Origin of the sequence: Nocardiopsis sp. CNS-639, from assembly GCF_000381685.1 — a bacterium.
GTDB lineage: Bacteria > Actinomycetota > Actinomycetes > Streptosporangiales > Streptosporangiaceae > Nocardiopsis > Nocardiopsis dassonvillei.
Genome location: NZ_KB906871.1, coordinates 1 through 57,671, shown reverse-complemented (window position 1 = coordinate 57,671; position 57,671 = coordinate 1). Strand labels below are relative to the sequence as shown.

Here is a 57,671-nt window from a genome sequence, read left to right as displayed (position 1 = left end):
TCGCCCGCTCCGGGGTCGGCCTCGGCGGTCTGGAGGCGGTGCTCCTTGGCGCGGCGGCACATCGCCTCGCACAGGTCGTAACCCAGCGACAACGGGGCGCCCACCGGCTGCACGGCCACGCCCACCCCCACCGTGGGCACGAACGTGGTGTGCGCCGCGCCGTCCGGCGCGACGACGGCGCGCCCGCCGCCGGGGCGGTCGCCGTGGGCCTCGGCGAGCGCGCGGTGCAGCCCCACCCGGGGGTCGCGGTCGTCGCCGACGCGCTCGGGGTCGGCGTCCAGCCAGTCGAGGGCGTAGCGCACCAGGCTGAGGGCGATCCGGGCGTCGCACAGCACGGTCAGGTCGTCTCCGGCGACCACGACGGGGCGGACCGGCAGGGACACGGGCCCGGGCGGCTCGTGGTGCAGGGTGATCGGCGCGGCGGCGCCGGTTCCCGGAATGAGGGGTCGCTGGCCGGGTCCGGCGTGGACGGTGGCCGCCACCGCGCGCACGAGGACGCGGGCCAGCCCTTCGGTGAGTCCGGCGATGCGGGTGGACAGGCGGCGCTGGGCGAAGGCGCCCGAACCCGGCACGGCCGGGTCCCCCGCGCGTTCGCGGTACTCGCCCAGGAGGGCGCCCAGGCCGTTGACGTCGATGTGGACGACCGCGACGCGGCTGAGACCGCCGTGGTCGCGGCCCAGGCGGTCCACCTCCATCGGCAGCGTCAGGGCGGGGGCTCCGGCGGCGGTGACGGCACCGGCCAGCCAGTCGGAGCTGTGGGCGCGGTGCCAGCGTCGGCCGATCCCCCGGGCCCGGGCGACGTCGGCGGTCACCCTCTCGTGCACGTCGGGGTGGTCGTCCTGGGCGCGGCTGCTGTCCACCGACTCGGCGGGGCCTCCGCTGACCGAGCACACGGCGGTGATCCCGTACCCGTGGGCGGGGGTGTGCAGGGCCGACATGTGCCGACGCGCCTCGCGCAGCCGCGCCGGGAGCAGGGCCAACGCCTCGTCCACCCCGGCGGCCGCCGTCGTGTCGGCGCCCGGCGCGCGGTCGGGCCCCGGGGCTCCGGTCGTGTCCGTGTGCTCCGGGGCGGCGCCGCCCGGCCCCCCGGCCTCGGGACCGTAGGCCACGTGCGCCACCACGGGGGTCAGGTCCGCGGCGCGGTCGCGCAGCCTGCGCGTGTAGCGGGCGGTGAACCCGCGCGCCGAGGCCGCGTCGGGGAAGACCGCGGTGAGCGCCCCTCCGGCGTCGCGCAGCACCACGCAGTCCGGCGGTACGAGGTCGGCGATCCCGTGCTCGGCGTCGGAGGTGTCGGTCAGCTCCGCGACGAGGGCGGCGCGCCCCACCGCGTCCAGGATGCGCCGACCGCTGTACACGTAGGCCTGGATGCCGCGCAGGTCGACACCGACCACCACACCGCTGGACGGTGTTCCCCCCGGTCGCGTCGGGGCACCGGGGGGCCGGTGCTGCTCGGGGGCGAAGGTCACCGTGTCGGGCTCCTCCATCGGCGGGACGTGCGGGAACGCGGCGCCGCCGTGCGGCGCCTGCTGACCTCTCTCGGACGGTGCCGCACGACGCACCGGTACCAAGCGATACCAGCCCGGGGCCGGGGGACCGCGCCCCGCCCCGGCACGACGCGCCCGCTCCCGGGGCGCGGCGGCCTCCTCCCGTGGGCCCGCCGCCCGGGCGCGCGGCGCTGTCCGAGAGAGCTGGGTGCACGCACACCGCCCCGGTACGGAAGGTTCCCCGATGGCCCCGCACACGTCCGAGACGATCGCGCCGCCAGGGCGCGACGCGTCCGTCCCCGCCGCCGCGAACGGCGCTCCGCTCACCCCCCACGACCTCGTGCCGCACCTGCGCGGCCTGGCCCGCGCCCTGCGCGACCGGGGCGCGGACCGGGCCGGGCGGGAGCGCGCCCCCTCACCGTGAGCGCACGCCGTCGGCTCCCACCCCCGTCCACGGGGTGGGAGCCGACGGCCGGGCCGGGCACCGGTGCGGCCACCGGTCCCGGTCGGCGGGGTCAGTCGAACAGGGCGCCCCCGAACTCCTCCTCGGCGACGGCGTGCGCCCGGGTCTCACCCACGCGCTGCGGGGCGCGGCGGGACACCCGGTGCGGGGTCCGCCGGGGGCGCTGGGCGGGTACCCGGGCGGACGGCTGGCCGCTGGTCACCGTGTCCACCTGCACCGAGCCGAAGCCCTGGGCGGTGTACTTGCCCGTTCCGGTCAGCTCCAGCAGTTCCAGGAGGGTGGCGAAGGCGTCGGCGTGGCGGCGCTCGCCCCCGACCAGGTCCAGCCGCAGCCCGCCGTGCCAGCCGAGCACGGTGCGGTTGTCGGCGTGCTGGTGCTCGGCCAGCCGCACCTCCTCGCCGGGCAGGGGCTCGCGGCGCACCCGGGCCAGCCCGCCGAACACCAGCTCCAACCAGGGCTCGGCCAGGGCGGACGGCGCGAACCGGGCCACCGCGCCCACGGCTCCGCTGCCGCCGACGATCCCGCCGCCCGAACGGTGCACGGCGCCGAAGAGGCGCCGCGGGGTGGGCCAGATGTGCGGAATGCGCTCACCGGCGGCGTCGCGGGTGGTCATGACGATGGGGGTCCGGCTGCGCACCGCGGCCGAGCGCACCGCGGACGGGCCGCGCGGCTCGGTGAGCATCTGGGTGTAGGTGCGGTCGAAGGTGCGGGTGACCGAGAGGGGCACCAGCAGGTGGTCGCCGATCCGCTGGGGGGCGCCGACCAGCTCCTCCGGTGCGAGCGGGGGCGGGGTGTCGTCGTCCAGCCAGGTGAGCGTCCAGTGGTGCAGGCGGTCGCCCAGGGGCGAGGGCCACCCGTTCATGGCCCACCGCTTGGCGGCCGCGTGCTCCTCCGGCGACTGGGGCCACCAGCGGTTGAGCAGTCCGTGGCAGTCCTCGGGCCGGATCGGCCGCGCCGTGTCCGCCAGATCTCGCAGGATCACGGTCCACCGCATCGGCACGGGCACCACCCCTTCACTCGGTCGCGGAGGCGGGCGCACACCGCCGAGGACTCCTCTCGGACAGTGCCGGGCCCGGTCCACGGCCTCGCGTTCCCACGGGCACCGCCCTCCGTACCGGGACCGGGGCCGCCCGTGGGCACCCGCTTCCGACCACCGGCCGCGTACACGGTCCCCGCGGACGGGGTCACGGCCCTGCGAGCGGGCGCCGAGTGCGCCGGGCCTTCGGACGCGCACGGCCGCGGACCCCCGGTTCAGCCCTCGGCCATCTCCAGCAGGCGCAGCACGGTGCGCCAGTTGCGGCCCGTCACCGTCCCGTCGACGTGCCGGGCCACGAGGTCGGGGAGTCTGGCGTGTCTGAGCCCCAGCTCGTGGTGGGTGTAGACCTGGTCGCCCACCACAGCCATGCGCTCGCGCGGGTGGGCGGACGGGTCGAGCGCGGCCAGACCGGCGGTGTCCACGGCGCCGGAGCAGAACAGGACGAGGAACTTGGCGGGGTCGGGGACGGGGAGGGGATTGGCCTCCACCGCGGCGCGCAGCTGCCCGGCGGTGCGCACCACGGTCGGCACGTCGAGCCCGAGTTCGGCGTTCACGGCCTCCCGCACCCGCCGGGCCACGGCGTCGGGCCGCGTCCCCTCGGCGCTGAACACCGCGTTGCCGCTCTGGAGGTGGGTGGCCACGTCGCCGTAGCCGAGTCCGGTGAGCAGGGAGCGCAGGTCGGCCATGGCGACGCGGCGGTGCGCACCGAGATTGATTCCGCGCAGCAGCGCGACGTACCTGGTCATGCCCACCATTGTGCCGAGACGGCGACGGTGTGTACAAGTGTTCGATCGCGGCTGTGGACAACCCTCCGCGACGCGGCCGACGACGGGGCCGTCCGTACCCGGCCACGGCGGGCGCGGCGGTGCCGCGGCTGCCGCACCCGGCCTCGCGAACGCGGCGGCCCTGCGGATTCCGACCCCTCCCGTGGGCCCCGGCGGGCGCCGCGGGTGCGTACGCTGGCACGCGTAGGCGCGGCTCCCTGGCCGCCGCGCAGACGTGAACCGCACCACGACCCCGGAGACGCCGTGCCGCGCCTGAGCCACACCTTCGACATCACCGCAGTGGACAGGGAGGTGGTCGAGCGTATCGTCGCCGCCCTGCACGAGGTCGCGCGCAGCTGCCGTTTCGACGGCCGGGGCTGGCTGCTGACCCCCGACGCGCCGACCCGGGCCCGTCTGGACCGGCGGGCCGACGAACTCGGCCTGCTCGACGGCGAGGAGGCCGAGCGGTTGCGGGAGGAGCGGCACCGCGCCGCCGAGGAACTGCGCGGGGGCGGCGCCGACACACCGGCCGAGGCCGACGAACTGACCGTGGCGGCCAGCGAGATCTCCCTCCAGTTGCAGCGGGGGCGCCACCTCGAACCCCGCAGCCACTACCTCATCGCCGAGCTGTCCCCCGAGGGCGTTCCCGTCGATCCCGCCGACGACGAGGAGAAGGGCTGGAGCGGCACGGGCGTGACCCTCACCTCCTGGGACGAGGCGGGCACCACCTCGGCCGAGTTCGCCATGCCCGACACCGTCGGTACGCAGGAGGACCCCGTGACGTGGGGAACCGTCACCCACGACGCCCCCGCCGGACTGCTCACCTGGAACGCGCGGGTGCGGCTGCCCGGGCGCGGCGCCTGGCTGCGGTCGGCCGAGGGCACCCTGGAGGTGGACACGGGCGCCTGGTACGAGGCCGTCGCGCGGGGCCGGGACACCCCTCCCGTGCAAGTGCGGGCCACGCACTCCCTGGCCCGGATCAGCGCCTGGCTGTCCCCTTCGGTCTCCGCCGACGGCCGCTGGGCGGTGGAGGCCGTGCTCGACGTGCGCGGCCGGGGCGTGTTCCGCCCGGTGGTGGCGGCGGCCTTCTGGGCTGTCACCGCCTCCTTCCGCAGGGAGGACAGGCGCACGGCCCGCCAGGAAGGCGGAGAGCCGACCACGCGCGAGCGCCTGGACCAGACCGCCCGCGCCTGGGACCGCGTCGCCCGCAACGCGCCCCGGATCCCGGAGCTGCTGCACGAGGTGGCCCGGGCCATGGCCGAGGCGACCCCCGGGGACTGACTCCCCGCCCTCCCCCGGGCGCTCCCGATCCGACCCCGCCGCTCCCGGCCCCGCTACCCGCCTCCGGAAACCCCTCCGCCCCGGAGCCCGCGCGCGGGTCAGTCCCGCTCGGCGCCCCACCCGGTCAGGGAGCGCACCCGCAGCTCGGTGAAGCGCGCGGTGTCGCGCTCCGACGAGAGCAGGCTGCCCACGACCGCGCACGCGAAGCCGAACGGCACCGCCAGCAGCGCCGGGTTCTCCATCGGGAAGAGCTGGACGTCGATCCAGGCGGGCAGCACCGACAGGTTCTCCCCGGTGACGGGGTCGGTCCTGCCCGACATCACCGGCGACAGCAGCATGAGCAGCAGGGTGGCGGACAGGCCGCCGTAGACGCCCCACTCCACACCCCTGGTGTTGAAGCGGCGCCAGAACATGGTGAGCACGATGACCGGCAGGTTGGCCGCGGCCGCGACGGCGAAGGCCAGCCCCACGAGGAAGGCCACGTTCATGTCCTGGGCCCGCACGGCCAGCACGACGGCCACGGCGCCGATCACGCAGGCGGAGAGCCGTGCCACACCCACCTCCTGCGACTCCCGGGGCCTGCCCCACATGAGGATGTGGCCGAACAGGTCGTGCGCGATCGAGGAGGACGAGGCCAGGGTGAGGCTGGCGATGACGGCGAGGATGGTGGCCAGCGCGACCGCCGAGACCAGCGCGAGCAGCACGGCCGCGCCCGCGGGACCGGCGGTCAGCCGCCCCACCTCCTCGGCGAGCATCGGCACCGCGGTGTTGCCCGAGGGGTCCGCGGCCGCGATGCGCTCGGAGCCGACCAGCGCCGCGGCGCCGAAGCCCAGGGCCAGCGTCATGAGGTAGAAGGCCCCGACCATGACGATCGTGCGGTTGACCGACGAGCGCGCCGCCCGGCCGTCGGGCACGGTGTAGAAGCGGATGAGGATGTGCGGCAGCGCGACGGTGCCCAGCACCAGGGCCAGCCCGAGGCTGATGAGGTCGAGCTTGTTGAACAGGGTCCGGGCGGGGTCGCCGGAGATCTCCACCCCGAAGCGCAGCCCCGGTTCCAGGAAGGCCCGACCGTGCCCGCTGGCCTCGGCGGCCCCGCCGAGCAGGGCGCGCGGGTCGAAGGCGAACAGGGTCAGCACCAGGGCGGTGAGCAGTCCGGTGGCGGCCAGCAGCGCGACCGCCTTGATGATCTGGAGCCAGGTGGCCGCCTTCATGCCGCCGTACATGACGTAGACGATCATGAGCACGCCCACGAGCACGATCACGCCCGTGCGGGCCTGCTCGGCGCCCATCCCCAGGAAGGTCCCGCCGTCGTGCAGGCCCAGCAGGACCGCGACCAGGGCCCCGGCGCCGACCATCTGCGCGACCAGGTAGAACACGCACACGGTGACGGTGGAGACGGTGCAGGCCAGGCGCACCCGCATCCGGTTCATCCGGAAGGCGGGCAGGTCGGCCATCGTGAAGCGGCCGGTGTTGCGCACCAGCTGGGCCATCGGCAGCACCAGCAGCCAGGCCACCAGGAAGCCGATGGAGTACAGGAAGCCGTCGTAGCCCTGGAGGGAGATCATCCCGGCGATGCCCAGGAAGGAGGCCGCGGACAGGTAGTCGCCGGTCAGGGCGAGCCCGTTCTGGGTGCTGGAGAAGCCGCGTCCGCCCGCGTAGAAGTCGACCGCGCCCCGGGTGGTGCGCCTGGCGCGGACGGTGACGGCGAGGGTGACCAGGACGAACAGGGCGCACAGGCCCACCGTCCAGGCGTGCGCGACGCCGAACTCGCTCCCCAGCGCGCCGCCCAGGGCGTCCAGGGGGTCGGCGGCCGCGGACGGAACGGTGGACGCGGACGGTGCTTCGGCAGCGGGCGGTTCGGTGGGCGCGGACGGTGCGGCAGCGGCGGGCGTTTCGGTGACCGCTGCCACTCCGGCGGCCACCGCGGCGGTGCCGTCCCCCGTGACGGCACCGCCCGCGGCCGCTGCGGCGGCGCTCATCGGCCCGCCGCCGTCCCGTCGGCGGCCTCCCCGCCGCGGGCCTCCTCGCGGATCTCCCGTGCGAGGGGGTCCAGGGAGCGTTCGGAGAAACGCCCGAACGTCCAGGCGAGCGCGAACACCCACAGGAACTGTCCGATTCCCATGACCAGTGCCACGTTCACCGAATCCGTGAGCGTCCTGCCCATGAAATCGCGCGCGTAGGCGGAGAGCAGAAGATAGGACAGGTAACCGAGCAGGAATGCCGATACCAGCAGTCCCGTCTGGAGCGCGAACCGCCTTCGGAGTTTCACGAAACGCGGATCGGCCGACACGCGCTCGCAGGCGCGCGTGCGTTCGGCCCGCGCGCGCCGCCGCTCCGCCGCGGACACGGTTCCCCCCGGTCGCGGCGCCTGCCCCCGGACGCCGACACGCCCTCTGTGGACACCCTCCATGTACTCGACCACGGCCCTCCCCCTGCTCCCTCTCTCCGGACGCCGCTCCCCCACGGCGTCCGCCGTTCCCCGTGTGCGCGGCGCGGGCGCCGCCACGGGTCCGCCCGGAGGGAACGGCCGAACACGGCTCTTTCCCCCGGATGGGGCAATACCCTAGCGATGCGCCCGGCGCCGTGTTCGCCAAACGCACAAATCGGTGTTCGGCAATGGCGCGAAAGCGTTTCGAGAAACGGACAAAAAACCGGAAGACAAACACGCGGTGCCATAACGGCCGCCCCGCCGCGGACGTGCGTCCCGCCGCCCGCACGGCGGGACGCACGTCCGCGGGCGCCCCGCCCGCGGACGCAGCGCCCGCGCGGACCCCCTGGTCACCCCGGGCACGCCCGCCGGACACGGGCGCACGCGCCCCCGAATCTTCGCTAGGCTTCGGGGCGACCCCGAACCCGTGACGGCACATCCGGCGTGCAGCCGGTTTGCGCTTTCGTACAGGTGTATGATTAATGGGTCCGCTCTGTTCACGCGATACCGAAGGGAAATCCCCGCCGTGGTCACCGAGGTCTTCACGCTCAAGTACTGCGATCCCCACGCCGTCAGCGAGGAGAAGGTCGAGGCGACTGAGGTCATCCAGTTCGCCTGGGAGGGTGTCGTCCGCGAGGTCGACGCGTGCGCCGACTGCTTCAAGGAGCACGAGGCCCGTCTGGAGCCCCTCGTCGACTACTCGCGTCCGGTGAAGAAGCGCCGCGTCACCAAGAAGGCCGCGTCCTCCTCCTCCGCGCCCGCCGAGGGCTCCGACGACTCCGCGGACGACGAGTCGAACTAGCCAGCGTCCCCGGGCGCGGACCCGCGCCCTCGGGAACGGCCTCATCGCGTCAACCGCGAGCGGGGGCCGACGACACCCCCCAGTGATCGTCGGCCCCCGCGTTCTGTGTGCGGCCCCGGGCGGGAGCCGCGTGCCCGGTCCCGGCCCGCGGGCCGCCGTCCCGGCACGCCCCGGGTTCACCGCGGACCTCCTCGGAGGGAGCGTGGGTCGGTGCCCCACCGCCGCGGAACGACGCTGTACCGCGGCGGCGGACACGCACCGACGTGCATCCAGGTTGGGTGCCGCGGGTTTCGGGGAGATTAGCCGTTCGTTGAGTTCATGAGGACATTGGATGACCCGCTCGTCACACCGCGCCCTCCGTTCTCAGGGGCGCCCCGAGACCAGCTCCCCGTCCTTCCAGACCGCCGCGACCTGGGGGACCCCCGGCCGGTAGGCGAGGTAGAGGTGGTTGGGCGCGTCCAGCAGGACCAGGTCGGCGCGCGCGCCGGGGGCCAGGTGGCCGACGTCGGTGCGGCGCAGCGCCCGTGCCCCTCCCGCGGTGGCCGCCCACACCGCCTCGTCGGGGGTCATGCCCATGTCGCGGACGGCGACCGCGACGCAGAAGGCCAGGCTGGAGGTGAAGCACGAACCCGGATTGCAGTCGCTGGCCAGGGCGACCAGGGCCCCGGCGTCGATGAGCGCGCGGGCGTCCGGGTAGGGCTGGCGGGTGGAGAAGTCCACCCCGGGCAGCAGGGTGGCGACCGTGGGCTCGGGGCGCGCGGCAGCCTGGGCCAGGGCGTCCACGTCCGCGGGTTCCAGGTGGGTGCAGTGGTCGACCGAGGCGGCGCCCAGTTCGACCGCCAGGCGCACGCCCGGCCCCGGGCCCAACTGGTTGCCGTGCACGCGGGGCAGCAGTCCGCGCTCCGTCCCGGCGGTCAGGACCCGGCGGGAGGCGTCCTCGTCGAAGGCGCCGCGCTCGCAGAAGACGTCGATCCACCGGGCGTGCGGCGCGCAGGCCTCCAGCATGGGCCCCGTGACCAGATCGACGTAGCCCTGGGGGTCGTCGGCGTACTCGGGCGCGACCACGTGCGCGCCCAGGAAGGTGACCTCGTCGGTGACGCGGGCGGCCACGGCCAGGCAGCGCTCCTCGTCGGCGGCGGTGAGCCCGTAGCCGGACTTGACCTCCAGGGTGGTGGTGCCCTGGGCGCGGGCCTCGCGGAGCAGGCGCCGGGCCCCCGCGAGCAGGTCGGAGTCGGAGGCCTCGCGGGTGGCGGCCACGGTGGTGCGGATGCCGCCCGCCGAGTAGGGCTGGCCGCTCATCCGGGCGGCGAACTCACGGCTGCGGTCGCCCGCGAAGACGATGTGTGAGTGGCTGTCGACGAACCCGGGGACGACGCAGCGCCCGGCGGCGTCGATCCGCGCGTCGGCGGCGGGCGCCTGGGCGCGCGGGCCCGACCAGGCCACCCGGCCGTCCTCGACGACCAGCGCCGCGTCCCGGACCTCGCCCACCGCGCCCCGTCCCCGGGAGGGGTCGTTGGTGACCAGGGTGGCGATGTCGTCGATGAGGATGCTCTCGGGTACGTCGCTCATGTGAGGACCTCCTTGATCAGATTCGTCAGTGGCGCAGGCCCTGTGCTTCAGGATTGGGATAGTCACCTTGAAGGCGAGAAAGACGCGCTACTCTGTGCGTTGATCCGATAACCAAGGATCACGCGGATGGGCTAGCCCTTCGGGGTCAACCGTGCCAGCCTGCGGAGACCTCTGGGAAGCCATGTCGATGAAGCAGGAACCAGCTCGTGCCGCGAGGCGCGCAGTACCGACCGTCTTGTTGAAGGCGGCCGGAATCCCTCTCTTTCAGGAGAGGGAGGAAGCCAAGACCGTGTCGAGTTCGCGTGCGGTATCGGGGACCAGGGTGTGGGCCCCGTCTCGGACGATCCAGCGACCGTCGGCCATCACGTGCCGCACGTCAGCGGAGGTGGCGGCGAAGACCACAGCGTCGGCGCACCGGGCCGGATCGGCACCGGCCAAGCGGATCCCGCTCAGAGGGACATTGACCAGGTCGGCCCGGGCGCCGGAGGCAAGGACTCCGGCGTCCGGAATCCCGATTTCACGTACCCAGCCCAGGCTGGCGTGCCCGTGCGCGGTGGCCGCGCGCAGCAGCTCCCCGGCACCCAGGGTGCCGCGCCGGTGAGTGCGCAGGCGCTCGTGGAGTTCGACCGCCCTGGCCTCCTCGAACATGTCGGTCAGGGCGTGCTGGTCGGTGCCCAGGCTGAGCGGGGCGGGCAGCAGGTCGCCGGTGCGCGGCAGGCCGTCGGCCAGGTCGCGCTCGGTCGTGGGGCACAGGCACACGGTCGCCCCGGACGAGCGCACGGCGGCGACGTCGGCGTCGCTCAGATGGGTGGCGTGCACCAGGCTGGTGCGCGGGGTGAGCGCGCCCGCGTCGGCGAGCACGGCCGTGGGGGTGCGGCCGTAGGCGGCCAGGCAGGCGGCGTTCTCGGCGGGCTGCTCGGAGACGTGGACGTGCAGCACGGCGTCGCGCCCGGCGGCGAACGCGGCCACATCGGGCAGCTGCGCGGCCGGGACGGCGCGCACCGAGTGGGCGGCCGCTCCCGTGCGCACGTGCCCGCCCCCGGGACGGAACGCGGCGGCGCGTTCGGCCCACCCGTCCGCGTCCCCGTCGCCGAAGCGCAGCTGGGGACCGGCCAGCGGCTGGTGGACGCCGTTCCCGTCCAGCCCGCCGGACAGGTAGCACACGTCCAGCAGGGTGATCCGGATCCCCGCGTCGGCCGCCGCGGCCGCCAGGGCGTGGCCCATGGCGTTGGGGTCGGCGTAGCGGCTCCCGCCGGGTGCGTGGTGCAGGTAGTGGAACTCGCCCACGCAGGTGATCCCGGCCAGGGCCATCTCGGCGTAGACCGCCCGGGCGAGGCGGTGGTAGGTGTCGGGGTCCAGTCGCTCCGCCACGCGGTACATGGTCTCGCGCCAGGTCCAGAAGGACCCGCCGCCGGCGTGGGTGCGTCCACGCAGCGCCCGGTGGAAGGCGTGCGAGTGGGCGTTGGCGAGTCCGGGCAGGGTGAGGCCGGTGAGGGTCTCGGCGTCCCCGGGGCGCGGCGTCGCGACCGTCACCGAGGTGATGCGGCCGTCGGCCACCTCCACGAGCACGCCGTGCTCGGGGGCACCGTCCTCGGCGCCGGTCCACGCCCACTCGCACCACAGGCGGTGGTCGCGCGGCCCCCGGGAACGCCCGGAGGCGGTTCCGCGGGCCCCGGGTCCGGCGCTCCCGCCGGGAGCGGAGGCGGCGGGGCCGGAGTCCGCGTCGGCCGTCATCGGTCCCCCTCCCGGACGGGGCGGGCGAGCAGGTCCTGGAGCACGTCGGCCAGGGCGAGCACCCCGGCGTGGCAGTCCTCGGGGCGGGCCCACTCCTCGGGGGAGTGCGACACCCCGGTCGGGTTGCGCACGTACAGCATCGCGGTGGGCACGTGCGCGGCGAGCACCCCGGCGTCGTGTCCGGCCCCGGTCGGCAGCACCGGCACCCGGGGGTCGGGGGCGCGGTCGGCGACCACGGCGGCCAGGCGGTCGCGCAGGCCGTGCGCGAACGACACGAGCGGGGTCAGGGACTCGTTGGCCGTCGCGCAGTCCACCCCGTGCTCGCGCGAGGCCCGCTCGGCGGCCTCGCGCACCCCGGCCACGACCGCGCCGAGCGCGGCCTCGTCGGCGGCGCGGGCGTCCAGCCAGGCGCTGACCAGGGACGGGATCGCGTTCGTGCCGTTGGGGCTGACCAGGGCCCTGGCCACGGTGGCACGGGCGCCGTGCTCCTCGGCCAGCGCGCGGGCCGCCAGGATCGTGTGCGCGAACGGCAGCATGGGGTCGCTGCGGTCGTCCAGGCGGGTGGTGCCCGCGTGGTCGGCACGGCCGGTGAAGTCCATCCGCCAGCGCCCGTGCGGCCAGATCGCACTGGCCACGCCCACCGGGTGGGCGGTCTCCTCCAGGGCGCGGCCCTGCTCCACGTGCAGTTCCACGAACACGTCCAGGTCCGCCAGCGCCCCGGGGTCGGCGCCGATGGCGTCGGGGTCGTGCCCGGCGGCCTCCATGGCCCGGGCCCAGGTGGTCCCGGAGGCGTCGGTGAGGCCGCGCGCCCGCTCGGGGGAGATCTCCCCGGCCGTCAGGCGGCTGCCCAGGCAGGGGACGCCGAACCGGCCGCCCTCCTCCTCGGCGAACACCGTGACGGCCAGCGGCCGGGCCGGGGTCAGTCCGCGCCGCCGCAGCTCGTCCACGGCTGCCAGGGCGCTGGCCACGCCGAGGGGTCCGTCGAAGGCCCCGCCGTCGGGGACCGAGTCCAGGTGGGAGCCGGTGGCCACCGCGCCCGGGCCGGGCTCTCCCCACCAGGCCCACAGGTTGCCGTTGCGGTCGGTGCGCACGTCCAGGTCCCGGGCGGCGGCGGCCTCGGTGAACCAGGCGCGGGCGTCGGCGTCGGCGCCGTTCCAGGCGTGGCGGCGGTAGCCGCCGCCGCGCGGGTCGCGGCCCACGGACACCAGGTCGGCCCACAGGCGGTCGAAGGCCCCGGGGTCGGGGGTGGTGGAATGGTCGCTCACAGGGTGTTTCCCCACGTCGAAGCGGATGGTCGTGCGCGCGGCCGGAGCCCGCCGGGGACGCCCCCGCAAGGGCGCCCCCGGCGCGGTTCAGTCCCCCTCGCGCATCGGGACGCGGATGCCGTGCTCGCGCGCGACGCGCCCGGCCTCGTCGTACCCGGCGTCCACGTGGCGGATGACGCCCATGGCGGGGTCGTTGGTGAGCACCCGCTCCAGCTTGGCGGCGGCCAGGTCGGTGCCGTCCGCGACGCTGACCTGCCCGGCGTGCAGCGAGCGGCCCATGCCCACTCCCCCGCCGTGGTGGATGGACACCCACGAGGCGCCGGAGGAGGTGTTGACCAGGGCGTTGAGCAGCGGCCAGTCCGCGATCGCGTCGGAGCCGTCCAGCATCCCCTCGGTCTCGCGGTAGGGGGAGGCCACCGAGCCGGTGTCCAGGTGGTCGCGGCCGATGGCCAGCGGCGCGCGGACCTCGCCGGAGGCCACCAGTTCGTTGAAGCGCGCACCGGCGGCGGCCCGCTCTCCCTGGCCGAGCCAGCAGATGCGGGCGGGCAGCCCCTGGAAGGCGACCCGCTCCCCCGCCATGCGGATCCACCGGGCCAGGTGCTCGTTGTCGGGGAACAGGTCCAGGACGGCCCGGTCGGTGCGGGCGATGTCGGCGGGGTCGCCCGACAGCGCCGCCCACCGGAACGGCCCCTTCCCCTCGCAGAACAGGGGCCGGATGTAGGCGGGGACGAACCCGGGGAAGTCGAAGGCGCGGGCGAAGCCGCCGCTGCGGGCCTCGTCGCGGATGGAGTTGCCGTAGTCGAAGACCTCGGCGCCCGCGTCCTGGAAGCCCACCATGGCCTCCACGTGCGCGGCCATGGACTCGCGGGCCCGGTCGGTGAACTCCTCGGGCCTGGCCGCGGCCAGGTCCCGCCAGTCCTCGAAGGCCACCCCGGCGGGCAGGTAGGCGAGGGGGTCGTGGGCGGAGGTCTGGTCGGTGACCACGTCGATCGGTGCGCCGCGCGAGAGCAGTTCGGGCAGGACCTCGGCGGCGTTGCCGAGCACTCCGACCGACAGCGGGCGGCGCTCGTCGCGCGCCCGCACGGCCAGTTCCAGGGCGTGGTCGAGGCTGTCGGCGCGCATGTCCAGGTAGCGGTGCTCGATGCGGCGTTCGATGCGGCTGGGGTCGCACTCGACCACGATCGCGACGCCGTCGTTCATGGTCACGGCCAGCGGCTGGGCTCCGCCCATGCCGCCGAGTCCGGCGGTGAGGGTGATGGTTCCGGCCAGGGTCCCGCCGCTGTGCCGGCCCGAACCGCTCAGCTTGGCGGCCACGGCGGCGAAGGTCTCGTAGGTGCCCTGGAGGATGCCCTGGGTGCCGATGTAGATCCACGAACCGGCGGTCATCTGCCCGTACATGGTCAGGCCCTGGGCCTCCAGGCGGCGGAACTCGGGCCAGTTCGCCCAGTCCCCCACCAGGTTGCTGTTGGCGATGAGCACGCGGGGAGCCCACTCGTGGGTGCGCATGATCCCGACCGGGCGGCCGGACTGCACGAGGAGGGTCTCGTCGCCCTCCAGGTCGCGCAGGGAGGCGGTGATGCGGTCGAAGCTGCGCCAGTCGCGCGCCGCCCTGCCCGTGCCGCCGTAGACCACCAGCTCCTCGGGGCGTTCGGCGACCTCGGGGTCGAGGTTGTTGTGGAACATGCGCAGGGCGGCCTCCTGCTGCCACCCCTTCGCGGACAGGGTGGTGCCGCGCGCGGCGCGGACGGTACGTGGACTGCTCACGCGGTCTCCTCGCGGTGTTCGGGTCGGTTCAGGCCAGGGGGACGACGGACTCGGCGGCTGCGAGCACGGAGCCGTCGGTGATCAGGTCGGCGACGGCGGCGATCTCGGGGGCCAGGTGGCGGTCGGGGCCGGGGCCGGAGACCTTCTCCCGTACGGTGCGCAGCACGGCTCCGGTGGCGGGGCCGGGCTCCAGCGGCGAGCGCAGATCCAGGGCGCGGGCGGCGGTGAGCAGCTCCACCGCCAGCACGCTGGTCAGCCCGTCCACGGCGCGGCGCAGTTTGCGGGCGGCCGACCAGCCCATGGACACGTGGTCCTCCTGCATGGCCGAGCTGGGGATGGAGTCGACGCTGGCGGGCACGGCCAGGCGCTTGAGCTCGGACACGATGGCGGCCTGCGTGTACTGGGCGATCATGTGCCCGGAGTCCACGCCGGGGTCGTCGGCCAGGAAGGCGGGCAGGCCGTGGGAGCGGGACACGTCGAGCATGCGGTCGGTGCGCCGCTCGGCGATGGAGGCGGTGTCGGCGACGGCGATGGCCAGGAAGTCGAGCACGTAGGCCACGGGCGCGCCGTGGAAGTTGCCGTTGGACTCCACCCGCCCGTCGTCCAGGACCACGGGGTTGTCGATGACGCTGTCGAGTTCGCGTCCGGCCACCAGCAGCGCGTGGGCGAGGGTGTCGCGGGCGGCGCCGGCCACCTGCGGGGCGCAGCGCAGCGAGTAGGCGTCCTGGACCCGGTTGCAGTCGGGGCCGCGGTGGGAGGCGACGATGGGCGAGGAGTCGAGCAGGGCGCGCAGGTTGGCCGCGGAGGCGGCCTGGCCGGGGTGGGGGCGCAGGCGCTGGAGCTCCTCGGCGAAGACGCGGTCGGTGCCCAGCAGCGCCTCGACGCTCATGGCGGCGGTGATGTCGGCGACCTTGAGCAGGCGCTCCAGGTCCATGCAGGCCAGCACGAGCATGCCGAGCATGCCGTCGGTGCCGTTGATCAGCGCCAGGCCCTCCTTGGCGCCCAGTTCGACCGGGCGGATCCCGGCCTCGTGCAGGGCGGTGTAGGCGGGCAGGTCCCGCCCGGCGGCGTCGCGGACCCGGCCCTCGCCCATCAGGGCCAGCGCCACGTGCGACAGGGGCGCCAGGTCCCCCGAGCAGCCCAGACTGCCGTACTCGTGCACGACCGGGGTGATGCGGGCGTTGAGCAGCGCGGCGAGGGTCTCGGCGGTGGCGACCTCCACGCCGGTGTTGCCCGAGGCCAGGGTGCGCAGACGCAGCAGCATGAGGGCGCGCACGACCTCGTCCTCCACCTCGGGTCCGGTCCCGGCGGCGTGCGAGCGGATGAGCGAACGCTGGAGGCGGGCCCGCAGGTCGGGGGCGATGTGGCGGGTGGCGAGCGCGCCGAAGCCGGTGCTGACTCCGTAGGCGGGAACCTCACCGCGGGCGAGCGACTCGACCCGTTCGCGGCCGTGGTGGAGGGCCTTGCGGGCCTGCTCGGACAGGGTGACACGGGCGCCGTGGCGGGCCACGTCGAGGATCTGGGCCGGGGTGAGCGGCGCATCGCCGACGACGACGGAAGGAACTGCTGTGGACATGCCTCCCATTTGACCCCCCGCGTGACCACTGGTGAAGAGCTGACACGAGGGTTCCGTCTGGGATCTCAGACAACAGGGGCGTCGCGCCGTGGGACAATCAGGGCATGAGCCTCGTTCCGGCGGCCACCCGCGCGCTGCGGCTGCTGCGCTTCCTGGCGACCCGCCCCGGGCCGGTGTCGGCCTCGGCGATCGCCGCCGAGCTGGACGTGCCCCGCTCCAGCGTGTACCAGCTGCTGGAGGCCATGGCGCGGGAGGGCTTCGTGACCCACCTGCCCGAGGAGCGCCGCTGGGGCCTGGGCGTGGCGGCCTTCGAGATCGGCTCGGCCTACCTGCGCCACGACGGCGTCGAGCGCCTGGCCCGTCCGCTGCTGCACCAGCTCACCGAGGCCACCGGCGCCACCGCGCACCTGGGCGTGCTGCACGGCGCCGACACCCTGTACCTGCTCAAGGAGCAGCCGCCGCACGCCCCGTCGCTGATCACCGGGGTGGGGGTGCGCCTGCCCGCGCACCTGACCGCCTCGGGGCGGGCCATGCTGGCCCGGCTGCCGCGCGCCCAGGTGCGCGCCCTGTACCCGGACGCGGCGGCCTTCACCACCCGCACCGGCCGGGGCCCGGCCTCGCCCGGCGAGCTGCGCCGGGTGCTGGCCGAGGAGCAGCGCCAGGGCTGGTCCATCGAGGACGGGCAGGTCACCGAGGGCTTCGTGTCGGTGGCCGCGGCCGCCTGCGACCACAACGGCCGCCCCGCCGCGGCGATCAGCCTGACGGTGCCCAGCGCGCGGCCGGTCACCCCGCAGGCGCTGGCCGGGCGGGTGCGCGACGCGGCGGCCGACCTGACCCGCCGCCTGGACGGCCGCGCCTCACCGTAGCGGCGGGGTCCGCTCCACGACCGAGGGCAGCGGGGCCGTGCGCTCCACCATCCGCAGGATCTTCTCCTTGAGGTCGGCGGGCACCTGCACGTAGAACTGCGTGGGCGCGTCCACGGCCTCCAGGTCCAGGCTCTCGGCGGTCTCGGCCCAGCTGGGCAGCTCGGCGTCGGTGCGGTGGGTGTCCAGCACGAACTCGATGAAGTAGGTGAGCCTGCGCCCGCCGGTGTGCACCTCGCGGATGCGCCGGATCTCCGTCCAGGCGATGAACGTCCCCTCGCCGGGGAACCACCACTTGCGCTCCTGCAGGACCGTGACGCCGTCGCTGTCGGCGCTGATGCCCTGCCGGGTGATGCGCTGGGGCAGCCCGCGCAGCACGAACACGTTGCTCCCCGGGCCCACGAAGAGCATGGCCAGACCCGCGAGGGCCCACAGCGTCACCGAGCCGACCGTGGTCTCCTCGCGCAGCACGTGCCAGAGCATCGACCCCAGCACCACCACGAACCCCGCCGTGAGGGCGGCGGAGAAGTAGGCCACGGCCATCCACATGCGCGTGTTGGGGCCGCGCAGGCTGACGTACCTGCGCAGGTGGGAGACGCTCTCGGGCGTTCGGGTCAGGTCTGAGGGAACACCTCGGGGGGCGGCGGGGGCGTCCGCGGGTTCGGGGGAGGCCATACCCACCATTGTCCCCACTCCGGCGGGTGCTCCGTGCGCCGGACCCGCACGGCCGCGGGGAGGATGGGCCAAAGCACGGGTGGAGGCGGCCGGGGAGCGCTAGAGTCCGGTCCATGAGGCCGAACACGAGCGAGTACGACACCGAGCTGAGGCTGAACGGCGAGGTGATCGTTCTGGACGGGGTGCCCTACCAGGGGCGCACCGTGCTTCCGGAGGGGCCGGACAGGTTCGCCTGCCTGGAGCGCTGGGCCAAGGGGGTGGCCGAGACCCTGGGGGAACCGGTGACCTGGCGCGCCGCGGAGAACGGGCGGCTGGCCGGGCGCGGGACGGTCCAGCCCGGTCCCGGGGCTCAGAACCGCCGGGCGCTCTGAGCCCCGCACTTGGCGCACTGGAACTTGCGGTCGTCGCCGAGTATCCAGTCGTGGTCCCCGCCGGTGGGGCACGTAGACATCGACACCATCTCCTCACAGGGCTGTCGGGGTGCGTGCCGATCACTCTATTTCCCAAGAACCACACCAGTCCCGAGAATGAGAAGTTCGTCCTCGTATTCACGTACGTCCGGGGCGTCGGACCCGGTCACCGGGCCCGGACACACGCGTGGGGCCCGTCGCGGTCGCGACGGGCCCCACGGAAAGCCTGTGGGGGAAGGAGCGGCTAGTTCTGCCTGGCCCTCATGTGGGCCTCGACGGCGGCGCGGTCGGCGCGCAGCTTGGCCAGGGCCTCGTCGAGGATGAGCTTGCCCTCCTCCTCGCTGCGGCGCTCCTTCACGTACGCCAGGTGGGTCTTGTACGGCTCGGTGCGCGGCGGCGACGGGGGGTTCGCCTTGTCCTTGCCCGCGGGGAAGCCGCAGCGCGGGCAGTCCCACTCGTCGGGGACCAGCGCCTCGCTCGCGAAGCTGGGCACGACCTCGTGCAGGTTCGCGCAGTAGAACGGAACCCGGACGCGCGGAGCGGCCTCGCCCCGCTCGGCCTCACCCATGGGACCGGCTCCGACACGGCTGCCACGAATGGCACTGCCACTACCCACGAAAAACTCCTTCGGCGAACTCGCTCACCGGTTCTCGGGCGAGCTTGACGGTGGACGGGGTGTGCCCGCGGGTCGCGGGCTACATGCCCCGGTTGATCAGCAGGCCGAGGATGACGATGGCGATGATCCACACGACCCCGATCGCGATGGTCATCCGGTCGAGGTTGCGCTCGACCACCGACGATCCGCCGAGCGAGGACGTGACGCCGCCGCCGAACATGTCGGAGAGACCGCCGCCCTTGCCCTTGTGCATGAGCACCAGGAGGACCAACAGCACGCTGAGAAGCATCACGAGGATGGACAGACCGAGGATCACACGCTCACCCGTAGCTCGACCCCGAAGCGGGGGGGTTATGGACCGACCCTCGTTTCCCGTGCGCACCAGCGGTGACACCGGACCGGCGCGGGCACCTGGGAATCAGGGGACCGGGGACAATTTCGGATTTTACCGTGCCCTTGGCGGCACGGGCGGGGGAAACCGCGAGGCACGGAGAACCCCACAGCGAAGTCTAGCCCGACCCGGCGACCTGTCGGGCACCCCGCCCGTCACCATCGGGCATCGAAGCGTGACGGGCGGGGTCCGCGCCGCGGCTAGTTGTCGCCGAAGCGGATGATCTTCACGAACTCGTCGGCCTTGAGGCAGGCGCCGCCGACCAGGGCCCCGTCGACGTCGTCCTTGGCCATGATGCCGGGGGCGTTGTCGCCCTTGACCGAACCGCCGTAGAGGACGCGCACCGCGCCCGCGACCTCGGGCGAGTACAGCTCGGCCAGGCGCGCGCGGACGGCCGAGCACACCTCCTGGGCGTCCTCGGGGGTGGCGACCTCGCCGGTGCCGATGGCCCACACGGGCTCGTAGGCGACGACGATCCTCTCGGCCTGCTCGGCCGGGACCTCCTTGAGGGCGCCGTCCAGCTGGGCCAGGACGTGCTCGACCTGCTGGCCCGCCTTGCGGACCTCCAGGCCCTCGCCCACGCACAGGATCGGGACGATGCCGTTGGCGAACGCCGCCTTGACCTTGGTGTTGACCAGGGCGTCGTCCTCGCGGTGGTACTCGCGGCGCTCGGAGTGGCCCACCAGCACGTAGGAGCAGTCCAGCTTGGCCAGCATGGACCCGGAGATCTCGCCGGTGTAGGCGCCCTTCTCGTGCGCGGAGATGTCCTGGGCGCCGTAGACGATCTTGAGCTTGTCGCCGTCGACCAGGGTCTGGACGCTGCGCAGGTCGGTGAACGGCGGCAGGACGACGACCTCGGCCTTGTCGTAGTCCTTGTCGTTGAGCGCGAACGCCAGCTTCTGGACGAGCGCGATCGCCTCCAGGTGGTTGTTGTTCATCTTCCAGTTGCCCGCGATGAGCGGCAGGCGCTGGGACATGTCGGCACTTCCTCGTCTGTGAAAGGGGACTTCGGGCTTACTTCAGGGCGTCGATACCGGGCAGGTCCTTGCCCTCCAGGTACTCCAGGCTGGCGCCGCCGCCGGTGGAGATGTGGCCGAAGGCCGCCTCGTCGAAGCCCAGCGCGCGCACGGCCGCGGCGGAGTCGCCGCCGCCGACCACGGTGAAGGCGCCGGAGTCGATCAGGGCCTGGGCCAGCGCGCGGGTGCCCCCGGCGTAGGGCTCCATCTCGAAGACGCCCATCGGGCCGTTCCAGAACACGGTGCGGGCGTCGGTCAGCTTCCGCGCGAAGAGCTCCTGGCTGCGGGGGCCGATGTCCAGGCCCATCCGGTCTGCCGGGATGGCCTCGACGGCGACCGCGTCGTGCGCGGCGTCGGCGGAGAACTTCTCGGCGGCCACCACGTCCACCGGCAGGACGATCTCGACGCCCTCGCGCTCGGCGCGCTCCAGGTAGCCCTTGACGGTGTCGAGCTGGTCGGCCTCCAGCAGGCTGGAGCCGACCTCGTGGCCCTGGGCCTTGAGGAAGGTGAAGACCATGCCGCCGCCGATGAGCAGGCGGTCCGCGGTGCCCAGCAGGTTGTCGATGACGCCGAGCTTGTCGGAGACCTTGGAGCCGCCCAGGACCACGGCGTAGGGACGCTGGGGGTCGCCGGTGAGCCTGCGCAGCACCTCGACCTCGTTCAGCACCAGGCCGCCGACGGCGTGCGGCAGCCTGCCGGGCAGGTCGTAGACGCTGGCGTGCTTGCGGTGCACGGCGCCGAAGGCGTCGCCCACGTACAGGTCGGCGAGCTGGGCGAAGCGGTCGGCGAGCTCCCCGCGCTCGGCGTCGTCCTTGCTGGTCTCCCCCGGCTCGAAGCGCACGTTCTCCAGCAGGGCGACCTGACCGTCCGTGAGGGCCTCGGAGGTGGCGCGGGCCGACTCCCCGGCGGTGTCGGAGGCGAAGGCCACCTCGGCGCCGAGCAGTTCACCCAGGCGGGCGGCGACCGGGCGCAGCGAGTAGCGGGGGTCCGGGGCGCCCTTGGGGCGGCCCAGGTGGGCGGCGACGATGACGCGGGCGCCGCGCTCGCGCAGCGCGGAGATGGTGGGCACGGCCGCGCGGATGCGCCCGTCGTCGGTGATGCGGTCGCCGTCCAGGGGCACGTTCAGGTCGGCCCGGACGAACACGCGCCTGCCGGAGACGTCGAGGTCGTCGATCGTCCGCATGCTGGGTCTCCTCTTGGAATGTGGGGTGTGGCGGTCCCGGGCGGTGGAGCCGGGAGGGGCGTGCACGACGGCACCCCTCCGCGCGCACTGCGGGCGAAGGGGTGCCGTCTCACGCGCCGGTGGCCATGAGGGCCGTGGACGCTACAGGCCGGAGCCGACCAGCTTGGCCAGGTCGACCAGGCGGTTGGAGTAGCCCCACTCGTTGTCGTACCAGCCGACGATCTTGACCTGGTTGCCGAAGGCCATGGTCAGCTTGGAGTCGAAGGTGCACGAGGGCGAGGTGCCGACGATGTCGGAGGAGACGATCTCGTCCTCGGTGTAGACGAGCACGTCCTTGAGCGGACCCTCGGCGGCGGCCTTGAACGCGGCGTTGACCTCGTCCTTGGTGACCTCGCGCTCCAGGGTGACGACCAGGTCGGTCACGGAGCCGTCGGGCACGGGGACGCGCATGGCCATGCCGTCCAGCTTGCCCTGGAGCTCGGGGATGACCAGCGCGGTGGCCTTGGCGGCACCGGTGGTGGTCGGGATGATGTTCTGCGCGGCCGCGCGGGCGCGACGCAGGTCCTTGTGCGGGAAGTCCAGGATGACCTGGTCGTTGGTGTAGGCGTGGACCGTGGTCATCAGGCCCTGCTTGACGCCGAAGTTGTCCAGGAGGACCTTGGCCATCGGCGCGACGCAGTTGGTGGTGCAGGAGGCGTTGGAGATGACGTGGTGGTTGGCCGCGTCGTACTTGTCGTCGTTGACGCCCATGACGACGGTGATGTCCTCGCCCTTGGCCGGGGCGGAGATGATGACCTTCTTGGCGCCGGCCTCGATGTGCTTCTTGGCGTCCTCGGCCTTGGTGAAGATGCCGGTGGACTCGACCACCACGTCCACGTTCAGGTCCGACCAGGGCAGCTGGGCCGGGTCGCGCTGGGCCAGGACCTTGATGGTCTTGTCGCCCACGCGGATGAAGTCGTCGCCGACCTCGACGTCGCCCTCCAGGGTGCCGAGCACGGTGTCGTACTTGAGCAGGTGCGCGAGCGTCTTGGTGTCGGTGAGGTCGTTGACCGCGACGATTTCGATGTCGCTACCACCAGCGGCGACCGCGCGCCAGAAATTGCGGCCGATCCTGCCGAAGCCGTTGACGCCTACACGGATGGTCACGGAACCAATCTCCTCATATATCGCACATCATTTCCACCCGGGCATTAACCCCCGCCCGGAACGCCGTACTCCGGGATCAACCGGTCGACCGCCATGAGCAGGTTCAACGCACACCGGGTGTTCACCACGAGCCTAGCGGAGCACCGGCGAAGAGCCGCTGCTGGGCCACGGCCGAGCCTGCGGGCCCGGTGGATTCGCGACCATCCTGGCACTGCGAGGCGGAGAGGTCTATACCATTTTCCGAAGTTATCCCGGAGTTTTCGCAGTTAACAAAGCCGAACATCGGTGTTACGGCGCCAACGCCCGGGGGCCGGGGGGAGGGCTCCGGGTCAGGGGACCAGCATGTCCGGGGTCAGGTTGGCCTCGGTGCCCTCGATGCCCAGGTCGCTCGCGCGCTTGTCGGCCATCGCCAGCAGCCTGCGGATACGTCCGGCGATGGCGTCCTTGGTCAGCGGCGGGACGGACAGCTGTCCCAGCTCCTCCAGGGAGGCCTGCTTGTGCGCCAGGCGCAGCTGACCCGCGGCCACCAGGTGCTTGGGCGCGTCCTCGCCCAGGATCTCCAGGGCCCGCTCCACGCGCGCGCCCGCGGCCACCGCCGCCCGCGCGCTGCGCCGCAGGTTCGCGTCGTCGAAGTTGGCCAGCCGGTTGGCGGTGGCGCGCACCTCCCGGCGCATCCGCCGCTCCTCCCAGGCCAGCACGCTCTGGTGCGCGCCCAGCAGGGTCAGCAGCGCACCGATGGAGTCGCCGTCGCGGACCACCACCCGGTCCACGCCGCGCACCTCGCGCGCCTTGGCGTGCACCTTGAGCCGGCGTGCGGCGCCCACCAGCGCCAGCGCGGCCTCCGGCCCGGGGCAGGTCACCTCCAGCGACATCGACCGGCCCGGCTCGGTCAGGGAGCCGTGCGCGATGAACGCGCCCCGCCAGGCCGACTCGGCGTCGCAGGCTCCGCCGGCCACCACGTGCCGGGGCAGGCCGCGCACCGGGCGGCCGTTGTTGTCCACCAGCCCCGTCTGCCGGGCCAGCGACTCGCCGTCCTTGATCACCCGGACCACGTACCGGTTGCCCTTGCGCAGGCCGCTCGGGGACAGCACGACCACCTCGGACTCGTGGCCGAAGACCTCGGAGATGTCCTTGCGCAGGCGGCGCGCGGCCGCGCCCGTGTCGAGTTCGGCCTCGATCACGATGCGCCCGCCCACCAGGTGCAGGCCCCCGGTGAACCGCAGGATGGTGGACACCTCGGCTTTGCGGCAGCATGGCTTGAGAATGGTCAGCCGGCTCAACTCATCCTTCACCACGCCGGTCATCGCCATCGCTGAGGTCCTCCCCGTCACACAACCCGACCCGGCACCACGCACTCGGCACCGGGGATGCGCCGCCGTGGCCCGGCCACGAGCGGCTTACTCCGTGGCAGACTACGTGACCGGGCGCTGGCTGCCGACCCCCGCACGGCGTGTTGCCCATCCGCCGACCAGCCGCGCCGCACGCCCTGGGGGCCTTCGTGCCGGTGTGCGGCCAATTGCCCTCGACCTGCGAGGACCGCGGCCCTCAGCCCTCCAGGATCCTCTCGAAGGCCGCCGCGAGCCGGTCGGGGTCGTGTCTCGGTGTGCCGTCGTCGCGGGACAGCTCCGCCAGCTCCAGGCGCCCGCCCAGCTCGCCGACCGCCCGCACCAGGGGCTCGGGCTCCTCCACGGTCCCCCGGTCGGCGAGCACCACGTCCACCCCCAGCTTGGGCGCGTGCTCGCGCAGCACCTCCAGGTAGGTCTCGGGGCGGAAGCCGTCGGTCTCGCCCCGCTGCGGGGACAGGTTCAGCGCCACCATGCGCTTGGCGCGGGTGGTGACCAGGGCGTGCGCCAGGTCCGGGACCAGCAGGTGGGGCAGCACGCTGGTGAACCACGACCCGGGGCCGAACACCACCCAGTCGGCCTCGCGCACCGCCTTGACCGCCTGCGGACTGGCGGGCGGGTCCTCGGGGATGAGTGAGATGGAGCGCACCTTGCCGCTGGTGCTGGCGCACGCCACCTGGCCGCGCACCGTGGTCAGCTCCTCGGGCCGCGCCGGGTCGATCCCCGACACCTCGGCGGCGATGTCCAGCGGCACCGACGACATCGGCAGCACCCTGCCGTGCGCGCCCAGCAGCTGGCCGACCCAGTCCAGGCCCGCCACGGAGTCGCCGAGCAGCTCCCACAGGGCCACGATCAGCAGGTTGCCGACCGCGTGGCCGTGCAGTTCGCCCTCGGAGCGGAAGCGGTGCTGGATCACCTCGCTCCAGGTGTGGCCCCACTCGTCGTCGCCGCACAGCGCGGCCAGCGCCATGCGCAGGTCACCGGGGGGCAGGACCCCCAGCTCCCGGCGCAGGCGGCCGCTGGAGCCGCCGTCGTCGGCGACGGTGACGACCGCCGTCACGTCGGTCGTCACCCTGCGCAGGGCCGACAGGGAGGCGTGCAGGCCGTGCCCGCCCCCCAACGCGACCACCCGGGGCGGACGCCGCCCGTCACCGTCGGGTGCTGTGCTCTTCGCCATGGCTGTGGTCTGCCCCTCGTCCCATGTCCACCGGACGAATCGGACCGTACCACCGAGAACGGTGCACCGCGGGCAGGGCGCGTGTCGGGCGCCCGCGGGTCACTCCCGGCCGACGTCCCGGTGGACCACGTGCACGTCCACACCCTGCCCGCGCAACCGGTCGGCGAACTGCTCGGCCATGGCCACGCTGCGGTGCTTGCCCCCGGTGCAGCCCACCGCCAGCGTCATGTAGTGCTTGCCCTCGCGCTGGTACCCGGCGATGGTCAGCTTGAGGACGTCGGAGTAGGCCTCCAGCATCTCCTTGGCCCCGTCCTGGGCCAGGACGTAGTCGCGCACCGCGTCGTCACGGCCGTTCATCGGGCGCAGCTCGGGCACCCAGTGGGGGTTGGGCAGGAAACGGCAGTCCAGCACCAGGTCCGCGTCCACGGGCAGGCCGTGCTTGAACCCGAAGGAGACCACGTTGGCGCGGGGGCGCGCCTCGTCGCTCTCCCCGAAGAAGCCGATCACCCGGGCCTTGAGCTGGTGCACGTTGAGCTGGGAGGTGTCGATGACCAGGTCGGCCTCGCCGCGCACCGCCCGCAGGGTCTCGCGCTCGCGGTCGATGCCGTCGGTCAGGCGCCCGTCGCCCTGGAGGGGGTGGGGCCTGCGCACGCCCTCGAACCGGCGAACCAGGGCGTCGTCACCGGCCTCCAGGTAGAGCACGCGCGCGGTGATGTCGCGCTTGCGCAGTTCCTCCACCGTGGACAGCAGGTCCTCGGTGAAGGCCAGCGAGCGCACGTCCACGACCACGGCGACCCGCGGCACCGCCCCGTGCGTGCGTCCGGCCAGCTCGATCATCGTCGGCAGCAGGCCGGGCGGCAGGTTGTCCACCACGAACCAGTCCAGGTCCTCCAGGGCCCTGGCCGCCGTGCTGCGGCCCGCACCGGACATGCCGGTGACGATGACCACCTCGGGTGGCAGTTCCCCACCCAGTTCGACCGTCATGCGTCTCCTCCCCCGTCAGTGATGTGCTGTACTGGTGCCCCGTCGCCCCGCCCCTCCGTCGTGGCGGGGCCTCCGGACAGGTGCGCGTGCACGGCCTCGGCCAGCTTGGGGCCGATCCCGGGCACCGCCGCGATCTCCTCGGCCGTGGCCGAGGCGAGCCTGCGCACCGAGCCGAACGCCTTGATCAGGGCCGTCCTGCGGGACGGCCCCAGACCGGGCAGCTCGTCCAGGCTGCTGCCGGTCAGCGCCTTGGCGCGCTTGTGCCTGTGGTACTGGATGGCGAAGCGGTGGGCCTCGTCGCGCACCCGCTGGAGCAGGTAGAGCCCCTCGCCCGCGCGGGGCAGGATCACCGGGTCCTCGTCGCCGGGCAACCACACCTCCTCCAGGCGCTTGGCCAGACCGCACACGGCGACGTCCTCGATCCCGAGTTCGTCCAGGGCGCGGCGCGCCGCCTCGGCCTGGGGCCGGGCGCCGTCCACCACCACCAGGTTAGGCGGATAGGCGAACTTCCCGGGTGACGGCTCGTCGTCGCTTTGGTGACCACCGTGGTCGCCGGTCTCCCCCATGCGGGCGACCTCGCCGCTGCGGGCGCTCTCCTCCAGGTAGCGCCGGAAGCGCCGGTGGACGACCTCGTACATGGCCGCGACGTCGTGCTGTTCTCGGCCGCCCTCGCCGCTGCCGCGGACGGAGAAGCGGCGGTACTCGGACTTGCGGGCCAGGCCGTCCTCGAAGACGACCATGGACGCCACCACGTGCTCGCCCTGGAGGTTGGAGATGTCGAAGCACTCGATGCGCAGCGGCGCCTCGGACAGCTCCAGGGCCTCCTGGATCTCCTGGAGGGCGCGGCCGCGGGTGCTCAGGTCCCCGGCCCGGTGGGTCTTGTGCCGGGCCAGCGACTCGGCCGCGTTCTTGGAGACGGTCTCCATCAGGGACTTCTTGTCGCCCCGCTGCGGCACCCGCAGGTCCACCGAGGAGCCGCGGTGCTCCGACAGCCAGGCGGCCATGGCCTCGGGGTCGGCGGGCTCGTGGGAGACCAGGACCTCGCGGGGGACGGCGGTGCCGGTGCCCCCGCTCTCGTCGTCGCCCCGGGTGGGGCCGTAGATCTGGCCGAGGAAGGTCGCGATCAGCTCGCCGGGGCCGTCGTCGGCCACCTTGTCCACCACGTAGCCGCGCTGTCCGCGGATGCGCCCGCCGCGCACGTGGAAGATCTGCACGGCCGCCTCCAACTGGTCGTCGGCCACGGCGATGACGTCGCAGTCGGTGGAGTCGGGCAGGACGACGGCCTGCTTCTCCAGGGCGGCGCGCAGGGCCTCGATGTCGTCGCGGATGCGGGCGGCCCGCTCGTACTCCATCTCCCCGGCGGCCTCGCGCATCCGCCCCTCCAGCTCGCGCAGGAACCGGCCGGTGTCGCCCGCCAGGAAGGAGCAGAAGTCCTCGGCCAGGGCCCGGTGTTCCTCGGGCGAGGCCTTGCCCACGCAGGGGGCCACGCACTTGCCGATGTAGCCGAGCAGGCAGGGGCGGCCGCTGTTGCGGGCGCCGCGGAACACCCCCGGGGAGCAGGTGCGCACGGGGAAGACCCGCAGCAGCAGGTCCACGGTCTCGCGGATGGCCCAGGCGTGGGAGTAGGGGCCGAAGTAGCGCACCCCCCTGCGCTTGGCGCCGCGCATGACCTGCACCCGGGGGAACTCCTCTTGGAGGGTGACCGCCAGGTAGGGGTAGCTCTTGTCGTCGCGGTACTTGACGTTGAACCGGGGGTCGTACTGCTTGATCCAGGAGTACTCCAGCTGGAGGGCCTCCACCTCGGTGCCCACGATCGTCCAGTCGACGTCGGCCGCGGTGGAGACCATCTGCTGCGTGCGCGGGTGCAGTCCGGCGAAGTCGCGGAAGTAGGAGGAGAGGCGCGACCGCAGGTTCTTGGCCTTGCCCACGTAGATCACGCGTCCGGAGGAGTCCCGGAACCGGTACACGCCCGGGTCGGTGGGGATGGAACCGGGCGCGGGGCGCAGGTGAGGAGTCGCAGCCATGGTCCCATTGTGGTAGGTCGGGGGGACATACGGCCAACCGAGCCCCGTACGCCCCGTGCGTGGCACGTCTCACCCCGCCGCCCCTCCCCCGCGCGCCCCACCCGCCCCGCGGGCGCCGCACGCGCCCGCGTCCCTCGGGCGCGGGTAAGCGAAACGTCACGATTGGGTATCCGCATGCTCTAGGTTGGGCGGGTACACAGGAACTTCCCGACATCGACGACAAGAGGGGGCCCTTCGTCGTGAGCCTGCCCCAATGGATCACGGTCGGCGTCACCGTCATGGTCGCGGTGCTGCTGGTCTTCGCCGTGCGCTGGGTGCTCAAGCACAAGCTGGGCAAAGCCTGGCGGGTGTCCCAGCACGTGGTCCACCGCACGACCTACACCAGTTACGGCGCGGCCGCGGTGGTCGGCGCGAACCTGTCGCTGCCCAGCCCCGCCAACGTGGACTGGGGCACGTACCAGGCCATCGACCACGCGATGAGCATCCTCATGATCGCGACGCTGACGGGCCTGGGCGTCAGCCTGGCCTACGCGGTCACGGACATGGTGCTGGCCCGGCTGTCGGTCGCCAACGGCGACGCCGACCGCAAGGCGCGGCGCATCCAGACCCAGGTGCGGCTGCTGCGCCGGGTGATCACCTCGATCATCGTGGTGCTGGCGGTCGCCGCCATCCTGTTCACCTTCGACGAGGTCCGCGCGCTCGGCGCCGGGCTGCTGGCATCCGCGGGCATCATCGGCATCGTGGCCGGTGTGGCGGCCCAGTCCACACTGGCCAACCTGTTCGCCGGGCTCCAGCTGGCCTTCAGCGACGCCCTGCGCATCGGCGACGTGGTCGTGGTCGAGGGCGAGTGGGGCCGGGTCGAGGAGCTGAGCCTGGTCAACGTCACCATCAAGATCTGGGACGAGCGCCGCCTGGTGGTCCCGGTCGCCAACTTCACCACGACCAGCTTCGAGAACTGGACCAAGCAGGGCACGGCGATCACCGCCAAGGTGGTGTTCCCGCTGGACTGGGAGGTGCCGATCGAGGAGATGCGCGAGGAGACCGGGCGCCTGATCACCCGCAGCGACCACTGGGACGGGCGCAGCTGGTCCTGCCAGGTCGTGGACATCGCCCCGAGCGGCGAGGTGCTGGTGCGGGTGGTGGCCACCGCCGCCGACACCGGGCACCAGTGGGACATCGCCTGCGAGATCCGCGAGCACCTCATCGGCTGGCTGGTCGAGAACTACCCCGAGTCCCTGCCGCGCCACCGCGCCCAGTTCCTGGCCTCCGAGGACGCGGACGAGGCCGCCTACGCCGCCCAGTTCCCCACCTCGGCGTTCCGGCGCCACGAGCCCAACGGCGTCAGCGGCCCGCCCGGGGGCGACCCCGGCGAGGCCTGAGCCCGACCGGTTCACACACGCGACGGCGCCCGGAGCGGAAGATCCGCTCCGGGCGCCGTGGTGTCGCGGCGGGCGGGTCCGTGGGCTCCTCGCTCCGGCCCGCCCGCCGGCCCCTTTCAGGAGGAGGGGCCCTGGAGGATGATGTCGGTGCCCTCGACGGTGACCTCGAACGGCTCCAGCGGCTCCTGGGCCGGCCCCACCAGCGCCTCCCCGGTGGAGATGTCGAACTCGCTGCCGTGGCACAGGCACCGGATGACCTCGTCCACCTCCTGGACGGTGCAGCCCGCGTGCGTGCACGAGGCGCCGAAGGCCCGGTACTGGCCCGCCTCGGGCTGGGTCACGACCAGTTTGCTGTTGCTGAAGACCGCTCCCGCGCCCTCGGGGACGTCGGTGGTCTGGCCGACCACCTGGCCGTACCGGACCTCCTGCGGCTTGGGCTCCTGTCCGCCGCAGGCGCTCACGGCCGTGACGGCCGCGGCCGTCCCCGCCGTCCCGAGCAGTCGGCGCCTGCTCATCCCGCACCCGCACGTCCTCTTACCGGCCACGACGAAACGCTCCTCACCTGCGCCGAAATATCACTACACAATGTAGTAGGTACGGCGGGGTGCCCGGGTTCCGGGGTGCGCGCGATAACCCTCAGGCCCGCGGCGGATACGGGTGCGCCTTCGGGGGTTGCGGGCCCGCCGCGGCCACGTCGAGCACCACGGTGCCAGCGATCCGGTCGTGCAGCCCCTGCCGGTTGGGCCGGTTCCAGGCGGCCATCCCGCCGGTGAGCAGCGCCGTCACCGCCACCAGGAACCACCAGAACCAGACGGCGCTGAAGAACAGGAAGAACAGCAGGAAGGGCAGGGCCAGCAGCGCGGCGCGCACCGTCAGGGCGGCGAGCGGCAGGGCGCCCAGGCTGCCGTTCCCGGCCTGGGGCGCGACCCTGAGTCCGACGCGGCGCTTGCCCAGCGTCTGCTGCCAGCGGGAGAGGGCGAGGGTCTCATAGCCCGCGTAGAGCAGGAAGAAGGTCACCGACAGGAAGAACGGGTAGCGGTCGCCGATGCCGGTGGTGTCGCCGGAGCCGACCGCCTGGACGCCCACCCAGGCCAGGGAGAGCACGAGCGCCAGCAGCAGCGCGGGCAGGGCGACCAGGAGCAGGTCGATGCCGCGCGCGTACGCCCGCGTACGCCAGGCGGCCAGCGGGTAGAGCCGCTCCACGGGTTCGGCGTCCGGGGCGGCGTCCGGGGCGCCGGAGCGGTCGCCGTCGTGGAAGCCGGGGGTCTCCCCGTGTCCGGGGTGGGACGGGAGCCGCTGGGTTTCCGGAGGCGTCGGCCCGCCGCGGTCCGGTCGGGGAGGGACGTTCATGGGCGGGCCAACCTCCAGGGCGGTTCGTCGGAGTCGCGCGGGGGCCGGGCGCGGACGCGGCGCCCGGGGCGGGGATCGCCGGGCGGGACGCGGATACGTTCGACTCTACTCAGGTGAGACATGTGTCGCGAACCCGCCAACCCGACGTGGCCGTAGGCAGCGCAGCGCCCCGCCCCACGGGGACCGGGACGGGGCGCGGCGGTGCCGTCGGGCGCGGGCTCAGAGCATCTTGGCCAGGAAACGCCCGGTGTAGGACTCGGCCACCGCGGCGACCTCCTCCGGGGTTCCCTGCGCGACCACGGTGCCGCCGCCGGAGCCGCCCTCGGGGCCCATGTCGATGACGTGGTCGGCCGTCTTGATGACGTCGAGGTTGTGCTCGATGACGATCACCGTGTTGCCGGTGTCGGTCAGCCGGTTGAGCACGCCCAGCAGCTTGCGGATGTCCTCGAAGTGCAGGCCGGTCGTGGGCTCGTCGAGCACGTACACCGTCCGCCCGGTGGAGCGGCGCTGGAGCTCGGCGGCGAGCTTGACCCGCTGCGCCTCACCGCCCGACAGCGTCGTGGCGGGCTGGCCCAGCCGCACGTAGCCCAGGCCGACGTCGGCCAGGGTCTGGAGGTGGCGGCGGATGGCGTTGATCGGCTCGAAGAACTCCAGGGCCTCCGAGATCGGCATGTTGAGGACCTCGGAGATGTTCTTGCCCTTGTAGCGGACCTGGAGGGTCTCCCGGTTGTACCGGGCGCCGTGGCACACCTCGCAGGGCACGTAGACGTCGGGCAGGAACTGCATCTCGATCTTGAGCGTGCCGTCGCCGGAGCAGGCCTCGCAGCGGCCGCCCTTGACGTTGAAGGAGAACCGGCCCGGCTGGTAGCCGCGCGTCTTGGCGTCGGTGGTCTGCGCGAACAGCTTGCGGATGTGGTCGAAGACCCCCGAGTAGGTGGCCGGGTTGGAGCGCGGGGTCCGCCCGATGGGGCTCTGGTCCACGTGCACGACCTTGTCGACCTTGTTCGTGCCGTTGACCCGCAGGTGGCGGCCGGGCACGTCGCGCGCCCCGTTGAGCTCCTTGGCCAGCGCCTTGTAGAGGATCTCGTTGACCAGGGTGGACTTGCCCGAGCCGGACACGCCGGTGACGGCGGTGAACACGCCCAGCGGGAAGGCGACGTCGACCCCGTGGAGGTTGTTCTCGCGCGCTCCCCGGACCACCAGCTCGTGCCCTCGGGTGAGGGGGCGGCGCTCCACGGGCACCTCGATGCCGCGCTTGCCGGACAGGTACTCGCCGGTGAGCGAGTCCTCGGAGGTGAGCAGCTCGTCCACGATCCCCGAGACCACGACGTGGCCGCCGTGCTCACCCGCGCCGGGGCCGATGTCCACGACCCAGTCGGCGGCGCGGATGGTGTCCTCGTCGTGCTCGACGACGATGAGCGTGTTGCCGATGTCGCGCAGGCGCTGGAGGGTCTCCAGCAGGCGCGCGTTGTCGCGCTGGTGCAGGCCGATGGAGGGCTCGTCCAGCACGTACAGCACGCCCACCAGGCCGGAGCCGATCTGGGTGGCCAGGCGGATGCGCTGGGCCTCCCCGCCCGAGAGCGAACCCGAGGAGCGCGCCAGGCTCAGGTAGTCCAGTCCGACGTCGAGCAGGAAGCCGAGCCGGGCGTTGATCTCCTTGAGCACCTGGGCGGCGATGACCGCGTCGCGCTCGGAGAGCGTGAGCGCGGCCAGGAAGGCCGCGCTGTCGCTGAGCGGCATCTGGGCCACCTCGGCGATGGACTTGCCGCCCACGGTCACCGCGAGCACGACCGGCTTGAGGCGGGTGCCCTCGCAGGTCGGGCAGGGCACGGTGCGCATGTACCCCTCCAGCCGTTCGCGGCCGTAGTCGCTCTCGGTCTCGGAGTGGCGGCGCTTGACCCAGGGGATGACGCCCTCGAACTCGGTGTAGTAGGAGCGGTTGCGCCCGTACCTGTTGCGGTAGCTGACGTGGACCTGGGTGTCGTGCCCCTCCAGCAGGGCCTTGCGCGCGCGGCGCGGCAGCCGCTCCCAGGGGGTGTCCAGGTCGAAGCCGATCGCCTCGCCCACCGCCTTGAGGATGCGCTCCCAGTAGCCGCTGTTGGGCCCGCCGGACCAGGGGCCGATGGCGCCCTCGGCCAGCGTCCTCTCGGGGTCGGGGACCAGGAGTTCGGGGTCGACCTCCATGCGGGTGCCCAGGCCCGAGCACTCGGCGCAGGCGCCGTAGGGGGCGTTGAAGGAGAAGGAGCGCGGTTCGAGCTGTTCGAAGGACAGGTCGTCGTAGGGGCAGTACAGGTGCTCGGAGAAGACCTTCTCGCGGTCGGGGTCCCCGGCCTCCACGTCCACGAAGTCCAGGATGATGGTGCCCCCGGCCAGCTTGAGCGCCGTCTCCACCGAGTCGGTCAGGCGCCCGCGGGAGGAGGGCTTGACGCTGAGGCGGTCCACGACCACGGCGATGTCGTGCTTGTCGTAGCGGCCCAGCTTGGGCGCCTCGTCCAGGCGCACGGCCTGCCCGTCCACCACCGCGCGGGTGTAGCCCTTGGACTGCAGGTCCTTGAAGAGCTCGACGTACTCGCCCTTGCGTCCGCGCACGACGGGGGCCAGCACCTGGAAGCGGGTGCCCTCCTCCATCTCCAGGACGCGGTCCACGATCTGCTGCGGGGTCTGGCGGGCGATCTCGCGGTGGCACTCGGGACAGTGCGGGACGCCGATGCGCGCCCACAGCAGCCGCAGGTAGTCGTAGACCTCGGTGATGGTGCCGACGGTGGAGCGGGGGTTGCGGCTGGTGGACTTCTGGTCGATGGACACCGCCGGGGACAGGCCCTCGATGAAGTCCACGTCCGGCTTGTCCATCTGCCCCAGGAACTGGCGGGCGTAGGCCGACAGCGACTCCACGTAGCGCCGCTGGCCCTCGGCGAAGATCGTGTCGAAGGCCAGCGACGACTTGCCCGAACCGGACAGGCCGGTGAACACGATCATGGAGTCGCGCGGCAGGTCCAGCGAGACGTCCTTGAGGTTGTGCTCCCGGGCTCCCCGGACTACCAGTTGTTCGACCATCGAGTGAGACATCCTTCGGCTCTGGCGCACAGGACGCGGACCCCGTCGCGTGACGTCGGCTGACCCGTGTGGAACTTCGCGTGCGGCGGTCGGGGCCTCCCGGAGACCGCCCGGGCCCCGGAGACGGGCCGCTGAGGAGAGGGGGGAGGACGCTCGCCTCTCCCGCCCGTCCAGCCTAACGACCGCCGACGACGGTTTCTTCCACCTCACAGAACAAGGTGGCACCCCGGCGCCGGAGCGCTCAGGGTGCCACCACTATAGACGAACAGCTGTTCGAATCCGGCCGTTTCCCGGAATGTCCTCGACGCGCCCGCGGGCCCGCCGTCCGCTCAGGAGCGGTCCGCCGGGGAGTCGACGGAGGGGTCGCGCTCGGTCTTGAGCTCGGGGTTCTTGCGCTCGTCGGCGCGGGACTTGATCAGGCTGCCGACGATGGTGATGGTCATGATGCCCAGGATGACGGTCAGCGACAGGCCGATGCCGACCTCGGGCACGTGCACGCCGTTCTCGTGCAGGGCGTGCAGGATCATCTTGACGCCGATGAAGACCATGATCGCCGACAGGCCCCAGCTGATGTAGGCCAGGCGGTCCATCAGACCGGCCAGCAGGAAGTACAGCTGGCGCAGGCCCAGCAGGGCGAAGGCGTTGGCGGTGAAGACGATGTAGGCGTCCTGGGTCAGACCGAAGATCGCCGGGATGGAGTCGACGGCGAAGACCAGGTCGATCATGCCGATCGCGACGATGACCAGCAGCATCGGCGTGATGTGGCGGCGGCCGTCGAGCTTCACGGTGAGCTTGGCGCCGTGGTAGTCGTCGGTCACCGGCCAGAAGCGCTTGAGGAGGCGGACCACCGGGGTCTGGGTGAAGTCCTTCTCCTCCTCGTCGCCCTTCATGTGGTCGCGGACGATCTTGTAACCGGTGTAGATCAGGAAGGCGCCGAAGAGGTAGAAGACCTCGCTCCAGGCGTTGATGACCTGGGCGCCCAGGACGATGAAGATACCGCGCATGACCAGCGCGATGACGATGCCGACGAGCAGGACCTCGTGCTGGTACTTCTTGGGCACCGCGAAGGAGCCCATCAGGAGGTAGAACACGAAGAGGTTGTCGATGCTCAGGCTCTTCTCGGTGACGAACCCGGCGAAGTACTCGGCGCCCGCGGCGCCTCCGCCGAAGTACCAGACACCGAAGCCGAAGATGATGGCGATGCCGATGTAGAAGGCCGCCCACCAGGCGGCCTGCTTCATGCCGAACTCCTGGGGGCCCTTCGTCTTGCTCCAGGGATGGTCAACGATGATGAGGTCGACCACCAGGATGGCGACCATGGCGCCGATGGTGGCAGCCCACAACCACAAGGGAACGTTCACGGACGGTCTCTCCTCCGGTCAGTGCGCGCGAGCGGTGTGCACGCACGTCGAACCACCGGAGGTCTCTCCCGCTCGCAGCGAAGCGCTGCGAACCGGCGGCACCGGGAGGACGACTTTGTCCGCCGTGATGACGACACCGCCGCGACAGGGATACTCCCCTCACGTGTCAGGCCAGGATACCGGTGCCACACCGTGGGCGGCACACACCGGACCGTAGTCCAGGATGACATCTCCACCCCCGCGAGGTGAAGTCCCGGTGGAGGTGGCATCGACCGCACCCCGGGGACAGGTCCACCCAACCCCGGGGCCATCCCGCCCCTCGCGCCCCACGTCACCGCCGCAGCACCGCCTTGTACACGCCCGCGGCGGCCTCCACCGCGTCCTCCTCGCTCGGCAGCGCCTTGGCCGCCTCGCGCGAGCGCGCCCGCAGGTCCTCGGCCAGCGCCGGGTCGTCCAGCACCCGGCCCACGGCGGCGGCGAAGGCCGCGGGATCCCCCGGCGGCACCATCAGCACCGTCCCCGAGTACAGGTCCGGGATGCCGCCGACCCGTGTGGAGACCACCGGCAGCCCCGCGCGCAGCGCCTCCATGATCACCAGCGAGGGCCCCTCCCACTGGCTGGTCAGGCAGAACACGTCCGCCGCCGCCAGCAGGTCCGCCACGTCCGCGCGGTGCCCCAGCATGCGCACGTCCGCGCGCATCTCCGCGGCCGTGTCGTGCAGCTGCCCCCACAGGGGCCCGTCCCCGGCGATCGCCACCACCGGTTCGGGGCGGCGGTCGGCGATGGCAGGCGCCGCCGCCAGGAGCATGTCCAACCCCTTCTGCTCGGCCAGGCGGGCGACGGTCAGCAGCAGCGGCCGCTCCGGCAGCACCGCCAGGTCGGCCCGGGTGGCCTCGCGCCCGTTCACCGGAGCGCCGGTCTCGGGAGCGGCCACCACCGCCAGCCGCGCGTCGCGCGCCCCGACCGAGCGCAGCCTGCGCACCAGGTCGCCCGACACCCCCAGCACCACGTCCGCCCGGTGCGCCACGATCCGCTCCAGCACCGGGTAGGCCGCCGACAGCGCCCCCCGCACCAGCGGCGGCGCGTTGTGCGCGGTCACCACCAGCGGAGAGGCGCCGGCCAGCGCGCACAGGGCCCCGGCCCGCAGCCCGTGCGCGTGGACCACGTCCGCGCCCCGGGTCAGGGCACGCAGGCGCAGCACCGCGCCGGGATCGCCCGCGGAGGGCGCCGCTCCGATGCCGACCGGGGAGAAGCGCATGCCCTCCGAGGTGAAGCCGAACTCGCGCTCGGCGGAGGCCGGGCCCAGCACCGCCACCCGGTGGCCGCGCGCGGCCAGGCCCGCGCCCAGCGAGCGCACGTGGCGACCCACCCCTCCACTGCTGGTACCGATGACCAGCGCGATCCTGGCGTTCAACGCCTCTCCCTCCTGCGTTCGAGTACGGTCCCGACCCGGTCGGCGACGGCACGCACCGCCGGACGGTCCACCACCGCCGCGACGGCCGCGTAGACGGCCAGCGCCGCCGTCCCCGCCACCGCGGCCGCCGCCACCGTCTGCCACACGCCGTCCGCGGGCAGGGCCGCGGCCACCGCGCGCCCCGCGGTCCACCCGACCACACCGCCCAGCGCCGCGGCCAGTACCGAGCGCGCCACACCCGTCAGGGCCGCGCGCCCGTGCGTGCGCGCCACCGCTACGCACAGCAGGACCGCGGCCAGGCTCAGGCCGACCGTGCTGGCCGCGCCCAGCCCGGCGATGGACCAGCCCTGCGGCAACAACCACACCAACACCCCAGCACACAACATCACCACCAGCCACCCCACCACCTGGGCCGTGGCGGCCAGGCGCCCGTGATGCGAGGCGTACAGGGCCCGGCTGAGCAGGGCCACCAGCCCGAAGCCCACCACCCCGGGAGCGTAGGCGAGCAGGGCGCGCTCCAGGGTCAGCGGATCGTGCTGGGCGAAGACCAGGGCCACCGGGGCCGCGGCGGCGGCCAGGGCGGTGCCCACCCCCGCGGTGACCACCACGCAGGCGCGGGCGCCGCCCGCCACCAGGGAGGCGTACCCCGGCCGGTCGTGTTCGGCGTGCGCGACCGCCAGGGCGGTGAACGCGCTGGTGGCGATGGGCACCGCGATCACCCCGTAGGGCAGGGTGAACAGGGCCCAGGCGTAGGTGTGGAGCACGGCCGCGCCCGCGCCGCCGCCCCGGTTGGCCAGGGCCACGAACAGCAGCAGGCACAGCTGCATGGCCGCCAGCGGCAGCAGGGAGGCCAGCGCCAGGGAGCGCACGCGCCCGCCCACCCCGGGCGGGAAGGTCAGGCGCGGCCGGGGCCGCACCCGCAGCCGCCGGGCGGGCCCCACGACCGTGAGGAAGAGCGCCGCCGCCCCGGCGGTGGTGCCCAGGGACAGGGCGAGCTCGGCCGCCAGCGGCAGGCCCGCCACGTCCTGGCGGTGGTCGGCCCCCAGCGGCACGAAGGCCACGTAGGCGGCGATGACCACCAGGCTGGACACCAGCGGGGCCAGGGCCGGGGCCAGGAAGCGGCGGTGGGACTGCAGGACGCCGTAGAGCACCGAGGCCAGGCCGTAGAGGACGATCTGCGGGGCGAAGACCGCGAGCATGCGGGCGGACAGCCCGAGCAGCGCGCCCCGGTCGCAGCCCTGGCCCGCGCCCAGCATGAGCGACATCGCCGGAACCGAGACCAGGGCGAGCAGCGCCGACAGCGGCACGGCCAGCAACAGCACCCAGGTGATGAGCGCCGAGGCGGTGTGGCGCACCTGCTCGCGGTCACCGCGCTCGGCGGCGGCGGCCAGCACCGGGACGACCACGGCGGTGAGCGCCCCGCCGATGACGATCTCGAACAGGACGGCGGGCAGCTGGTTGGCGGTGACGTAGGCGGTGCCCAGACAGGTGTCGCCGACGGTCTGGGAGAAGACCACGGTGCGCCCGAACCCCGCCAGCCTGGCCCCCACGGTGACCACCGCGATGAGCGCCGCCGCCGTGCCTACTCCGCGCGTCACCCCCTGGATGGTACGGGACACCGTGGCCGTCTCACTCGTGCCTGCCCCAGCGGTCGAGGCGGCGCAGGGCCGGAACGCGGTCGATGACGCGGGAGAAGCTGACGCGCTCGCTGGCCAGGGTCAGGGCGGCGACCCCCGCGAGCAGGGCCGCGCGCACGGGACGGGGAGCCCGGGCCGCGGCGGCCGCGCCCAGGGCGGCGCCCAGGGCGTTGGCCCCAGCGTCGCCGAGCATGGAGCGCTCGGCGAGCTCGTCGGGCAGCAGCGCGGCCGAGGCGCCCACGACGGGGCCCAGCAGCGGCGCGGCCGGGGAGGCCAGGGCGGGGGCGGCGGCGAACAGCGCGACCTTGGCCGCGCGTCCGGGGCGCAGGTCGAACAGGTTGAGCAGGTTGGCGCTGGCGGCGATGAGCGCCCCGTCCAGCACGGTGTCCAGCGGCGAGCGGCGCAGCAGGCGGGCGGCGGCGACCCCGGTGGCCCCGATGCCCGCCATCTTGACCATGCCGGTGGTGACCCGGCCGCTCGCCAGGGCGCCCAGGTGCCCGCGCAGGCCGCGGGCCCGCGAGGAGCCCGCCAGGTCGTCGTAGACCCCGAAGGCGGCGGCGCCCGCCGCGGCCAGCACGGAGGCGGCGCGCACACGTGGGCCGGGGCCGGGCACGAGCAGGACGGCCGCGCACACGCCGCAGGCCAGCGCGGGCCCCTGGCGCAGGGTGACGCGGCGTCCGCGGAAGTTGGTGCGCAGCCACACGTCCGTCGCCTCGGCCGGGACGGACGCGTTCCGCGCGTCCGGTGCACGCGGTGCGACGGACGCACGGGGGGCGCCGGGTGTGTCCGACACGGCAGGTGTGCGTGGTGCGACGGTGGTGGCGAGTGCGCCGGACACGCGTGGCGTGCCGGACGGACTCGTGGCCTCCGGTGCGCGCTGGGCACCGGACACGCATCGCGTGCCGGACGCGCCCGGCGCGTCCGGTGTGCGCGGTGCGGCTGACATGCCGGAAACATCGCATGTGTCCGGTGTGTCAGGTGCCTGCGGGGCGACGGGCGTGCCCGGTGCGACGAACGCGTCCGACGCGCCGGGCCCGGCGGCACGGACGGCTTCGTGCCCGGTGGTACGGCCCCGGGTGAGCAGGGAGTAGGCCGTGGAGGCCGCGGCGGCTCCGAGCAGGGCGCCGGTCAGGCCCTGGGCCAGGAACCGCGCGGCGGCGGACCCGGGGTCCGCGAGGGGGACAGGGGCGGTCAACGGTGTCACTCCCCGTCCCGGACGGTGCGGCGGGCCTCGTCGGTGCCGCCGCCCGCGTCGCTCGCGCCGTCGCTCCCGGTGGGCTCCGGCGATGCCTCGGAGGAGTCCGCGGAGTCTTCGGAGGCCTCGCGCGGCTCGGGCAGCGGGTCGGGGAGGAAGCCCGCCACCCCCTCGCCGATGCCGTACGCTCCCCCGGCCTCCTTCAGGTTCTGGGCCAGGGCCAGGATCGTGATGACCTCGCCCATCGGGCGGCTGGCCACGTCCACGGTGGCGAAGGCCGCCTCCGCGGCGCGCGCCTGCGCGAGCATTCCCTCGCCCCGTGCGGAGGGCCCGTCACCGGCCACGACGGTGGCGCCGACCTCCCGGTGCAGGGCCGTGGTGATCGTGTTCAGCACCGCGTTGGCGGTCTGCGGGTCCTGGCCCTCGGGCGAGGACCCGCCCGAGGGCGCGAGGACGACCACGGCGTCGGAGGACTCGGCGGGGTCGCCCTCGACCGTGATCAGCCCGCCCTCGGTGAAGGCCTCCAGGACGGCCGCCGGGTCGTAGCCGCCGTCCCCGCCCTCCCCCGCCTGGGCGGACGGGGACTCGGACGGGGACGCCTCCTCGTCACCGGATCCCCCCTCCCCGGAGGGGTCCTCCTCCACGGCGGCCAGGGCGCGGCCGATCTCGGCGCCCGCCTTCTCGTGGGGGCTGCCGGACAGGTCCTGGGGGTCCTGGGTGATCTGCAGGGCCAACTCGTCGACGAAGGTGGCGTTGCCGCCGTCCAGGAACGCGTCGCTGATCTGGACCCGGCCGACGACCTCGCCGCCCGCCTGCTCCACGCGCCCGGCCAGGGCGTCGGCCGTCTCGGTGTCGGCTCCGGGAGCGCTCACCACCACCACACCGAGGTCGGTGAGCAGACCGGCGAGCGTGTCGTCGGACACGGCCTCGGCCATCCGGTCGGCCCCGGCGTTGACCTGGTCGGCGGCGTCGCGCTCGGCGCGCAGCTCCTCGCTCTGGCTGCGCAGGTCGGCGGTCTCGGACTGGAGCGTGTTGAGCAGCGGGTCCTGGAGCATGGTGGTCCCCAGGACGAGCCCCACGGTGAGCGCGAGGAACACCGCGACGATGGACACCAGGTGGTAGCGGAAATCGATCACGTCAACAGCCCTGTCAACCAGTAGGAGAACGCGTCCCAGCGCGCCGCGAGAAAGGTGAGGTAGACCTGGCCCGCCGGTGAGCTGTAGGCGGCGACCACGATGGTGAGCAGGCAGGCCGCGACCAGCCCCAGCAGGGCCCAGGGGGAGATGCGCGAGCGGTACAGGCGGCTGACGCCCTTGGCGTCGACGAGCTTGCCGCCCACCCGCAGCCGGGTCAGGAAGGTGCTGGCCATCCCCGCCCGGCCCTTGTCGAGGAACTCCTCCAGGGTGGCGTGGGTGCCCACGGCCACGATGAGCGCGGCGCCCGCGCCGTCGGCGAGCATCATCGCCACGTCCTCGCTGGTGCCCGTGGCGGGGAAGACCACCGCGCCGTGCCCCAGGTCGGTGAGCCTGGGCAGGCCCGGGGCCCTGCCGTCGCGGTAGGCGTGCACGACCAGCTCGGCCCCGCTGGCCAGCGCCCGGTCCGAGACCGAGTCGAAGTCGCCGACGATGATGTCGGGCTTGTACCCCGCCTCCATGACCGCGTCCGCCCCGCCGTCCACGGCGATGATGACCGGCCGGAACTCGCGGATGTAGGGCCGCAGCGCCGCGATGTCCTCCCGGTAGTGGTAGCCGCGGACCACGATGAGGACGTGGCGGCCCTCGATGTCGGTCTCGATGGTGGGGATGCCGATGCCGTCCAGGAGCAGGTCGCGCTCGTGCTGGAGGTAGGCCATGGTGTTGGCCGCGAAGGCCTCCAACTGTGTGGCCAGCCCCGCGCGGGCCTCCTCCATCGCCGCTCTGACGGTCCCCTGGTCCTGGAGGGTTCCGCGCGCGACGACCTCGTCGCCGCGGTACAGGGTGGCGCCCTCCAGGCGGAGCCGCTCGCCGTCGCGGACGCGGGTGAACACCTCGGGGTCGACGTCGTCGACCAGGGGGATCCCCGCGTCCACGATCATCTCCGGCCCCTGGTTGGGATAGCGGCCGCTGATGCTCGTGGCGACGTTGAGGACCGCCGAAACACCGCAGCCCACCAGGGCCTCGGCGCTGACGCGGTCCAGGTCGACGTGGTCGATAACCGCGATGTCGCCCGGTCGCAGACGTTTGGTCAGGTTCTTGGTGCGCCGGTCCGAACGGACGGGCGCGATCAGCCCTGTGGGAGCGTCCGCCCGGGTGCGGCGGAACCGCATGACTGTGGCGCTGAGCGCATCCGATACCTTCATCGCTGGCATACTGTCAGAACTCCCCTACGGAGAGTCATCACAGCTGTGAGATCGGCGTGTTCTGGTCGAGACCGCCGACCTCACCCCGTTCCGGGACGACCACGGCGACCTGCCCGCCCACTACCCCGAAACGCCAGAAGGTCACACATCCGTTCCGAACGTGCACACAACGCCCAGGTCAGGCGGCCGGATAGGCACGTTCCGGATCGGCGTTGGTGAGCAGCTCCTCGGCGTGCGCACGGCCCAGCTCGGAGTCCTCCAGCCCCGCGAGCATCCGCGACAGCTCCCGGACCCGGCCCCCGCGGTCCAGCCGCACCACACCACTCTCGGTGACCAGGCCCTCGGTGGACTTCTCCACCACCAGGTGGGCGTCGGCGAACGCCGCGACCTGCGGCAGGTGCGTGACGACGATGACCTGCGCGCGCCGGGCCAGCCGGGCCAGCCGGCGGCCGATCTCCACCGCGGCCTTGCCGCCCACACCCGCGTCCACCTCGTCGAAGACGAACGTGGGCACCGGGTCGGCACCGGCGAAGACCACCTCGATGGCCAGCATCACGCGCGAGAGCTCACCGCCCGAGGCGCCCTTGTGCAGGGCCAGGGGCGGAGAGCTGGGGTGCGGGGCCAGCAGGACCTCGACCTCGTCGCGGCCGTGCTGGCCGAACTCCTCACCCGTGGTGATGCGCACGCTCACGCGGGCGTGCGGCATGGCCAGAGCGGTCAGCTCCTCGGTCACCGCCTCCCCGAAGCGGTCGGCGGCCTCGGTGCGCACACGGGTCAGCTCGGCGGCGAACAGTTCCATGCGCTCGTGCAGCTCGTCGGCCTCGGCGCGCAGCGCGTCGATGCGCTCGTCGTCGCCCTCCAGGTCGGCCAGCCGCTTGGCCGCGTTCTCGGCCCAGGCCAACACCTCGTCCGTGGTCGCGCCGTACTTGCGCGAGAGCGAGGTGAGCAGCGCGCGGCGCTCCTGCACCAGGGCCAGACGGGCGGGGTCGGCGTCCACCGACTCGGCGTAGGAGGCCAGCTCGGTGGCGGCGTCGGTGAGGATGTAGGAGGCCTCGTCCAACCGCTCGCCGATCGCGGCCAGCTCGGCGTCGTGCTCACGCACCGCCGCCACGGCCTGCCGGGCCGCCGAGAGCAGCGCGGCCACGTCCACCTCCACGTCGGAGGCCGGGTCCCCGGCCAGCGCCTCGTGGGCGGTGGTGGCCGCCACGCGCAGGCTGTCGGCGTGCGCCAGCCGCGTCTCCTCCGCGAGCAGCTCGGCGTCCTCACCGGGCCGGGGCTCGGCGGCGGCGATCTCCTCCGCGCCGAAGCGGAGCATGTCGGCCTCCTGGGCGCGCTCGCGCGCCTGCTCCACCAGCTCCTCCAGCTCCGCCGACACCTCCCGGTGGCGCCGGTAGGCCACGGTGTACTGCTTGAGCGCCTTGGTCAGCGGCTCGCCCGCGAAGCGGTCCAGGGAGGAGCGCTGCCGGTCCGAGCGCAGCAGGCGCTGCTGGTCGGACTGGCCGTGCACGGCGACCAGGTCGTCGGCGAGGTAGGCGAGCAGGCTCACCGGGGCGGACCGGCCGCCCATGGTGGCGCGCGAGCGGCCCTCGGCCGACACCGCGCGGGTGAGGATGAGGACGTCGTCGTCGATGTCGCCCCCCGCCTCCAGCACCCGGGCGGCCACCCGGCCGCCCGAGGGGACGGTCAGGCGCCCCTCCACCACGGCCCGGTCCGCACCCGGGCGTACGCGCTGGGGGTCGGCCCGCCCGCCGAAGAGCAGTCCGAGCCCGGTGACGACCATGGTCTTTCCCGCGCCGGTCTCGCCGGTGACGACGGTCAGCCCCGGTGACAACTCCAAAACGGCGTCGTCAATGACTCCGAGCCCCTGGATACGGACTTCTTCGAGCACCGATCCCTCTCCTGTAGTTGACGCCACTGCCCACACGCGCGCACGACGCGTCCGGCCGCGCGGGCCGGTCAGCGGCCGTGCTCGCTACGGCCCCGCCATCCGGCGACCGACAATCCGAACTTGGCCACCAGCCGGTCGGTGAACGGCGCCCGGTGCAGTCGGGCCAGCCGAACCGGCGTGTCGGCACGGGTGATCTCGATTCGTGCCCCCGCGGGCAATTCGACCATACGCCGTCCGTCGCACCAGAGCACGCCCGGCGCCGTGGCCGGGACCACCTCCAGGGCCACGGTCGCGTTCGGCCCCACCACCAGGGGCCGCGCGAACAGGGCGTGCGCGCTGAGCGGCACGACCATCAGGGCGTCCACGTCCGGCCACACCACCGGGCCGCCCGCGGAGAAGGCGTGCGCGGTGGAACCCGTGGGGGTGGCGCACACCACACCGTCGCAGGCCCAGCGCGAGAGCGGACGTCCGTCGATCTCCAGGACAGTCTCCAGGATGCGGCGCGCCTCGCCCTTCTCCAGGGTCGCGTCGTTGAGCGCCCAGTTGCGCACGGGCGGACTCCCGTCGCCCCGGCCCCCGTTGAAGACCGCCACGTCCAGGGTCATGCGCTCCTCGACGTCGTAGTCGCGGTTGACGACACTGCGCACGGTCGCGCCCAGGTCCTCGCGCTCGGCCTCGGCCAGGAACCCCACGTGGCCCAGGTTCACCCCCAGCAGGGGCGCCCCGGCCGGGCGCGCGATCTCCGCGGCGCGCAGCAGGGTGCCGTCACCGCCGAGCACCATGACCAGCTCGACGCCCCGGGCCGCCTCCCCCGGTTCCACGACCTCGACCGGGGAGAGCACGCAGTCCTCCGCGGCCAGTTCCTCGATCTCGTTCTTGAGCATGCGCACGGTCAGCCCGGCCCGGCTCAGGCTCTCGTGGACCAGTTGGGCGCTGCGTACCGCGGCGGGCCGACCGGTGTGGGCCAGCAGGAGAACACTGCGTCCGCTGGTCATCGCCGTCCCCTTACGTTCACTCCCCGGCGGGGAGTCTGAAGTGCTGGCCGGGGCGTTCGCCGACCCGGCCGGGTCACGTTACCGGACTCCTGAGACACGCTCGCCACGGTCGCTAACGCGGCCCCTCCTCCACGGCCCGGGCCAACGCGTCCGGGTCCAGGGGCGCGGCCCCCGCGCGCATCCACAGGAAGTACTCGACGTTGCCGGAGGGGCCCGGCAGGGGGCTGGCGGTGACACCGACGGTGCCCAGCCCCAGGGTGAGGGCGTGCGCGGCCACGTCGGAGACGGCCTCGGCCCGCAGCTCCGGCTCGCGGACCACTCCCCCGGCGCCGACCTTGTCCTTGCCCACCTCGAACTGGGGCTTGACCATGAGCAGGAAGTCGGCGTCGGCGGCCACGCAGTCCCGCAGCGCCCCCAGCACCAGGCGCAGCGAGATGAACGACAGGTCGCCCACGACCAGGTCGGGACGGGGCTCGCCGATCTGCTCGGGGGTGAGCTCACGGACGTTGACCCGCTCCATCACGCGCACGCGGTCGTTGCTGCGCAGCGACCAGGCGAGCTGGCCGTAGCCCACGTCCACCGCGGTGACGTGGGCCGCCCTGCGGCGCAGCAGCACGTCGGTGAACCCGCCGGTGGAGGCGCCCGCGTCCAGGGCCCTGCGGTCGGTGACGTCGAACTCGAAGGCGTCGAGGGCCCCGATGAGCTTGTGGGCGCCGCGGGAGACGTAGGGGGGCTCGTCGGAGGGCGGACGGACCACGATGGGCTGGTCCTGGCCGACCTGGGTCGCGGCCTTGGAGGCCACGATCCCCGCGACCTTGACGAACCCGCCCTCGATGATCTCGGCGGCGTGTCCACGGGAGCGTGCGTGCCCGCGGCGGACCAGTTCCGCGTCGAGCCGGGTGCGTTTTGCCATGGTTACCGAGGATACCGGGGCTGTTCGGGGGCGCCGGCGCCCTGGTCGAGCGCGCCGAGCACCCCGGACAGCTCCTGGTGCAGGGTGTCGAAGACCGCGACGTGCTCGGCGGTGGGCAGGGACTCCAGCGACGCCAGCCGCTCCCTGGTGCTGCGCAGGGTCTGCTCGGCCAGTGCCTGGGCCTGCTCGTTGGGGTCCATGCCTCTCCCGGTGTTCTCGCTGGTCCGACTCTACTTCTTCGTGGTGCCCCTGCTCTTGGTGGTGCGCTTGGCGGCGGTGCGCGCGCGGGCCGTCTTGGCCGCGGTACGGGGCTTCCTGGCCGCGGCCTTGTCGGCGTCCTGGGCGGCGGCCCCGTCGTCGGCAGCGGCACCCGTCGTGTCCGCGGAGGCCTCCGCACCGCCGTCGGCCGCCTCCTGCGTGTCCCGGTCCCCGGTGACCTTCGCGTCCCCCCCGGTCGCGGCTGCGCCGGATCCGGCCTTCGCCCCGGAGTCGCGCTCCTCGGACTCGGCCGCGGCATCCTCCCCGGACCCGGTGGACACCTCGGACTGGGAACCGTCGGTCTCCGCGGCGGCCACGGGGCGCACCGGCGAGGACGCGCCCGCCTCGACGGGGGCCAGAACGCGCTCGACCGCGTGGCGGGCGGCCAGGCGGCGTTCGAGTTCGGCGACCCGGCGCACCAGACGCTCGTGGTCGGCGCGCGGCACGACGTCCATCCGCTCCAGCTGGCGCCCGACCTCGGAGCGGACCAGGTCGGCGATGGCCGCGCGGTTGGCCTGGCTGGTCTCGATGAGCTCCCCGGCCAGGTTCTGGATGCTCTGCCCCACCCGCGGCGGCAGGCTCTCCCCCTCCGCCGCGACCGGCGCGGCGGGACCGTTCGCCCTGAGCAGGGCCTTGGCCGCGGCGACGGCCTGCTTGCGCGAGAGTTCGGTGAGGCCACTGGCGGCATCGAGGTAGGTGCGTACCGCGTCGACGACCATGATGACAAGTGCTCCTTGGTGGGACCGCGAAAGGGGAAGGGGGGCGCGGGCAGGGCGAGCCGCTGCGCGACGGGGGGCCGTGGCCAACGCTACCGGGACCGAACCGGCGTTGACACGCGAACTCCCAAGACCGCCCCATTCGTCCCGATGGCACCACAAGGACGCGAACGCCCGGCGCCTGGGGCATGATGTGGCCATGAGCAGCATCGACACGTGTCTCGCCGGCATCGAGAAGGTGAACCAGCGCATCCTCGCCCAACCCGACGAGAAGCGCCGCAAGTACATCCGTGAACGCTCCCTGAGCGTGGAGGTCCCCGACCTGGAGGCCGTCTTCGACATGCGGCTCACCCTCGACGGCCTGGTCGACATCACCCACCGCCCCGCGGACCGGCCCGCGCCCCGGGCGCAGGTGCGGATCACCGTGGCCAGCGAGGACCTGGTGGCCCTGGCCGAGGACCGCCTGGACGCGGCCAAGGCCGTGTTCGGCCGCCGGGTCAGGATCGACGCCAGCGTCGGCGACCTGCTACGCGTGCGGAAACTCCTCTGAGCCGACCGCGCGGCGCCCGAACGGCGAACGACGACGGGTACCGTGCTGGGATGCCACGCCAACCTCTCGAACTGGCGCCCTTCCGCGGTCTGCGCTACGCCGACCCCGACGCGGACCGCTTCGTCGACGGGGAGTTCGACCTCGCACGACTCCTGGCCCCTCCCTACGACATCCCCGACGCCGACGAGGCGCGTGCGCTCCAGCGCTCCGACCCGCACAACGCCGCGCGGGTCACCCTGCCCTTAGAGCTGAGCCGCCAGAGCCCCGCCGGGACGGGAGGGGCCGTGCCGCGCCGCTACCGCACGGCCGCCGGCCTGCTGCGCAGCTGGATCGACGACGGCGTGCTCGCGCTGGACGCGCGACCGGCGCTGTACGTGTACGAGCAGGTCACCGCCGACGGGCGGCGCCAGCGCGGACTGGTGGGCAACCTGCGCCTGCCCGAGGAGGGCGCCGAACCCGCCGTACGCCCGCACGAGGACGTGGCCGACCCGCCGGTACGCGACCGGTTCCACCTGATGGGCCTGGCCCGGGCCAACCTCGAACCGATCTTCCTGGTCTACCGGGGCGGCGACGGGTACGCGTCGGCCGCCACCGAGGCGGTCGCGGGCGCCCCGCTCACGCACGCGCGCACCCGCGACGGAGCCGAGCACCGGCTGTGGGCGGTCACCGACCCCGCCGTGCTGCGGCGGATCAGCGCCGACCTGGCGGGCCGGTCCGCGCTGATCGCCGACGGACACCACCGCTACGCCGCCTACCGGCGCCTGCGCGCCGCCCACGACGCCCCGGGCTGGCGCTACGGGCTGGCCCTGCTCGTGGACAGCGACACCCACCCGCCCCGGCTGGGCGCCATCCACCGGGTGCTCCCCGGCCTGGACACCGACGCCGCGGTCGAGGCCGCCCGCACGGTGGCCTCCGTGGAACGGGTCGCGGGCCCCCGCGCACACGCCCTGGACCGGGCGGAGGCGCCCGCCCTGCTGCTGGTCTCCGCCGAGGGCGACGCCCACCTGGTACACGGCTTCGACGAGCGGGTGCTGGAGCGGGCCATGCCCGACCGCTCCCCGCAGTGGCGGCACCTGTCCACGGCCGCCCTGCACCAGGTGCTGCTGCCGCTGTGGGAGGTACCGGAGGAACGGGTGCGGATGGTGCACGACGACGCGGCCGAGGCGGTCGCGGCCGCCCGCGACGAGAAGGGCACGGCCGTCATCGTGCCCGCGCTGCACGTGGAGCAGGTGTACGCGGTGGCCGACCGCGGGGAGCTGACCCCCCGCAAGTCCACCTCGTTCGGCCCCAAACCGCGTACGGGTCTGGTCATGCGCCTCCTGGACTGAGGGAGCGGCCCCGGACCGACCGCCGCGCTCCGACCAGGCGGGCCGCCCGGGCCGCGTACACCACGGCGAAGGCGAGCGCGGCGGCCACCAGCAGGGCCAGGGCGGTGGGGGCCAGGTAGAACGTCTGCCCCCAGGTCATGTCACGGCCCTGGGCCAGCAGCGCCGCCAACCGGTTCGGGAACACGGCCGCGCCGATGACGGCCAGCCCCGGCAGCAGGCGCACGGCACCGCGCCACCGGGGGCGCATGCGGACGACCTCCGCCCAGGCGTCGGCGCGCCGCACACCCCGCTGGGCGAGGTAACCGGTCAGCCCGACCAGGGCGACCAGGACCAGGTCGAGCGCCAACAGCACCGGAGCGGTCGGCGCGGCGGGATCCCCGCCCTCGGCCAGGGCCACCAGCCCGTGCAGCAGCGCGGAGGCGTCGGCGCTGCCCAGCCCGGTGTTGGCCATCACCGCGACGCCGTACCCGCTCCCGGGCAGCAGCGCCTGGTGGGCGGTGTAGGTGAACTGGATGCCCCCGTGCGAGACCATGGGGGCGCCCTCCGGGCTCTCCCCGGCGTTCCAGCCCAGCGCGGTGTCGCCTCCCGCGCCGCCGACCGGGGTGTGGGTGGCGGTGATCCCCTCCTCCGACAGGACGCGGGCGCCGTCGGCTCCCCGTCCCCCGTTGTTCTGCGCGATCAGCCAGCGGGCCATGTCGTGCGCGGTGGTGACCATGCCGCCCGCGCCGTTGAAGTAACTCTGCGGCTCGGGCACCGCGACGGCCGCGCCCAGGACGGCGACGTGCCCCGGGGCCGCCCCCGCCGCGAAGACCTCCTCGGCGGTGTCGACGGTGACGGTGTCGTCCATGCCCAGCGGCGTGAACACGCGCTCGTCCATGTACTCGCCGAAGGCCCGGCCGCTGAGGACCTCCACCAGCCGGGCCGCGACGTGGTAGTTGGGGTTGTGGTAGTGGAACTCGGTGCCCGGATCGGCGGCCATCCCGGAGTCGGCCATCCTGGCGAGCGCCCCCTCCAGGTCCTCGGCCGCGGAGGCGCTCTTCTCCCGGAAGGAGGTGTCGGACATCCCCGAGGTGTGGGTGAGCAGTTGGCGGACGGTGACGCGGTCGGCGCGCGGGTCGTCGAGGGTGAACCCCGGCAGGTGCCGCGCCACCCGGTCGTCGAGCGCGAGTGCGCCGTCCTCCACGAGCTGCATGACGGCGAGCGCGGTGAAGGCCTTGCTGACCGAGGCCACACCCATGGGGGTGTCGGCGGTGATCGCCCCACCCGCCGAGTCGGTGCCGTAGCCCGCCGCGCGCACCACCTCGGTGCCCCGGGTCACGGCGACGGCGGCCCCCGGCAGGGGTGAGGCGTCCAGGTAGTCGGACACGTAGGCGTCCACGGCCTCGGGGGCCAGCGCACCCGGGTCCGTGTCGGGGACCTCGGCCCGGGCGGGGGCGGCGGTGAGCAGCAGGAGGGCGGCGGCCAGGCCCGCCGCCGCGATTCTGGTCAGGGACATGGGAACCATCGTGCTCGGCGCGGCCCACCCGGGACCACGGTGCCGACCGTACGCACACCCTGGGGTTTTCCCCACCCCCCGCACCCCGGCGCGCCTCCCCCGGACCCGGCCTCCCGATATCCACTGGCCCGGCACCGGCCGCCTGCTGTACCCATGGTGATCTGCTCCGTTCCCTTCCAACCGAGGAGTCCCCAGCGTGCCCGCCGAAGCGAAGAACCCCGGCCGACCCCAGACCCGGGCCTCCCTGGCCCGCGACCTGACCGCGCTGGGGGTCGCGCCCGCCGACACCCTCCTCGTGCACACCTCCCTCAGCGCACTGGGCTGGGTGTGCGGCGGTGAACAGGCCCTCGTGCAGGCCCTCATGGACGCCGTCGGCTCCCGGGGAACGCTCGTCGTGCCCACCCAGACCATGGACAACACCGACCCCGCCGGGTGGCGCGACCCCCCGGTCCCCGAGGACTGGTGGCCGGTCGTCCGCGCGCAGGCGCCCGGGTTCGATCCGCGCCTGACACCGAGCAGGTACATGGGCCGCGTCCCGGAGATGGTGCGCACCTGGCCGGGCGCGGTCCGCAGCGCGAACCCGCAGACCTCCTTCGCCGCGCTGGGCCCCCGCGCCCGCGACCTCATGGCACACCACCCGGTCGACTGCCGCCTGGGCGAGGACTCCCCGCTCGCCGCGCTGGAACGCGTCCGGGCCAGGGTCCTGCTGCTGGGCACGGGGTTCGACTCCTGCACCGCCTTCCACCTGGCCGAGTACCGCATCCCCCGGCCCCGCCTGGAGCGGTCCGGGTGCGCGGTCCTGACCCCGGACGGCGGCCGGACGTGGGTGGACTTCACCGACGTGCTCCTGGACGAGGGGGACTTCGCACGGCTGGGCGCCGACTTCGAGAGCACCGGGGCCGTGACCTCGGGCCCGGTGGGCGAGGCCACCGCACGGCTGTTCTCCCTCCCGGGAGCGGTGGCCTTCGCGTCCAGCTGGATGACCGTGAACCGGGACAGGTGACCCCCGCACCGGAGCATCCGGCGCCCGGCGCGGTGCCGGTGGGTCAGCGACACAGCGCACACCCCGGCCCCGGGCGGCCGGTCCCGACCGAGGGGACCCGCGCCATAGCCTGGGAGACGACCACCGCCATCACACGGAACGGGTTCTCCGCCATGTCCCTGCTCGCCGCAGACCGCCCCCTGAACGAGATCCACGACGCGATGCTCCTGGACCTGGACGGGGTCGTCTACATCGGCCCGCGGGCCGTACCGGCGGCACCGGAGGCGGTGGGCAAGGCGCGGGCCGCCGGAGCGCGGGTGGCGTTCGTGACCAACAACGCCGGGCGCACCCCGGCACGCATCGCCGAGCACCTGACCGAACTGGGCGTGGGCGCCGCCCCCGAGGACGTGGTGACCTCCGCGGAGGCCGCCGCCCGCCTGGTCGGCGAACACCACCCCGCGGGTTCGGACGTACTGGTGGTGGGCGACACCGCGCTGCGCCAGGCGGTGCGCAGGATGGGACTGCGCCCGGTGTCGGTCGACAGCCCCTCGGTGGTGGCCGTGGTGCAGGGCTACTCCCGGCACATGACCCGCGACCTGCTCGACCAGGGCACGGTCGCGGTCCGGCGCGGCGCGTTCTACGTGGCCAGCAACAACGACGCCACCGCACCCAGCGAGTGGGGCCTGACCCCCGGCAACGGGTCCTTCGTCCGGGTCATCGCCAACGCCACCGGGGTCGAACCCGTCGTCGCCGGGAAGCCCATGCGCCCCCTGCACGAGGAGGGCATCCTGCGCACCGGAGCGCGCAACCCGCTGATCGTGGGCGACCGGCTGGACACCGACATCGAGGGCGCGACCGCCCACGGCGCGGCGGGGATGCTGGTGCTGACGGGGGTGGCCACTCCGATGGACGCCCTCGCCGCACCCGAGCACCAGCGCCCCAGCTACCTGGCGTGGGACCTGTCGGGCATGAACCACACGCACCCGGCCGTCGTCCGCGAGGGCGACCGCACCCGCTGCGCGGGGTGGACGGTGACCGTCACCGGCGGCGCACCACGCATCGAGGGGACCGGGGACCGGCTGGACGGGCTGCGCGCGCTGTGCGTCGCGGTCTGGGCGGACCGGTCGGCGGACCCGTCCGGCCCGGCCGCACGCGAGGCGCTGTCCCGCCTGGGCTGGTGAGCCCACGCGGCGGGCCCTCACCGACGCACCGCCCCGGCCGCGGGGCCCTCGGCCGCCCGGACCAGGATCGCGGTCCTGGCCTCCACCTCGCACACGCTGCGTACGCCCTCCCGGCCGCGCCAGGTGCGGCGGCGCAGTTCCCCGGTCATCCGGACCACGTCGCCCAGCCTCCAGGCGCGTATCCCCTCGTGCAGGTCGCGGTCGAAACTGGTGCAGGTGATCGAGTCGGAGCGGCGCCCGCGGTAGCGGCTGTCGCGGGGGCGGGCCACACAGACCCGCCAGGTGGCCAACCGGTCGCCGCTGGGCAGCTCGCGGATGAGGGGCCGGGCGGTGATCCGCCCGGCCACGAGGATCTCGTTGCGGTGCTCGGACTCACACGGGTCCTGCCGCGGGGGCGGGGTGTCGGGGGCGGTCCGGCTCGGGGCGACCGCGGACTCCTGCTGCATGTGGACGTCCTCCCATGGGTGAAGAGCGAGGAGACGGGCGCGACGCGGAGCAGGGGCGCGGGGCAGGAGACCGAAGGTCCGGCCATCCGCGTGCGGTGGGGGCGTGCGCTCTCCCACCAGGATCCCCCGGCGAGGGTCCGGGCGAAAGGCCCGGCGCGAGGCTGTGGACAACCCGTCCCGGCACCGGCCGCGCTCCGCGCACCCCTCCGGCGAGGACCGGGCCGAGCCCCGCCCCGACCAGCCGTGACACCCTTGTCCTAGAGTCGGATCCTGTCCGGTTCGGCCCCGCCGAACCCCACGACGACCGAGGAACAGGGGTGCTTGCAGTGCACGACGACGTGGACGTGAGCGGTCTGCCCGAGGGGATCACCCCGCTGGGCGACGACATCTTCGCCATCGACACGATGCTCGCCGGATACCCGGGGATCGTGTCGAGCTACCTCATCCGCTCCCAACGGCCCTGCATCGTCGAGGTCGGCACCGCCGGTTCCGCGCGGGTCCTGCACGAGGCCGTCACCCGCCTCGGGCTGGCGCCCGCGGACCTGGCCACCATCGTGGTCACCCACATCCACCTGGACCACGCGGGCGGCACCGGAGACATGGCCGCCCTGTTCCCCAACGCCGAGATCGTCGTGCACGAGCGCGGTGCCCGCCACCTGGCCGACCCGAGCAGGCTGATGCGCAGCGCCGAGATGGTGTGGGGCGACCGGCTGGACAGCCTGTTCGGACGGATGAACCCCACCGAGGCGACCCGTATCCGGTCGGTGGCCGAGACCGGGGAGATCGACCTGGGCGGCGGACGTCGGCTGGTGACGCACTACGCCCCCGGCCACGCCAAGCACCACATGGGCCTGGTCGACACCCTCACCGGCGACCTGTACGTCGGCGACGCGCTGGGCGTGTACAAGCCGCTCACCGGAGAGGTCAGCCCGGCCACGCCGCCGCCGGACTTCGACATGGAGGCGTGCCTGCGCACCCTGCGGCTGTTCGGGGACATCGACGCCCAGCGGCTGATGTTCTCCCACTTCGGCGCGGTCACCTCGGTCCCCGAGACCCTCGACCGGGCCGAGTCCGAGCTCCGGCTGTGGGTGGAGACGGTGCGCGAGTCCCACGGCAGCACCGGCGACCTGGACCACGCGATCGCCATGGTGCGCGACAAGGTGGTCTCGCGCTACGCGCCGATGCCGCCGGAGCTGCCCGCCGAGTCCGCCGCGATCCTGGACACCCTCAGCGGTGCGGAGGCCAACGTGTCCGGCATCGTGCACTGGCTGGACAGGCTCGCCCGGGAGCAGGCCGAGGCCCGGGCGGCGGAAGAGGAGCACTCCTGAGCAGTCCCGGGCGGCCCTCGCGGTCCCCGGCGTCGGAGCGCGGACGTCCGCGCTCCGACGCGGAGGCGCGGAGCGTCCAGCGGCGCACGGCCGCCGGACGCGGCGCGCGGACCGCGGGAAAACCGGGTGCGCCCGCCGGGCCCCGGACCTAGTCTCACCCCCATGACGACTCAGATCCGCCCCATGGAGCGGGCCGACATCCCCCGGGTCCTCCCCCTCCTACGCGCTGTCCACCCCTGCCGCGTGCTGACCGCGGAAGCGATGCGCTGGCGGGCGGAGAACCCCCTGCCCGGCATTCGTGAGACCACTCTGCTCGCGGTGGAGGACGGGGCCCCGGTGGGTTTCCTGCGCTCCGCGCTACGCTGCGACGGTGAGGGCCCCCGCAGCGGCCGGTCCCTCCTCGCCACGGTCGCCGCCTCCCACCGGGACACGGACGTGGGCGCGCGCCTGCTGGACGCCTCCGAGCGCCACCTCGTCGAGGGCGGAGCCGAGGTCCTGCGGACCGAGGCCGCCGAGGAGGGCGTCCAGGCCGGGGGCGAGGCCTTCCGGCGGACCGTGCTGGAGCGGGGGTACACCCCGGAGGACACCCACCGCGTCCTGGGCCTGGACCTGGCCGCGCTACCCGCCCTGCCGAAGGCTCCCGAGGGCGTCGAGCTGCGGCCCTTCGGCGACTACGCCGACGACCCGCGCGAGATCTACGAGGTCGACAGGCTGGCCAGCCTGGACGAGCCGGGCGCGGACTCCTGGTTCCCCTCCTACGAGGGGTGGCGCAAGGACGTGTGGGAGCACCCGCTCCGCGCACCGGACCTGTCCCTGTTGGCACTGGTCGAGGGCGTGCCGGCCGCCATCACCTGTTACGTCAGCGACGGGGAGGCCCGGATGGAGTCGTCCATGACCGGCACCCTGCGCGAGTTCCGGGGGCGCGGCCTGGCCGGGTACGCCAAGGCCGCGGCACTGCACCGGGCGCGTGAACGGGGCATGCGCTACGCCTACACCGGCAACCACGAGGACAACGCGCCGATGCTGGCCGCGAACCGGCGGCTCGGCTACGCCCCGGTCGGTTCCGAGACCGTCTACGTCCGGCGGCTCAGGGGTTAGCGGACGGCCCCGGCGGCGCCCCGGGCAGCCCCAGCTCCCGGAGCAGGTGGGCGTAGAGTCCGTCCGCCCAGGAGAGTTGGTCGTCGGAGGGCAGGACGTCGAAGGCCCGCACCTCCACGGTCTCGAACTCCCCGGTCAGCGGGGCCAGCGCGGTCACCTGCGCGTGGGTGACCACCGTGACGTGACCGCCGGAGAGCACGTAGTGGCCGACGGGTCGGATGTCGCCGAGGGTGGCGCCGGCCTCCTCCCGGGCCTCGCGGCGCGCGGTGTCCTGGAGGGTCTCCCCCGGTTCGGCGTGACCGCCGGGGAACTCCCAGGCCCGGCGCCGGTTGCGCACCAGCAGGGGCCGGTCACCGGTGTAGGTCAGGCACACCACGGAGTCGTGAACCTCGGGGAGGACCCCCAGACGCACGACCGCACCGCCGAGCGGAGCGTCTCCGCCCGGCGGTGCGGTACCACCGGTTCCGTGGAAGGGACTCAGTCCCGGTCCTCGCGGCCACGGTGCCGTTCGTCGCGGTCGCGCGGGGACGCGTCCTCCTGCGGCTCCTCCAGGGGTTCCTGCTCCTCGGCGTCGGTCCAGACGATGCCGTCCTCGGCGTCGTAGTCGACCAGCTCCATCCCCTCCAGGGCGGCCAGCCGCTCGTCGGCGTCGGTGACGCCGTCACTGTCCACGGCCGAGGCGCGCGAGAAGTACTCGCGGGCGTCGTCCTCGCGGCCCAGTTCCTCCAGGACGTCGGCGTAGGCGTAGAAGAGGCGGGCGACCCACGGACGGGCGCGCCTCTCCTTGAGCTCGGGCACCTGGAGTTCGGCCAGGGCGGCCTTGGTGTCGCCCATGTCCCGGCGGGCCCCGGAGGCGACGATGCGCAGCTCGATGCGCTCGGCCGCGTCCAGGTCCTTGGCGGCCGGGTCGTTGGTGATCTCCAGCGCCCGTTCGGGACGGCCCAGGCCGCGCTCGCTGTCGGCCATGATGGCGAGGAAGTTGTCGCGTCCGCTCATCCGGCGTGCGGCGCGCAGGTCGGACAGGGCCTCCTGCCACTTGCCCACGGTGTAGGCCGCCACACCGGAGGCCTCGCGGACGCCGGGAACGCGCGACGCCTTGCGGCGCGCGTAGGCCGCGTGGGCGTAGGCCCGCTCGGGGTCCTCGTCCAGGAGCATGCCGGCGGCGACGATGTGCTTGCCGACCAGTTCGGCCAGCGACTTGGGCAACGAGTGGAGGTCGCGCCTGGTCTCGGGATCGAGCTGGGAGTAGCTGACCTCCGCCGGGAGCTGGGGCGCGACGTCGGCCGGGTCGCGGTCCTCGCGCGGCGCACGGCGGTCGTCACGCCGGTCGTCCCGACCGCGGAAGCCGCCGCCCCTGTTGTCGTCGCGGCCGCGGAACCCGCCGCCACGGCGGTCATCCCCGCGCCCGCCGTCCCGGAAACCGCCGCCTCGCCGGTCGTCACGGCGCTCTCCGCCACGGAACCCGCCGCGGTCGTCACGGCGGTCCCCGCCACGGAAACCACCACGGTCGTCCCTGCGGTCGTCACGGCCGCGGAAGCCTCCGCGGTCGCGGTCCCCGCCACGGAAGCCGCCCCGATCATCCCGCCGGTCCTCGCGGCGGTCGTCCCTGCGGTCGTTACCGCCACGGAAGCCTCCGCGGTCGTCGCGACGGTCCCCGCCACGGAACCCACCGCGGTCGCGGTCATCGCGGCCACGGAAACTCCCACGATCGTCGCGGCGCTCTCCGCTACGGAAGCCACCCCTGTCATCCCGGCGGTCCCCGCTGCGGAAACCACCACGGTCCCGACTGTCGCGGCGTTCTCCGCCGCCTTCGCTGCGAAAGCCGCCTCGGTCATCGCGTCGTTCGTCACGACCCCGGAAACCACCACCGCCGCGACGATCGTCGCGACCCTGGTAGCCCCCGCGGTCACGGTCGTCACGGCGGTATCCTCCGCGCCGGTCGTCACGACCTCTGTCATCTCTGGAACCGCTGTAGCCGGACCGGGCGCGGGGTCCGTCACCGCGTCCCCGACCACCAGGTCCACCGGAGCGGTAACCGCCGCGCTCGTTGGCTCCGGAGTCCTCGCGGTCTCCCGATCGGCTGTCCTCAGTCATCCAACCCGTCCGTCAACACTCAAAAGCGCTGCCACCTTGAGCAGTAGCAGCGCGTCATAGTACTCGTGCCTTCCAGCTTACGACATGGTGTCGCCGCTCATCACCAGAGCGCAGGTGCCCAACGTCCTACTTTCCCGACAGCGGTCTGCGCACACCGGAGCTGGTTGTCCACAGGACGCAAGACGCTCTGGCACCGCCACCCCCACACCCGGTTGACTAGAACACGGGGGGCCCACCCCCACCCCCGCACCCCCACTCTGGCGTTCACAAACGCACAAACACCACCACAAAAAAGAGGCCGCCCCCACCGACAACCCCACACAAAAAGAGGGGCCGCCCCGCAAGGCGACCCCCCTCAACAAAAAACCGTGGCAGCGACCTACTCTCCCACCCCACCACAGGGCAGTACCATCAGCGCAAAGAGACTTAACGACCGGGTTCGGAAAGAGACCGGGTGTGACCCTCCAGCAATAACCACCACGGAAACCACACACCACCCACCCGACTCCACCCACCCCAAGAGGCAGGGAATCACCGTGAGCAGCAAGCTCCGTGAAAAATGTGCGCGAACATCCAATTATCTGCAGCGGACAAGCCCTCGGCCTATTAGTACCGGTCAGCTCCACCCCTCACAGGGCTTCCACACCCGGCCTATCAACCCCATCGTCTATAGGGAG

General features: G+C 73.6%; 51 protein-coding genes and 2 rRNA genes (1 of these 53 running past the window's edge). 13 read left to right on the top strand and 40 right to left on the bottom strand.

Annotated elements, in window-relative coordinates:
• Positions 1–1,484 carry the 5' portion of a hypothetical protein gene (locus G011_RS30175; protein WP_155979825.1) on the bottom strand. Its footprint begins 463 nt before the window's first position, so only the first 1,484 of its 1,947 coding nucleotides appear in the window; the start codon lies at positions 1,482–1,484; its stop codon lies beyond the left edge, outside the window.
• Positions 1,485–1,728: 244 nt separating this feature from the next.
• Between G011_RS30175 and G011_RS0122940 the strand changes: the two genes are divergently transcribed.
• The gene (locus G011_RS0122940) at positions 1,729–1,908 is read left to right on the top strand and encodes a hypothetical protein (protein WP_019610521.1); all 180 of its coding nucleotides are present in this window, start codon (positions 1,729–1,731) and stop codon (positions 1,906–1,908) included.
• A gap of 91 nt (positions 1,909–1,999) precedes the next feature.
• Here the strand turns inward: G011_RS0122940 and G011_RS0122935 are convergent, their stop codons facing one another.
• Together G011_RS0122935 and G011_RS0122930 are read right to left on the bottom strand one after the other, a co-directional pair.
• Complete coding sequence (locus tag G011_RS0122935; protein ID WP_019610520.1) at positions 2,000–2,956, bottom strand: CRISPR system precrRNA processing endoribonuclease RAMP protein Cas6; 957 nt, start codon at positions 2,954–2,956, stop codon at positions 2,000–2,002.
• Positions 2,957–3,198: 242 nt separating this feature from the next.
• The gene (locus tag G011_RS0122930) at positions 3,199–3,738 is read right to left on the bottom strand and encodes a DUF1697 domain-containing protein (protein WP_019610519.1); all 540 of its coding nucleotides are present in this window, start codon (positions 3,736–3,738) and stop codon (positions 3,199–3,201) included.
• A gap of 273 nt (positions 3,739–4,011) precedes the next feature.
• Here G011_RS0122930 and G011_RS0122925 point away from each other — a divergent pair, with 273 nt between their 5' ends.
• Positions 4,012–5,028 carry a hypothetical protein gene (locus G011_RS0122925; RefSeq protein WP_019610518.1) on the top strand — a complete coding sequence of 339 codons (1,017 nt, stop codon included), beginning with the start codon at positions 4,012–4,014 and terminating at the stop codon, positions 5,026–5,028.
• 98 nt (positions 5,029–5,126) lie between these two features.
• On the opposite strand, the gene G011_RS0122920 is transcribed toward G011_RS0122925, so the two are convergent.
• Both G011_RS0122920 and G011_RS0122915 read right to left on the bottom strand, forming a co-directional pair.
• The gene (locus G011_RS0122920) at positions 5,127–7,007 is read right to left on the bottom strand and encodes a cation acetate symporter (protein WP_019610517.1); all 1,881 of its coding nucleotides are present in this window, start codon (positions 7,005–7,007) and stop codon (positions 5,127–5,129) included.
• Entirely contained in the window at positions 7,004–7,450 is a 447-nt protein-coding gene (locus tag G011_RS0122915) for a DUF485 domain-containing protein (RefSeq protein WP_019610516.1), read from the bottom strand. The genes G011_RS0122920 and G011_RS0122915 overlap by 4 nt, the downstream gene beginning before the upstream one ends.
• A 532-nt stretch (positions 7,451–7,982) precedes the next feature.
• Here G011_RS0122915 and G011_RS0122910 point away from each other — a divergent pair.
• Complete coding sequence (locus G011_RS0122910) at positions 7,983–8,258, top strand: Lsr2 family protein (RefSeq protein WP_013154013.1); 276 nt, start codon at positions 7,983–7,985, stop codon at positions 8,256–8,258.
• 363 nt (positions 8,259–8,621) lie between these two features.
• Here the strand turns inward: G011_RS0122910 and hutI are convergent, their stop codons facing one another.
• The 5 genes from hutI to hutH all read right to left on the bottom strand — a co-directional run bounded on the left by hutI (position 8,622) and on the right by hutH (position 16,166).
• Positions 8,622–9,827, bottom strand: a complete 1,206-nt coding sequence (gene hutI / locus G011_RS0122905; RefSeq protein ID WP_019610515.1) for an imidazolonepropionase — start codon at positions 9,825–9,827, stop codon at positions 8,622–8,624.
• 264 nt (positions 9,828–10,091) lie between these two features.
• Positions 10,092–11,561 (bottom strand): formimidoylglutamate deiminase, encoded by a 1,470-nt coding sequence (locus G011_RS0122900; RefSeq protein ID WP_019610514.1) that lies wholly within the window; start codon positions 11,559–11,561, stop codon positions 10,092–10,094.
• On the bottom strand, positions 11,558–12,826 hold the full coding sequence (locus tag G011_RS0122895) for an allantoate amidohydrolase (RefSeq protein WP_019610513.1): 1,269 nt from the start codon (positions 12,824–12,826) through the stop codon (positions 11,558–11,560). Before G011_RS0122895 ends, G011_RS0122900 begins: the two co-directional genes overlap by 4 nt.
• 87 nt (positions 12,827–12,913) lie before the next feature.
• Complete coding sequence (gene hutU / locus G011_RS0122890; RefSeq protein WP_019610512.1) at positions 12,914–14,590, bottom strand: urocanate hydratase; 1,677 nt, start codon at positions 14,588–14,590, stop codon at positions 12,914–12,916.
• 28 nt (positions 14,591–14,618) lie between these two features.
• Positions 14,619–16,166, bottom strand: a complete 1,548-nt coding sequence (gene hutH / locus G011_RS0122885) for a histidine ammonia-lyase (protein ID WP_019610511.1) — start codon at positions 16,164–16,166, stop codon at positions 14,619–14,621.
• Positions 16,167–16,270: 104 nt separating this feature from the next.
• Here hutH and G011_RS0122880 point away from each other — a divergent pair, with 104 nt between their 5' ends.
• Positions 16,271–17,032, top strand: coding sequence for an IclR family transcriptional regulator (locus G011_RS0122880; protein WP_019610510.1), 762 nt, complete (start codon positions 16,271–16,273; stop codon positions 17,030–17,032).
• Here the strand turns inward: G011_RS0122880 and G011_RS0122875 are convergent.
• Positions 17,024–17,704, bottom strand: a complete 681-nt coding sequence (locus G011_RS0122875) for a hypothetical protein (RefSeq protein WP_019610509.1) — start codon at positions 17,702–17,704, stop codon at positions 17,024–17,026. The two genes, G011_RS0122880 and G011_RS0122875, sit on opposite strands and share 9 nt — an antisense overlap.
• Positions 17,705–17,817: 113 nt before the next feature.
• Here G011_RS0122875 and G011_RS0122870 point away from each other — a divergent pair, with 113 nt between their 5' ends.
• Positions 17,818–18,075: a hypothetical protein gene (locus tag G011_RS0122870; RefSeq protein ID WP_013154021.1), complete on the top strand. Its 258-nt coding sequence runs from the start codon at positions 17,818–17,820 to the stop codon at positions 18,073–18,075.
• Between the two features lie 283 nt (positions 18,076–18,358).
• Here the strand turns inward: G011_RS0122870 and G011_RS0122860 are convergent, their stop codons facing one another.
• The 9 genes from G011_RS0122860 to uvrC all read right to left on the bottom strand — a co-directional run bounded on the left by G011_RS0122860 (position 18,359) and on the right by uvrC (position 27,994).
• A complete protein-coding gene (locus G011_RS0122860; protein WP_013154023.1) occupies positions 18,359–18,730 on the bottom strand; it encodes an RNA polymerase-binding protein RbpA in 372 nt (123 codons plus the stop codon).
• Between the two features lie 79 nt (positions 18,731–18,809).
• Positions 18,810–19,046 carry a preprotein translocase subunit SecG gene (secG, locus tag G011_RS0122855; RefSeq protein WP_013154024.1) on the bottom strand — a complete coding sequence of 79 codons (237 nt, stop codon included), beginning with the start codon at positions 19,044–19,046 and terminating at the stop codon, positions 18,810–18,812.
• A 275-nt stretch (positions 19,047–19,321) separates the two neighbouring features.
• Positions 19,322–20,098, bottom strand: coding sequence for a triose-phosphate isomerase (tpiA, locus tag G011_RS0122850; RefSeq protein WP_013154025.1), 777 nt, complete (start codon positions 20,096–20,098; stop codon positions 19,322–19,324).
• A 37-nt stretch (positions 20,099–20,135) separates the two neighbouring features.
• On the bottom strand, positions 20,136–21,320 hold the full coding sequence (locus tag G011_RS0122845; protein ID WP_019610508.1) for a phosphoglycerate kinase: 1,185 nt from the start codon (positions 21,318–21,320) through the stop codon (positions 20,136–20,138).
• Between the two features lie 141 nt (positions 21,321–21,461).
• Positions 21,462–22,466: a type I glyceraldehyde-3-phosphate dehydrogenase gene (gene gap / locus G011_RS0122840; RefSeq protein ID WP_013154027.1), complete on the bottom strand. Its 1,005-nt coding sequence runs from the start codon at positions 22,464–22,466 to the stop codon at positions 21,462–21,464.
• Between the two features lie 329 nt (positions 22,467–22,795).
• Entirely contained in the window at positions 22,796–23,776 is a 981-nt protein-coding gene (gene whiA / locus G011_RS0122835) for a DNA-binding protein WhiA (RefSeq protein WP_013154028.1), read from the bottom strand.
• A 235-nt stretch (positions 23,777–24,011) separates the two neighbouring features.
• Complete coding sequence (gene yvcK, locus G011_RS0122830; RefSeq protein ID WP_013154029.1) at positions 24,012–24,986, bottom strand: uridine diphosphate-N-acetylglucosamine-binding protein YvcK; 975 nt, start codon at positions 24,984–24,986, stop codon at positions 24,012–24,014.
• A gap of 99 nt (positions 24,987–25,085) precedes the next feature.
• Positions 25,086–25,970 (bottom strand): RNase adapter RapZ, encoded by an 885-nt coding sequence (gene rapZ / locus G011_RS0122825; protein WP_013154030.1) that lies wholly within the window; start codon positions 25,968–25,970, stop codon positions 25,086–25,088.
• A complete protein-coding gene (uvrC, locus tag G011_RS0122820; RefSeq protein WP_026338568.1) occupies positions 25,967–27,994 on the bottom strand; it encodes an excinuclease ABC subunit UvrC in 2,028 nt (675 codons plus the stop codon). The genes rapZ and uvrC overlap by 4 nt, the downstream gene beginning before the upstream one ends.
• 239 nt (positions 27,995–28,233) lie before the next feature.
• On the opposite strand from uvrC, the gene G011_RS0122815 reads away from it, so the two are divergent.
• A complete protein-coding gene (locus G011_RS0122815) occupies positions 28,234–29,373 on the top strand; it encodes a mechanosensitive ion channel family protein (RefSeq protein WP_019610505.1) in 1,140 nt (379 codons plus the stop codon).
• Between the two features lie 116 nt (positions 29,374–29,489).
• Here G011_RS0122815 and G011_RS0122810 read toward each other — a convergent pair whose 3' ends face one another.
• From G011_RS0122810 to G011_RS0122740, 14 genes are all read right to left on the bottom strand, one after another.
• Positions 29,490–29,888, bottom strand: a complete 399-nt coding sequence (locus tag G011_RS0122810; protein ID WP_019610504.1) for a Rieske (2Fe-2S) protein — start codon at positions 29,886–29,888, stop codon at positions 29,490–29,492.
• A gap of 121 nt (positions 29,889–30,009) precedes the next feature.
• On the bottom strand, positions 30,010–30,723 hold the full coding sequence (locus G011_RS0122805) for an RDD family protein (RefSeq protein WP_019610503.1): 714 nt from the start codon (positions 30,721–30,723) through the stop codon (positions 30,010–30,012).
• A 219-nt stretch (positions 30,724–30,942) separates the two neighbouring features.
• The gene (uvrA, locus tag G011_RS0122800) at positions 30,943–33,777 is read right to left on the bottom strand and encodes an excinuclease ABC subunit UvrA (RefSeq protein ID WP_019610502.1); all 2,835 of its coding nucleotides are present in this window, start codon (positions 33,775–33,777) and stop codon (positions 30,943–30,945) included.
• Between the two features lie 329 nt (positions 33,778–34,106).
• Positions 34,107–35,138, bottom strand: coding sequence for a TerC family protein (locus tag G011_RS0122795; protein WP_026338567.1), 1,032 nt, complete (start codon positions 35,136–35,138; stop codon positions 34,107–34,109).
• Positions 35,139–35,469: 331 nt separating this feature from the next.
• A complete protein-coding gene (locus G011_RS0122790) occupies positions 35,470–36,552 on the bottom strand; it encodes a glycosyltransferase family 4 protein (protein WP_019610500.1) in 1,083 nt (360 codons plus the stop codon).
• Positions 36,549–38,171, bottom strand: a complete 1,623-nt coding sequence (gene murJ, locus G011_RS0122785; protein WP_026338566.1) for a murein biosynthesis integral membrane protein MurJ — start codon at positions 38,169–38,171, stop codon at positions 36,549–36,551. The genes G011_RS0122790 and murJ overlap by 4 nt, the downstream gene beginning before the upstream one ends.
• A gap of 10 nt (positions 38,172–38,181) precedes the next feature.
• Entirely contained in the window at positions 38,182–39,027 is an 846-nt protein-coding gene (locus tag G011_RS0122780; RefSeq protein ID WP_369757421.1) for a hypothetical protein, read from the bottom strand.
• 362 nt (positions 39,028–39,389) lie between these two features.
• On the bottom strand, positions 39,390–40,520 hold the full coding sequence (locus tag G011_RS0122775; protein WP_019610497.1) for a copper transporter: 1,131 nt from the start codon (positions 40,518–40,520) through the stop codon (positions 39,390–39,392).
• A complete protein-coding gene (steA, locus tag G011_RS0122770; RefSeq protein WP_019610496.1) occupies positions 40,517–41,689 on the bottom strand; it encodes a putative cytokinetic ring protein SteA in 1,173 nt (390 codons plus the stop codon). Before steA ends, G011_RS0122775 begins: the two co-directional genes overlap by 4 nt.
• Positions 41,690–41,900: 211 nt before the next feature.
• Positions 41,901–43,610 (bottom strand): DNA repair protein RecN, encoded by a 1,710-nt coding sequence (gene recN, locus G011_RS0122760; protein WP_026338565.1) that lies wholly within the window; start codon positions 43,608–43,610, stop codon positions 41,901–41,903.
• 68 nt (positions 43,611–43,678) lie between these two features.
• Positions 43,679–44,605: an NAD kinase gene (locus G011_RS0122755; protein ID WP_013154043.1), complete on the bottom strand. Its 927-nt coding sequence runs from the start codon at positions 44,603–44,605 to the stop codon at positions 43,679–43,681.
• A gap of 112 nt (positions 44,606–44,717) precedes the next feature.
• Entirely contained in the window at positions 44,718–45,518 is an 801-nt protein-coding gene (locus tag G011_RS0122750) for a TlyA family RNA methyltransferase (protein WP_019610494.1), read from the bottom strand.
• A gap of 2 nt (positions 45,519–45,520) precedes the next feature.
• Entirely contained in the window at positions 45,521–45,718 is a 198-nt protein-coding gene (locus tag G011_RS0122745) for a hypothetical protein (protein ID WP_013154045.1), read from the bottom strand.
• A 30-nt stretch (positions 45,719–45,748) separates the two neighbouring features.
• Complete coding sequence (locus G011_RS0122740) at positions 45,749–46,495, bottom strand: hypothetical protein (RefSeq protein WP_019610493.1); 747 nt, start codon at positions 46,493–46,495, stop codon at positions 45,749–45,751.
• 196 nt (positions 46,496–46,691) lie between these two features.
• Between G011_RS0122740 and G011_RS0122735 the strand changes: the two genes are divergently transcribed.
• Both G011_RS0122735 and G011_RS0122730 read left to right on the top strand, forming a co-directional pair.
• Entirely contained in the window at positions 46,692–47,042 is a 351-nt protein-coding gene (locus G011_RS0122735; RefSeq protein WP_019610492.1) for an SCP2 sterol-binding domain-containing protein, read from the top strand.
• 50 nt (positions 47,043–47,092) lie between these two features.
• Complete coding sequence (locus tag G011_RS0122730; RefSeq protein ID WP_019610491.1) at positions 47,093–48,370, top strand: DUF1015 family protein; 1,278 nt, start codon at positions 47,093–47,095, stop codon at positions 48,368–48,370.
• Here the strand turns inward: G011_RS0122730 and G011_RS0122725 are convergent.
• On the bottom strand, positions 48,351–49,874 hold the full coding sequence (locus G011_RS0122725) for a serine hydrolase domain-containing protein (RefSeq protein WP_026338564.1): 1,524 nt from the start codon (positions 49,872–49,874) through the stop codon (positions 48,351–48,353). The two genes, G011_RS0122730 and G011_RS0122725, sit on opposite strands and share 20 nt — an antisense overlap.
• Positions 49,875–50,061: 187 nt before the next feature.
• Between G011_RS0122725 and G011_RS0122720 the strand changes: the two genes are divergently transcribed.
• Both G011_RS0122720 and G011_RS0122715 read left to right on the top strand, forming a co-directional pair.
• The gene (locus G011_RS0122720; RefSeq protein WP_019610489.1) at positions 50,062–50,868 is read left to right on the top strand and encodes an aminoglycoside N(3)-acetyltransferase; all 807 of its coding nucleotides are present in this window, start codon (positions 50,062–50,064) and stop codon (positions 50,866–50,868) included.
• 152 nt (positions 50,869–51,020) lie between these two features.
• Positions 51,021–52,028, top strand: a complete 1,008-nt coding sequence (locus G011_RS0122715) for an HAD-IIA family hydrolase (protein ID WP_019610488.1) — start codon at positions 51,021–51,023, stop codon at positions 52,026–52,028.
• A 17-nt stretch (positions 52,029–52,045) separates the two neighbouring features.
• On the opposite strand, the gene G011_RS0122710 is transcribed toward G011_RS0122715, so the two are convergent.
• Entirely contained in the window at positions 52,046–52,474 is a 429-nt protein-coding gene (locus G011_RS0122710; protein ID WP_019610487.1) for a single-stranded DNA-binding protein, read from the bottom strand.
• Positions 52,475–52,800: 326 nt separating this feature from the next.
• Here G011_RS0122710 and G011_RS0122705 point away from each other — a divergent pair, with 326 nt between their 5' ends.
• Both G011_RS0122705 and G011_RS0122700 read left to right on the top strand, forming a co-directional pair.
• The gene (locus G011_RS0122705) at positions 52,801–53,802 is read left to right on the top strand and encodes an MBL fold metallo-hydrolase (protein ID WP_019610486.1); all 1,002 of its coding nucleotides are present in this window, start codon (positions 52,801–52,803) and stop codon (positions 53,800–53,802) included.
• Between the two features lie 162 nt (positions 53,803–53,964).
• Positions 53,965–54,900, top strand: coding sequence for a GNAT family N-acetyltransferase (locus tag G011_RS0122700; RefSeq protein WP_026338562.1), 936 nt, complete (start codon positions 53,965–53,967; stop codon positions 54,898–54,900).
• Here the strand turns inward: G011_RS0122700 and G011_RS0122695 are convergent.
• Both G011_RS0122695 and G011_RS32190 read right to left on the bottom strand, forming a co-directional pair.
• Complete coding sequence (locus tag G011_RS0122695; RefSeq protein ID WP_019610484.1) at positions 54,890–55,312, bottom strand: NUDIX domain-containing protein; 423 nt, start codon at positions 55,310–55,312, stop codon at positions 54,890–54,892. The genes G011_RS0122700 and G011_RS0122695 overlap by 11 nt on opposite strands.
• Positions 55,313–55,377: 65 nt before the next feature.
• A complete protein-coding gene (locus G011_RS32190; protein ID WP_019610483.1) occupies positions 55,378–56,106 on the bottom strand; it encodes a hypothetical protein in 729 nt (242 codons plus the stop codon).
• On the opposite strand from G011_RS32190, the gene G011_RS32185 reads away from it, so the two are divergent.
• Positions 56,071–57,054, top strand: a complete 984-nt coding sequence (locus G011_RS32185) for a hypothetical protein (protein ID WP_196808535.1) — start codon at positions 56,071–56,073, stop codon at positions 57,052–57,054. The two genes, G011_RS32190 and G011_RS32185, sit on opposite strands and share 36 nt — an antisense overlap.
• 306 nt (positions 57,055–57,360) lie before the next feature.
• Here the strand turns inward: G011_RS32185 and rrf are convergent.
• Positions 57,361–57,476, bottom strand: a 5S ribosomal RNA gene (rrf, locus tag G011_RS0122680).
• A 104-nt stretch (positions 57,477–57,580) separates the two neighbouring features.
• A 23S ribosomal RNA gene (locus tag G011_RS0122675) occupies positions 57,581–57,671 on the bottom strand; the annotation flags it as partial.

Coding starts and splice junctions, on each gene's coding strand:
- G011_RS0122940 (WP_019610521.1), top strand. CDS start 1,729: ATGGCCCCGCACACGTCCGAGACGATCGCGCCGCCAGGGCGCGACGCG.
- G011_RS0122700 (WP_026338562.1), top strand. CDS start 53,965: ATGACGACTCAGATCCGCCCCATGGAGCGGGCCGACATCCCCCGGGTC.
- G011_RS0122715 (WP_019610488.1), top strand. CDS start 51,021: ATGTCCCTGCTCGCCGCAGACCGCCCCCTGAACGAGATCCACGACGCG.
- G011_RS0122745 (WP_013154045.1), bottom strand. CDS start 45,718: ATGGACCCCAACGAGCAGGCCCAGGCACTGGCCGAGCAGACCCTGCGC.
- G011_RS0122755 (WP_013154043.1), bottom strand. CDS start 44,605: ATGACCAGCGGACGCAGTGTTCTCCTGCTGGCCCACACCGGTCGGCCC.
- G011_RS0122730 (WP_019610491.1), top strand. CDS start 47,093: ATGCCACGCCAACCTCTCGAACTGGCGCCCTTCCGCGGTCTGCGCTAC.
- yvcK (WP_013154029.1), bottom strand. CDS start 24,986: ATGGCGAAGAGCACAGCACCCGACGGTGACGGGCGGCGTCCGCCCCGG.
- whiA (WP_013154028.1), bottom strand. CDS start 23,776: ATGGCGATGACCGGCGTGGTGAAGGATGAGTTGAGCCGGCTGACCATT.
- G011_RS0122725 (WP_026338564.1), bottom strand. CDS start 49,874: ATGGTTCCCATGTCCCTGACCAGAATCGCGGCGGCGGGCCTGGCCGCC.
- G011_RS0122805 (WP_019610503.1), bottom strand. CDS start 30,723: ATGAACGTCCCTCCCCGACCGGACCGCGGCGGGCCGACGCCTCCGGAA.
- rapZ (WP_013154030.1), bottom strand. CDS start 25,970: ATGACGGTCGAACTGGGTGGGGAACTGCCACCCGAGGTGGTCATCGTC.
- G011_RS0122900 (WP_019610514.1), bottom strand. CDS start 11,561: ATGACGGCCGACGCGGACTCCGGCCCCGCCGCCTCCGCTCCCGGCGGG.
- G011_RS0122920 (WP_019610517.1), bottom strand. CDS start 7,007: ATGAGCGCCGCCGCAGCGGCCGCGGGCGGTGCCGTCACGGGGGACGGC.
- hutI (WP_019610515.1), bottom strand. CDS start 9,827: ATGAGCGACGTACCCGAGAGCATCCTCATCGACGACATCGCCACCCTG.
- G011_RS0122710 (WP_019610487.1), bottom strand. CDS start 52,474: ATGCAGCAGGAGTCCGCGGTCGCCCCGAGCCGGACCGCCCCCGACACC.
- G011_RS0122870 (WP_013154021.1), top strand. CDS start 17,818: ATGAGGCCGAACACGAGCGAGTACGACACCGAGCTGAGGCTGAACGGC.
- uvrC (WP_026338568.1), bottom strand. CDS start 27,994: ATGGCTGCGACTCCTCACCTGCGCCCCGCGCCCGGTTCCATCCCCACC.
- G011_RS0122810 (WP_019610504.1), bottom strand. CDS start 29,888: ATGAGCAGGCGCCGACTGCTCGGGACGGCGGGGACGGCCGCGGCCGTC.
- tpiA (WP_013154025.1), bottom strand. CDS start 20,098: ATGTCCCAGCGCCTGCCGCTCATCGCGGGCAACTGGAAGATGAACAAC.
- G011_RS0122740 (WP_019610493.1), bottom strand. CDS start 46,495: ATGGTCGTCGACGCGGTACGCACCTACCTCGATGCCGCCAGTGGCCTC.
- G011_RS0122845 (WP_019610508.1), bottom strand. CDS start 21,320: ATGCGGACGATCGACGACCTCGACGTCTCCGGCAGGCGCGTGTTCGTC.
- G011_RS0122930 (WP_019610519.1), bottom strand. CDS start 3,738: ATGGTGGGCATGACCAGGTACGTCGCGCTGCTGCGCGGAATCAATCTC.
- hutH (WP_019610511.1), bottom strand. CDS start 16,166: ATGTCCACAGCAGTTCCTTCCGTCGTCGTCGGCGATGCGCCGCTCACC.
- steA (WP_019610496.1), bottom strand. CDS start 41,689: ATGCGGTTCCGCCGCACCCGGGCGGACGCTCCCACAGGGCTGATCGCG.
- G011_RS0122880 (WP_019610510.1), top strand. CDS start 16,271: ATGAGCCTCGTTCCGGCGGCCACCCGCGCGCTGCGGCTGCTGCGCTTC.
- uvrA (WP_019610502.1), bottom strand. CDS start 33,777: ATGGTCGAACAACTGGTAGTCCGGGGAGCCCGGGAGCACAACCTCAAG.
- G011_RS0122735 (WP_019610492.1), top strand. CDS start 46,692: ATGAGCAGCATCGACACGTGTCTCGCCGGCATCGAGAAGGTGAACCAG.
- G011_RS0122750 (WP_019610494.1), bottom strand. CDS start 45,518: ATGGCAAAACGCACCCGGCTCGACGCGGAACTGGTCCGCCGCGGGCAC.
- G011_RS0122875 (WP_019610509.1), bottom strand. CDS start 17,704: ATGGCCTCCCCCGAACCCGCGGACGCCCCCGCCGCCCCCCGAGGTGTT.